The organism is Paraburkholderia sp. GAS82, from assembly GCF_050436285.1.
Lineage (GTDB): Bacteria > Pseudomonadota > Gammaproteobacteria > Burkholderiales > Burkholderiaceae > Paraburkholderia > Paraburkholderia phenazinium_B.
This window is the reverse complement of sequence record NZ_JBNDLX010000014.1, coordinates 112,967-169,750: the sequence shown is the minus strand read 5'-3', so window position 1 is coordinate 169,750 and position 56,784 is coordinate 112,967. Positions and strand designations below refer to the sequence as shown.

Annotated in this window: 52 protein-coding genes (1 of these 52 running past the window's edge); 28 read left to right on the top strand and 24 right to left on the bottom strand. The window is 62.1% G+C overall.

Going from position 1 to position 56,784, the window contains the following annotated elements; all coding sequences use genetic code 11:
- The first annotated feature begins 966 nt into the window (after positions 1-966).
- The 12 genes from P3T17_RS33900 to P3T17_RS33845 all read left to right on the top strand — a co-directional run bounded on the left by P3T17_RS33900 (position 967) and on the right by P3T17_RS33845 (position 12,416).
- Positions 967-1,170, top strand: a complete 204-nt coding sequence (locus tag P3T17_RS33900; protein WP_429411257.1) for a Flp family type IVb pilin — start codon at positions 967-969, stop codon at positions 1,168-1,170.
- A gap of 163 nt (positions 1,171-1,333) precedes the next feature.
- A complete protein-coding gene (locus tag P3T17_RS33895; protein ID WP_429411255.1) occupies positions 1,334-1,840 on the top strand; it encodes an A24 family peptidase in 507 nt (168 codons plus the stop codon).
- Positions 1,841-1,902: 62 nt separating this feature from the next.
- Complete coding sequence (cpaB, locus tag P3T17_RS33890) at positions 1,903-2,736, top strand: Flp pilus assembly protein CpaB (protein ID WP_429411253.1); 834 nt, start codon at positions 1,903-1,905, stop codon at positions 2,734-2,736.
- Positions 2,737-2,874: 138 nt separating this feature from the next.
- Positions 2,875-4,689 carry a type II and III secretion system protein family protein gene (locus tag P3T17_RS33885; RefSeq protein ID WP_429411251.1) on the top strand — a complete coding sequence of 605 codons (1,815 nt, stop codon included), beginning with the start codon at positions 2,875-2,877 and terminating at the stop codon, positions 4,687-4,689.
- 46 nt (positions 4,690-4,735) lie between these two features.
- Positions 4,736-5,041 (top strand): hypothetical protein, encoded by a 306-nt coding sequence (locus P3T17_RS33880; protein WP_429411249.1) that lies wholly within the window; start codon positions 4,736-4,738, stop codon positions 5,039-5,041.
- Between the two features lie 59 nt (positions 5,042-5,100).
- The gene (locus P3T17_RS33875; RefSeq protein WP_429411247.1) at positions 5,101-6,294 is read left to right on the top strand and encodes an AAA family ATPase; all 1,194 of its coding nucleotides are present in this window, start codon (positions 5,101-5,103) and stop codon (positions 6,292-6,294) included.
- 63 nt (positions 6,295-6,357) lie between these two features.
- A complete protein-coding gene (locus P3T17_RS33870) occupies positions 6,358-7,785 on the top strand; it encodes a CpaF family protein (protein ID WP_429411245.1) in 1,428 nt (475 codons plus the stop codon).
- A 21-nt stretch (positions 7,786-7,806) separates the two neighbouring features.
- Entirely contained in the window at positions 7,807-8,784 is a 978-nt protein-coding gene (locus P3T17_RS33865; RefSeq protein ID WP_429411243.1) for a type II secretion system F family protein, read from the top strand.
- 38 nt (positions 8,785-8,822) lie between these two features.
- The gene (locus tag P3T17_RS33860) at positions 8,823-9,815 is read left to right on the top strand and encodes a type II secretion system F family protein (RefSeq protein ID WP_429411241.1); all 993 of its coding nucleotides are present in this window, start codon (positions 8,823-8,825) and stop codon (positions 9,813-9,815) included.
- A 76-nt stretch (positions 9,816-9,891) separates the two neighbouring features.
- On the top strand, positions 9,892-10,377 hold the full coding sequence (locus tag P3T17_RS33855; protein ID WP_429411239.1) for a TadE/TadG family type IV pilus assembly protein: 486 nt from the start codon (positions 9,892-9,894) through the stop codon (positions 10,375-10,377).
- Complete coding sequence (locus P3T17_RS33850; RefSeq protein ID WP_429411237.1) at positions 10,377-11,024, top strand: TadE/TadG family type IV pilus assembly protein; 648 nt, start codon at positions 10,377-10,379, stop codon at positions 11,022-11,024. Before P3T17_RS33855 ends, P3T17_RS33850 begins: the two co-directional genes overlap by 1 nt.
- Before the next feature lie 15 nt (positions 11,025-11,039).
- Complete coding sequence (locus tag P3T17_RS33845; protein ID WP_429411235.1) at positions 11,040-12,416, top strand: VWA domain-containing protein; 1,377 nt, start codon at positions 11,040-11,042, stop codon at positions 12,414-12,416.
- A gap of 41 nt (positions 12,417-12,457) precedes the next feature.
- Here the strand turns inward: P3T17_RS33845 and P3T17_RS33840 are convergent, their stop codons facing one another.
- From P3T17_RS33840 to P3T17_RS33825, 4 genes are all read right to left on the bottom strand, one after another.
- Entirely contained in the window at positions 12,458-12,793 is a 336-nt protein-coding gene (locus P3T17_RS33840) for a YbjQ family protein (protein ID WP_429411233.1), read from the bottom strand.
- Positions 12,790-14,208 carry a hypothetical protein gene (locus P3T17_RS33835; RefSeq protein ID WP_429411231.1) on the bottom strand — a complete coding sequence of 473 codons (1,419 nt, stop codon included), beginning with the start codon at positions 14,206-14,208 and terminating at the stop codon, positions 12,790-12,792. The genes P3T17_RS33840 and P3T17_RS33835 overlap by 4 nt, the downstream gene beginning before the upstream one ends.
- A gap of 40 nt (positions 14,209-14,248) precedes the next feature.
- The gene (locus P3T17_RS33830; protein WP_254368918.1) at positions 14,249-15,085 is read right to left on the bottom strand and encodes a glycosyltransferase family 9 protein; all 837 of its coding nucleotides are present in this window, start codon (positions 15,083-15,085) and stop codon (positions 14,249-14,251) included.
- A 262-nt stretch (positions 15,086-15,347) separates the two neighbouring features.
- Positions 15,348-15,674, bottom strand: coding sequence for a hypothetical protein (locus tag P3T17_RS33825; protein WP_429411229.1), 327 nt, complete (start codon positions 15,672-15,674; stop codon positions 15,348-15,350).
- A gap of 529 nt (positions 15,675-16,203) precedes the next feature.
- Here P3T17_RS33825 and P3T17_RS33820 point away from each other — a divergent pair.
- Both P3T17_RS33820 and mctP read left to right on the top strand, forming a co-directional pair.
- Complete coding sequence (locus tag P3T17_RS33820) at positions 16,204-16,401, top strand: DUF3311 domain-containing protein (RefSeq protein WP_429411227.1); 198 nt, start codon at positions 16,204-16,206, stop codon at positions 16,399-16,401.
- Positions 16,398-17,879, top strand: coding sequence for a monocarboxylate uptake permease MctP (gene mctP, locus P3T17_RS33815; RefSeq protein ID WP_074265742.1), 1,482 nt, complete (start codon positions 16,398-16,400; stop codon positions 17,877-17,879). The genes P3T17_RS33820 and mctP overlap by 4 nt, the downstream gene beginning before the upstream one ends.
- 107 nt (positions 17,880-17,986) lie before the next feature.
- Here the strand turns inward: mctP and P3T17_RS33810 are convergent, their stop codons facing one another.
- The 4 genes from P3T17_RS33810 to P3T17_RS33795 all read right to left on the bottom strand — a co-directional run bounded on the left by P3T17_RS33810 (position 17,987) and on the right by P3T17_RS33795 (position 23,894).
- On the bottom strand, positions 17,987-18,505 hold the full coding sequence (locus P3T17_RS33810) for an SRPBCC family protein (RefSeq protein WP_429411225.1): 519 nt from the start codon (positions 18,503-18,505) through the stop codon (positions 17,987-17,989).
- An 84-nt stretch (positions 18,506-18,589) separates the two neighbouring features.
- Positions 18,590-20,776, bottom strand: a complete 2,187-nt coding sequence (locus P3T17_RS33805; protein WP_429286502.1) for a prolyl oligopeptidase family serine peptidase — start codon at positions 20,774-20,776, stop codon at positions 18,590-18,592.
- A gap of 86 nt (positions 20,777-20,862) precedes the next feature.
- A complete protein-coding gene (locus P3T17_RS33800; RefSeq protein WP_429411223.1) occupies positions 20,863-23,091 on the bottom strand; it encodes a prolyl oligopeptidase family serine peptidase in 2,229 nt (742 codons plus the stop codon).
- A gap of 155 nt (positions 23,092-23,246) precedes the next feature.
- Positions 23,247-23,894 carry a glutathione S-transferase family protein gene (locus tag P3T17_RS33795; protein WP_429411221.1) on the bottom strand — a complete coding sequence of 216 codons (648 nt, stop codon included), beginning with the start codon at positions 23,892-23,894 and terminating at the stop codon, positions 23,247-23,249.
- A 376-nt stretch (positions 23,895-24,270) separates the two neighbouring features.
- On the opposite strand from P3T17_RS33795, the gene P3T17_RS33790 reads away from it, so the two are divergent.
- The gene (locus P3T17_RS33790; protein ID WP_429411219.1) at positions 24,271-25,389 is read left to right on the top strand and encodes a lanthionine synthetase C family protein; all 1,119 of its coding nucleotides are present in this window, start codon (positions 24,271-24,273) and stop codon (positions 25,387-25,389) included.
- Positions 25,390-25,479: 90 nt separating this feature from the next.
- Here P3T17_RS33790 and P3T17_RS33785 read toward each other — a convergent pair whose 3' ends face one another.
- Positions 25,480-25,863 carry a hypothetical protein gene (locus P3T17_RS33785; protein ID WP_429411217.1) on the bottom strand — a complete coding sequence of 128 codons (384 nt, stop codon included), beginning with the start codon at positions 25,861-25,863 and terminating at the stop codon, positions 25,480-25,482.
- Positions 25,864-26,365: 502 nt separating this feature from the next.
- Here P3T17_RS33785 and P3T17_RS33780 point away from each other — a divergent pair.
- Positions 26,366-26,593: a hypothetical protein gene (locus P3T17_RS33780; protein WP_074265746.1), complete on the top strand. Its 228-nt coding sequence runs from the start codon at positions 26,366-26,368 to the stop codon at positions 26,591-26,593.
- A gap of 162 nt (positions 26,594-26,755) precedes the next feature.
- Here P3T17_RS33780 and P3T17_RS33775 read toward each other — a convergent pair whose 3' ends face one another.
- Entirely contained in the window at positions 26,756-28,984 is a 2,229-nt protein-coding gene (locus tag P3T17_RS33775) for an NADP-dependent isocitrate dehydrogenase (RefSeq protein ID WP_429411215.1), read from the bottom strand.
- A 544-nt stretch (positions 28,985-29,528) separates the two neighbouring features.
- Positions 29,529-30,197, bottom strand: coding sequence for a TetR/AcrR family transcriptional regulator (locus P3T17_RS33770; protein WP_429411213.1), 669 nt, complete (start codon positions 30,195-30,197; stop codon positions 29,529-29,531).
- A gap of 74 nt (positions 30,198-30,271) precedes the next feature.
- Between P3T17_RS33770 and P3T17_RS33765 the strand changes: the two genes are divergently transcribed.
- Positions 30,272-31,006 carry an SDR family oxidoreductase gene (locus P3T17_RS33765; RefSeq protein ID WP_429411211.1) on the top strand — a complete coding sequence of 245 codons (735 nt, stop codon included), beginning with the start codon at positions 30,272-30,274 and terminating at the stop codon, positions 31,004-31,006.
- 58 nt (positions 31,007-31,064) lie between these two features.
- Here the strand turns inward: P3T17_RS33765 and P3T17_RS33760 are convergent, their stop codons facing one another.
- The 3 genes from P3T17_RS33760 to P3T17_RS33750 form a co-directional block, all read right to left on the bottom strand.
- Positions 31,065-33,125 carry a M3 family metallopeptidase gene (locus tag P3T17_RS33760; RefSeq protein ID WP_429411209.1) on the bottom strand — a complete coding sequence of 687 codons (2,061 nt, stop codon included), beginning with the start codon at positions 33,123-33,125 and terminating at the stop codon, positions 31,065-31,067.
- Positions 33,126-33,155: 30 nt separating this feature from the next.
- Positions 33,156-33,623 (bottom strand): N-acetyltransferase family protein, encoded by a 468-nt coding sequence (locus P3T17_RS33755; protein WP_429411207.1) that lies wholly within the window; start codon positions 33,621-33,623, stop codon positions 33,156-33,158.
- Positions 33,624-33,819: 196 nt separating this feature from the next.
- The gene (locus P3T17_RS33750) at positions 33,820-34,326 is read right to left on the bottom strand and encodes a cupin domain-containing protein (protein ID WP_074265752.1); all 507 of its coding nucleotides are present in this window, start codon (positions 34,324-34,326) and stop codon (positions 33,820-33,822) included.
- A 315-nt stretch (positions 34,327-34,641) separates the two neighbouring features.
- Between P3T17_RS33750 and P3T17_RS33745 the strand changes: the two genes are divergently transcribed.
- From P3T17_RS33745 to P3T17_RS33730, 4 genes are all read left to right on the top strand, one after another.
- Positions 34,642-35,010 (top strand): hypothetical protein, encoded by a 369-nt coding sequence (locus P3T17_RS33745; protein ID WP_074265753.1) that lies wholly within the window; start codon positions 34,642-34,644, stop codon positions 35,008-35,010.
- 13 nt (positions 35,011-35,023) lie between these two features.
- Positions 35,024-35,371, top strand: coding sequence for a hypothetical protein (locus P3T17_RS33740; RefSeq protein ID WP_429411205.1), 348 nt, complete (start codon positions 35,024-35,026; stop codon positions 35,369-35,371).
- 232 nt (positions 35,372-35,603) lie between these two features.
- Positions 35,604-36,056: a lytic transglycosylase domain-containing protein gene (locus tag P3T17_RS33735; protein ID WP_429411339.1), complete on the top strand. Its 453-nt coding sequence runs from the start codon at positions 35,604-35,606 to the stop codon at positions 36,054-36,056.
- Positions 36,057-36,185: 129 nt separating this feature from the next.
- Positions 36,186-36,440, top strand: a complete 255-nt coding sequence (locus P3T17_RS33730; protein WP_429411203.1) for a hypothetical protein — start codon at positions 36,186-36,188, stop codon at positions 36,438-36,440.
- A gap of 99 nt (positions 36,441-36,539) precedes the next feature.
- Here the strand turns inward: P3T17_RS33730 and P3T17_RS33725 are convergent, their stop codons facing one another.
- Positions 36,540-38,027: a hypothetical protein gene (locus P3T17_RS33725; RefSeq protein ID WP_429411201.1), complete on the bottom strand. Its 1,488-nt coding sequence runs from the start codon at positions 38,025-38,027 to the stop codon at positions 36,540-36,542.
- A gap of 401 nt (positions 38,028-38,428) precedes the next feature.
- Here P3T17_RS33725 and P3T17_RS33720 point away from each other — a divergent pair, with 401 nt between their 5' ends.
- The 3 genes from P3T17_RS33720 to P3T17_RS33710 all read left to right on the top strand — a co-directional run bounded on the left by P3T17_RS33720 (position 38,429) and on the right by P3T17_RS33710 (position 40,265).
- On the top strand, positions 38,429-38,569 hold the full coding sequence (locus tag P3T17_RS33720) for a hypothetical protein (protein ID WP_166660659.1): 141 nt from the start codon (positions 38,429-38,431) through the stop codon (positions 38,567-38,569).
- 123 nt (positions 38,570-38,692) lie between these two features.
- The gene (locus tag P3T17_RS33715) at positions 38,693-39,325 is read left to right on the top strand and encodes a LysE family translocator (RefSeq protein ID WP_429411199.1); all 633 of its coding nucleotides are present in this window, start codon (positions 38,693-38,695) and stop codon (positions 39,323-39,325) included.
- Positions 39,326-39,476: 151 nt separating this feature from the next.
- Positions 39,477-40,265, top strand: coding sequence for a sulfite exporter TauE/SafE family protein (locus tag P3T17_RS33710; RefSeq protein ID WP_074265758.1), 789 nt, complete (start codon positions 39,477-39,479; stop codon positions 40,263-40,265).
- Positions 40,266-40,367: 102 nt separating this feature from the next.
- Here P3T17_RS33710 and P3T17_RS33705 read toward each other — a convergent pair whose 3' ends face one another.
- A complete protein-coding gene (locus P3T17_RS33705; protein ID WP_074265759.1) occupies positions 40,368-40,622 on the bottom strand; it encodes a hypothetical protein in 255 nt (84 codons plus the stop codon).
- Positions 40,623-40,985: 363 nt separating this feature from the next.
- Positions 40,986-41,339, bottom strand: coding sequence for a BON domain-containing protein (locus P3T17_RS33700; protein ID WP_074265760.1), 354 nt, complete (start codon positions 41,337-41,339; stop codon positions 40,986-40,988).
- A 672-nt stretch (positions 41,340-42,011) separates the two neighbouring features.
- Between P3T17_RS33700 and P3T17_RS33695 the strand changes: the two genes are divergently transcribed.
- The 3 genes from P3T17_RS33695 (at position 42,012) to P3T17_RS33685 (ending at position 45,404) form a co-directional block, all read left to right on the top strand.
- Positions 42,012-43,454 (top strand): TAXI family TRAP transporter solute-binding subunit, encoded by a 1,443-nt coding sequence (locus P3T17_RS33695; protein ID WP_429411197.1) that lies wholly within the window; start codon positions 42,012-42,014, stop codon positions 43,452-43,454.
- A 145-nt stretch (positions 43,455-43,599) separates the two neighbouring features.
- A complete protein-coding gene (locus P3T17_RS33690; RefSeq protein WP_429411195.1) occupies positions 43,600-44,235 on the top strand; it encodes a 2-hydroxychromene-2-carboxylate isomerase in 636 nt (211 codons plus the stop codon).
- Between the two features lie 182 nt (positions 44,236-44,417).
- Positions 44,418-45,404 carry a LysR substrate-binding domain-containing protein gene (locus P3T17_RS33685; protein WP_429411193.1) on the top strand — a complete coding sequence of 329 codons (987 nt, stop codon included), beginning with the start codon at positions 44,418-44,420 and terminating at the stop codon, positions 45,402-45,404.
- Positions 45,405-45,431: 27 nt separating this feature from the next.
- Here the strand turns inward: P3T17_RS33685 and xdhC are convergent, their stop codons facing one another.
- Genes xdhC through xdhA form a run of 3 tightly spaced genes read right to left on the bottom strand, consistent with a single transcriptional unit; the run spans position 45,432 to position 49,941 of the window.
- Positions 45,432-46,001 carry a xanthine dehydrogenase accessory protein XdhC gene (gene xdhC / locus P3T17_RS33680; RefSeq protein WP_429411191.1) on the bottom strand — a complete coding sequence of 190 codons (570 nt, stop codon included), beginning with the start codon at positions 45,999-46,001 and terminating at the stop codon, positions 45,432-45,434.
- Between the two features lie 15 nt (positions 46,002-46,016).
- Positions 46,017-48,392 carry a xanthine dehydrogenase molybdopterin binding subunit gene (gene xdhB / locus P3T17_RS33675; RefSeq protein WP_429411189.1) on the bottom strand — a complete coding sequence of 792 codons (2,376 nt, stop codon included), beginning with the start codon at positions 48,390-48,392 and terminating at the stop codon, positions 46,017-46,019.
- A 31-nt stretch (positions 48,393-48,423) separates the two neighbouring features.
- A complete protein-coding gene (gene xdhA, locus P3T17_RS33670; RefSeq protein WP_429411187.1) occupies positions 48,424-49,941 on the bottom strand; it encodes a xanthine dehydrogenase small subunit in 1,518 nt (505 codons plus the stop codon).
- 379 nt (positions 49,942-50,320) lie between these two features.
- On the opposite strand from xdhA, the gene P3T17_RS33665 reads away from it, so the two are divergent.
- On the top strand, positions 50,321-51,532 hold the full coding sequence (locus P3T17_RS33665) for an MFS transporter (RefSeq protein WP_074265767.1): 1,212 nt from the start codon (positions 50,321-50,323) through the stop codon (positions 51,530-51,532).
- A gap of 48 nt (positions 51,533-51,580) precedes the next feature.
- Here the strand turns inward: P3T17_RS33665 and P3T17_RS33660 are convergent, their stop codons facing one another.
- The 4 genes from P3T17_RS33660 to aspT all read right to left on the bottom strand — a co-directional run.
- Positions 51,581-51,820: a DUF6900 domain-containing protein gene (locus P3T17_RS33660; RefSeq protein WP_074265768.1), complete on the bottom strand. Its 240-nt coding sequence runs from the start codon at positions 51,818-51,820 to the stop codon at positions 51,581-51,583.
- A gap of 231 nt (positions 51,821-52,051) precedes the next feature.
- Positions 52,052-53,281, bottom strand: coding sequence for a pyridoxal-phosphate-dependent aminotransferase family protein (locus tag P3T17_RS33655; RefSeq protein WP_074265769.1), 1,230 nt, complete (start codon positions 53,279-53,281; stop codon positions 52,052-52,054).
- Positions 53,282-53,514: 233 nt separating this feature from the next.
- Positions 53,515-55,164: a bifunctional aspartate transaminase/aspartate 4-decarboxylase gene (locus tag P3T17_RS33650; protein ID WP_429411185.1), complete on the bottom strand. Its 1,650-nt coding sequence runs from the start codon at positions 55,162-55,164 to the stop codon at positions 53,515-53,517.
- 121 nt (positions 55,165-55,285) lie between these two features.
- On the bottom strand, positions 55,286-56,784 hold the 3' portion of the coding sequence (aspT, locus tag P3T17_RS33645; RefSeq protein WP_429411183.1) for an aspartate-alanine antiporter. The gene runs 187 nt beyond the window's last position; only the last 1,499 of its 1,686 coding nucleotides appear in the window; the start codon falls outside the window, past its right edge; the stop codon is at positions 55,286-55,288.

The window sequence follows — 56,784 nt, the reverse complement described above, 5'->3', positions numbered from 1 at the left end:
TTTGCGCACACGCCGCGCGCATTCGTCTTTGCGTCCAAACGACGATTCTTGAGACACTCAATCCGCGACTCGTTTCAACTTTGAGAAACACGACGACGCCCCGTTTTCTCCCGGATTTCGCACGGCATTTTTGACCTGCCTTCAATATCGACGGGCATTTCTGACCGATATCCGCAAAAACCCATCCCCCTTTACCGTACCAGGCAAACCTTTGCGTGGCCGGTAATCCGCGCCAGCGGCCTGTTACATAACCCGATGCCCGTCTCGTGATTGAGACATTTCCGTCTCTGTGGGTTATCACACCTTTCTTCCCGAGCACACCCGGTGCGACCTTCCGCGATATGGCCGCAGAACAAGTCTGCAAGCCACTTCTAGCCATTCCGCATAGTCCGCATACCGCGTAGAACGCTATGTGCGCTTTCGCACAGAACACCTCGCAACACGCGAACTTCGCGCTTTGATCTCAGAAACATTCTGAAACAACTTTTACTAACACCTTTTCGAGTGCCATGTCTGATTTCGGCCGACCGTCGCCAGACCCAGCACCCACAAGGCTTTTGAGGTCCCTGGCACGATCGTCGCTAAATGTCCTGCACCAAGCAGCAATGCAGTAGATGCAGATTCAGGTGTCGTTTGACTGCTGCCGGGGGAAACAGTCAAGCGGCAACAACGGACTTCGGGGCGCGGTATGCCGGATACGGCGAGGCGAATCCTGAAGGCCGGGCTGGAGAGCCAGTTGATCGGCATGTCCAGCGCCTGGAACGAGGCAGGGACGGTTTGGATGGTTCAGCCGGTGATACCCGCGAAGCACTCCTTAATAAACGCTTCGCATCGCTCAACCGGTCAGCGCCACCCGAGTCGGACCTTGCCCGAGCCGCCCAAAGCGGCAGATGTTTCGGTGCCCGACCCGCAGCGGGTGCTTTCTTCTCATGAGCTTTTAAATTCTTAACACAACGAGGACTGACCATGAACACGATCATCAACGAAGTAAAGCGCTTTGTCCGTGAAGAAGAAGGTGTTGCTGCGATCGAATACGGCCTGCTGGCTGGGTTGATTGCGGTGATGATTATCGCTGGCGCGACGCTGGCAGGCACAAGCCTCAGCACCCTGTTCGGCAACATTGGGACGCAATTGAGCACCGCTTCGGCGAACACCACCGGCGCCAAGTGAGCACACGCATCTTCCGGGCGGCCCGGTCGATGCGCTGGCAACCAACGCCGGCGCCGACGACCAAACGCCCGGAGCTGCGGATGGGGCAGAGCCAGCCGCCCACACGGGCGCTGGCGACGCGGACCACAAGGCTTTAGAACACAGAAATAAAACAGGTTTCCTCATGGACACTTTCGCGTTTCCGACCGGGCTGTGTGTCTTTGCACTGGTGATCTCTGCCGCCGCCTTCGATCTGCGGTCGCGCCGCATTCCCAACGTACTGGTCCTGCTCGGTTTGATCGTGGCAGTACCGGTTCAGTGGACCGCGCATGACGAAACCGCGGGACTGTGGCTGGGACTGCAGGGACTTACCGCCGGCATTGCAGTAATGCTCCCCTTCTACGTGCTGCGAGCATTCGGCGCGGGCGATGCGAAGCTGATGGGGGTGATTGGTGCCTTCGTCGGGCCTTCGGCCGTGCTGCTGATTGCGCTCTTGACCTTTTTTGTGGGCGGCTTGTGGGCGCTGATTCTCGTGGTCCAACGCCGTCAGTTGCGTCACGCGGGCAACAGCATGTTCCTGATGTGTACCAGTTTTGAGCAACACAAGACACAGACGACCTCGCTCGGACGGCTTCCATACGGTGTGGCCATCGCGCTTGGAACCATGGCTGTGATGGTATTGCTGCATTAACAGATCGGATTTCCGGGGGCGCAGGCGCGAGCCTGGCGAGTCAATCCGTTAAGGAGTACGACATGAAAAATATGAGAGCGCTGGCAATGCTGACTGTGGCGACCATCGCTGCACTGGCCGCCGTCCTGTTCGCGTCGCGCTGGATGCAAACCCAGGCGACCCCTTCGACGAAGGTTGTCGTCGCGGCAACCGACATCAACCTCGGACAACGCCTCACGCCCGAATTCGTCAAGCTGGTCGACTGGCCCGCCGGCAGCATTCCGGCAGGCGCCTTCACCGACCCGCAAAAGCTCGACGGCCGTGTCCTGAAGACAAGCGCACAACGTGGCGAACCGCTGCTTGAAGCCAAGCTCGCGCCGGTCGGCACGCTGGGCGGCCTCTCGGCGGTGATCGGCGAAGGCAAGCGGGCCATCACCGTGCGGGTGAATGACGTGATCGGTGTGGCGGGCTTTGCGCTGCCGGGCAACTACGTCGACATCATCGTCAATACGCAGAAAGACAGCACTGCTGCGACCGGTGACGCGCACGACCGCAACATCTCGAAGATCGTGCTCGAGAAGATTCTCGTACTGGCAGTCGCCCAGGAAGTGAGCCGCGACGACACCAAGCCGCGCGTCGTCAATGCCGTGACGCTCGAGGTATCGCCAGAACAGGCGGAAAAGATCGATCTTGCCCGAAGCGTCGGCACGCTCTCGCTGGTGCTACGCAACCAGGTGGATACCGCTGACGACACCACCGGCGGCGCAACCAAAGTTTCGCTGTTAAAGGAGCCGGTCGCCGTGCCCGCGCCGAAGCCCGAGGTCAAGACCGTGCGGGTCGTGCAGCGGGTGGCGGCGCATCCCGGAAACTGCATCCGGGTGATTACAGGTACGCAAAACGGTCAGGAATGCTTCTGATTTGACCTCGCCGCGAGACCGGCTGGCGAGCAACAGACAGCGAGAAGCAGGTGCAGTAAAACAAGAATTCAACGGGACTGACCAATCAGGCTGACGACAGGCTGGTGGCGGCTCACAGCTTCATCCGGGGGAATGCAAATGAACCACCTTCATGACAGCGGCACGCAACGCCGTCCGCATAGCGAATCGAAGCGGAAAATCGAGCAGATCGGGCGGATCACGCTGGTCGCACTGGCGTGCCTCGCGCTGTGCACTACGCAAGTCGATGCGCAATCGAGCGGCGCCGACACCGCCAGGCCGCTCACGGTAGCGTCCAACGGCGTGAGTCTGACCATAGGTGTGAGCCGCGCCGCCGCGACAGCCGCCGAGGCTGGTCAGTCGAAGGGGCCGAGCTGCACGGGCGACGTCCGCGAGCACAGCACCGTCAACGTAGCGGTCGGCAAGTCGACGATGGTCGCGTTGCCCGAAGCCGTGCGCACCCGTACTGTCGGCAACCCGGATATCGTCCAGGCCATGCTGGTGTCGCCGCAGACCCTGTACCTGCTCGGCACCGACGTCGGCGCAACCAATATGATCATCCAGGGCCGCAGCGGCTCATGCAGCGTGATCGACGTGGTGGTCGGCGTCGACCCCGGCGGCCTGCAGGCGACACTCGCGGCCTTGATGCCGGAAGAACACGACGTGCGCATCAGTGCCGCCGCCGATAGCCTGGTGCTGAGCGGCACTGTGGCGGATGCCGTCAAGGTACAGCGTGTCGTCGAACTGGCCAACGCCTTCTTGCAGCGCGCCACCAAGGCTGTCGCGCAAGTCCCGGCCGGCGGCGCTTCCGGCGCGGGCGCGGCAGCCGCGGGCAGCGGAAGCGGGGGCGGCCAGGCGCAGCCTGCCGACAAGAACCTGCGCATCATCAACATGCTGACGGTAGCCGCGCCGCAGCAGGTCATGCTGGAAGTGAAGGTCGCGGAAGTCTCAAAGACCCTCATCGACGAACTCGGCGCAGAGGCAAGTCTGAATGGAGGCTTCGGCAGCTGGTCCTTCGGCCTGCTCGCCAACTTCCTGAGCGGTGGTGCGGGTAAGGCCGCAGCGGTCAAGTCGAACAAGCTGCCGTTCGGCCTGGCGATAGACGCACAAAAAAGCGATCAACTGGTCAAGGTGCTTGCGGAGCCGAACCTGATGGCTATCAGCGGCCAGCAGGCAAGCTTCCTCGCTGGCGGCAAGGTGTTCATCCCGGTTGCGCAGACGGCCAACGGCACGACGACAATCACGTTGCAGGAAGAAGACTTCGGTATCGGCCTGACCTTCACACCGACCGTGCTTGAGGGCGGCCGCATCAACCTGACGGTCGCACCCGAAGTGTCGGACCTGTCGCCGACCGGCGCCACGGTCACCTCGTCGACCGGCAACACCACCTCGGTGCTGCCGCTGATCACGACACGCCGCGCTTCGACCACCCTTCAGGTGATGGACGGTCAGAGCTTCGCGATTGGCGGCCTGATCAAAAACAACGTTACGGGCACGATCAACGCGCTGCCGGGTGCCGGCGAAGTGCCAGTTCTCGGTGCACTGTTTCGCAGCACAAACTTCCAGCAGGACCGCACGGAACTGGTGTTTGTCGTGACGCCGCGTCTCGTCAAGCCGCTGCCGGCCAACTACACGCTGCCGACCGATCGCTTCGGCGACGTCAACGAGGCAGGTGTGCTGCTGATGGGCAACATGGAAGGCAAGGCACCACACACACCGCCGCCTGCTGCAGGCGCGCCGCAATCCGCACTGCCGCCAACCAGCCCGGCTGCCGGAAATGCGAACGTGGCTGCTCCGGTTGCTCCCGCTGTTCCCACCGCGTCGCCCGCTGTGACAACTCCGGTCGCTGTGACGACTCCAGTAGCAACGGCTCTTCCGGATGGTGTGCCCGATCACGGCGTCATGCTGCCGGTCAACACCGCGAAAGCGCCTTAAGCCCGCCAGCAGCGCTTACGAACTTCACCTTCAACTGGGGCCGAACATGAAAACGCTCAAACCATTGATTCGCGCTGTCGTCTGTGCAGGCATCAGCCTGTCGCTCGCCGGTTGCCTGACCTCGACGCCGCAGTGGGACGCGCACTTCGGCGAGAGCGTCCAACAGATCAGCGCCTCGCAGGTGCTGAATCCGCAAGCTGGCACCAATGCCGATCCGGTCACTGGAATCGACGGCGGGGCCGCGGCAGCCACGATGTTCCGCTACGACAAGTCGTTCTCTCAACCGGCATTCGTGAGCTCGCCGTATGGCGTCGGCCTCGGCTCTTCAGGTTCGAGCACGGGATCGCCGTAATCATCGCTGCGGTGTCGTACGACAGGCAGGCCGCAAACAAGTGAAGTGGAGCACAAGAAATGATCAATATCCTGTTAGTCTCATCGGACCCGGGGCGTACCCAGCAGATCACCGCAATCATTGCCGCGAGCGGCATCGGGCATCAGCTTCGCACGCTCGCGAACGGCCTGCAGCAAGTGTGCACCGACAAGGATGCGCTGCAAGTCACCGACCTGTTGATCTTCGACGGCTACCATCTCACCGGGGACGATATCAGCGCGCTCGAAAAGCTGTCGGGTCGCCATCGCGAGCTGGTCTGCACGCTGATCACGCCGTCGCCGTCACACGAGTTGCTGATTCAGGCGATGCGCGCCGGGGTGCGCAACGTCGCGCTGTGGCCGATCGAGCGTGACAGCTTCGTGGCCGACCTCAAGCGCGTCGCCGGACGCCGCGCCGAGGCGGACCATCGCGATGGCCAGGTGCTGTCGTTCGTCTCGTGCAAGGGCGGTAGCGGCACCACCTTCCTTGCCGCCAACCTCGGCTATGCCATTGCGTCGCTGCGTGACAAGCGCGTACTGCTGGTCGATCTGAACCAGCAATTCGGGGGTGCGGCCCATCTGGTCTGCGACAAGACTCCTCCAGCGACAATCGCAGACGTGTGCGCGCAGATCGACCGTCTGGATGCCTCGTTTTTCGATGCCTGCCTGACTCATGCGTACCCCAACTTCGATGTGCTTGCCGGCGCCGGCGACCCGGTGAAGGCCGTCGATATCAAGGTGCTCCATCTTGAACGGATCGTAGCGTTGATCCGCCATCAGTACGACTTCGTGATATTCGATGTCGGTCAGAGCGTGAACCCGGTGTCAATCTTCGCGCTCGACCACAGCGACGTGATCTTCCCGGTACTGCATTCGAGCGTGCCGCACATTGGCGCTGGCCAGCGACTCTTGCAGCTGTTCCAGTCGCTCGGTTATCCGGGCGAGCGCGTGCGGGTCCTCGTCAACCAGCACGACAAGCGCGGCCAGATCGCCCTGAAGACCATGGAGGACGTGATCGGTGCAAAGATTTCAAAAGTACTGCCAAACGATGTCCGCGCGGTTCTCGATTCGGTGAATCAGGGCGTTCCGGTCATCAAGCAGCACAAGAACAGCCCCATTTCGAAGAGTCTCGCCGAACTCGCCGAGAGCCTCGCGCCCGCGCCCAGGGCGTCGGGTACCACCAGGCTTACCAAGCTGTTCCGCTCCAAGGCGCGGGTTCAGCCGAGTCCAGCCTGAAGCCGCGCGGAGTCAGTCAAGACGGCTCGAGCAACAACCTGAGACAAGAACCGGAGTACCGCCATGTCACTGCGCGAACACCTTTTCAAGCAAGCCGCCGAGGCACAGATCGAGCCCAGCCTCGTCATGGCGGAGGCTGTCGTCGCCGTCGAACGCCCTGCGGTACGTCCGGCGAACGGCACGGCCGATCCGGCTCCGAACGGTGCCCTGGCACGCCGCGCCTATCAGCAACTCAAGATGGAGATCCACGAGGCAATCATCGAGCGCGTCGAACTCGACAAGCTGCAGCACTTGTCCCAGGAGCAGGTTGGACGCGAGTTGACGCAACTGGTCGGCAAGCTCATGGAAGAGCGCAACATCCTGATGAATGATGTCGAGCGGCGCGCGCTAGTACAGGATGTCAAGGACGAGATGCTGGGGCTCGGCCCCCTGGAGCCGCTTCTGAAGGATCACACTATCTCGGACATCCTCGTCAACACCGCGCATCACGTCTACGTGGAGCGGCGCGGCAAGCTCGAGGCCACCGACGTGCAGTTTTACGACAACGCGCACCTGATGAAGGTGATCGAAAAGATTGTCTCGCGGGTCGGGCGCCGCATCGACGAGTCCACGCCGATGGTCGATGCCCGGCTGGCCGACGGCTCGCGTATCAACGCGATCATTCCGCCTTCGGCAATTGACGGCCCGCTGCTCTCGATCCGGCGTTTCGCGGTCAACCCGCTGAAAGTGTCGGACCTGATCGAATACCAGAGTTTCACTACGCCGATGGTGCAACTGCTCGAAGCGCTCATCAAAGCAAAGATCAACGTGTTGATCTCGGGTGGCACCGGTAGCGGCAAGACGACCATGCTGAATCTGTTGTCGGGCTTCATTCCATCGGACGAACGGATCGTCACGATCGAAGACGCGGCCGAATTGCAACTGCGCCAGGAGCATGTACTTCGCCTCGAAACGCGGCCACCGAACATCGAAGGCAAAGGCGAGATCAGCCAGCGTTCGCTCGTGAAGAACGCGCTGCGGATGCGCCCAGACCGCATCATCCTCGGCGAAGTACGCGGCGGCGAGGCGCTCGACATGTTGCACGCGATGAACACCGGTCACGAAGGCTCGATGGCGACGATCCACGCGAACACGCCGCGCGATGCGCTGGTCAGGCTCGAAAACATGGTCAGCATGGCGGGCCTCGCGCTACCGGCCAAAGCGATGCGCCAGCAGGTCGCCTCGGCGATCACGGTGATCGTCCAGGCCTCGCGTCTCACCGACGGCCGCCGCAAGCTGATGAGCATTCAGGAGATCACCGGCATGGAAGGCGACATGATCAACATGCAGGAGATTTTCACTTTCAAGCGCACGGGCCTCGATAGCGAGGGACGCGTGAAAGGCTATTTCTGCGCGACCGGAGTGCGGCCGCAATTCACCGAGCGTCTGCAGGCCTTTGGCGTGAGCGTGCCAGACCATATCTACGATCCGCAGAAGCGCTATGAAGTCTGAACCGATCTCCAGGGGTGCGTCATGAACCGGTTATTTCTGGGCTTTGCCGTATTGCTGTTCCTGGCCGTCGTGCTGGTGATCGAGGCGGCCTATGTGTGGTGGAACAGCCATCACGGCGCGGGCGTCAAGCGGCTCGACCAGCGTATTCGCGCGATGTCGGCAGGCGGTCAGATCGGCACCGGACAAATGTCGATCCTGAAGGCGCGGATGCTGAGCGATTCGCCGTCGCTGACGCGATGGCTGCTGACGATTCCGCGCATCCATTCGTTGGACCGGTTGCTCATGCAATCCGGCCGCGACTGGTCGGTGGCGCGGTTTCTGACGTATACGCTGGCGCTACCGGGCATAGTGGCGGTCATTGGGCTATTTGCCGGCCTGCCGATCCTGCCTACGCTCGCTCTCGCAGCAGCTTTTGCGCTGCTGCCGCTTGGACTCGTCTCCCGCAGTCGCTCGAAGCGCATCGCGATACTCGAGCAGCAATTGCCCGAAGCCGCAGACCTGATCGCCCGAGCGTTGCGTGCCGGCCATTCGTTTCCGAGTTCACTTGGCATGGTGGCAGAAGAACTGGCCAACCCGCTGGGCGGCGAGTTTCAGACAACCTTCGATGAGATCAGCTACGGCGTGTCGATGAACGACGCGCTGAAGAACATGGTCGCGCGCGTGCCGGTCATGGATCTGCGCTACTTCGTCATCGCGGTGCTGATCCAGCGCGAGGCTGGGGGCAACCTGTCCGAAATCCTCGACAACATCAGCCAGATCATTCGCGAGCGGCTCAAGCTGCTCAGCAAGGTGAGAGTGCTGTCTGCTGAAGGGCGTCTGTCCGCATGGATTCTCGGCGTGCTGCCGTTTGCGCTGGCCGGCGTGATCATGTTGATCAATCCAGGCTTTTTTATGGGGCTGCTCAACGATTCGGCAGGCGAAAAGATGATCGGTGGATCGCTGATCAGCATGTTGCTGGGCATTGTCTGGATGCGCAAGATCATCCGGATCCACGTCTGAGCACCCGTAGCAATGAGCGGCAAGTTTGCGAGGAAATCATGAACACCATGCAGATCGTGTTATTGGGCGCGACCTTCATCATCGTCTTTGGCGCGGCGCTGGGCGTCATGCTCATCACGCGGCCTAACGTCTTGCAGCGACGCCTCGACGCAATCGCACCAGGTGTCGTTGGGCGAGGTGTGAGCGCCACGAACGCCGGAAGTGCGGGAAGTGCGATGGGCGACGGTCGCCCGCAATGGATGGAGACGATCGCCAAAGCCTCGGCCCACGTGGCGAAGCTCTCGCTACCCACCGAGGGCTGGGACAAGTCGGCGTTGCGCACCCGCTTCATGAACGCCGGCTGGCGCGGCGCCTCGGCGCCGGCGATCTATTTCGCCGCGAAAACGGTGCTGGCGCTCGGCTTGCCACTGATCGCCCTGCTCATGCTGGGCAGTTTGCCGAGCAACGTGCCGCACAGCCTAGCGCTGGTCGCCGCATTGCTGATGCTGTTGGCGACGCTCGGCTACTACGTTCCGAATGCCGTGTTGACGCGCCGGATCGACCGGCGGCAGCAGGACATCTTCGAGAGCCTGCCGGATGCGCTCGATCTGATGACCGTCTGCGTTGAGGCGGGCCTCGGGGTCGACGCCGCGATATTGCGCGTTGCCGACGAGATTCATGTGAAGAGCCAGGTGTTGAGCGATGAATTCTCGCTCGTGCTGCTGGAGTTGCGTGCCGGCTCGAGCCGCTCGAAAGCTCTGCGCAATCTGGCCATGCGTACGGGTGTGGACGATGTGGAGACGCTGGTCGCGATGCTGATCCAGGCGGAGCGCTTCGGCACCAGTGTAGGAGCCGCACTGCGGGTGCATACCGACATGCTGCGCACCAAGCGCCGTCACCTGGCCGAAGAACGCGCCGCCAAGGTTGCCTTGAAGCTGCTGTTTCCGCTGATGTTCTTCATTTTCCCGGCGCTTCTGATCGTGTTGCTCGGACCGGCTGTGATTCAGATCTATCGCGTGATGTTGCCGACAGTCGCCGGGATCGGGGGATAAACGCACTGGCAGAAATCAGCGGAAGCCAGTGTCAAAAAAGCACGATAAAAAAAATGCCGCAGCGGGGGAACACAACATGCACACATCAAAACGAAGAATCAGCAGACGCTCACGCAAAGACCAATCCGGCTCGACCGTGGTGGAATTCGCGATCATCGCCCCACTGCTGCTGTTTGTACTCTGCATGATCATCGACCTGGGCCTGATGTTCTGGGTCAACCTGACCATGCAATACGCCGTGCACGAAGGCGCCCGCTACGCGGTCACCGGCCAGGACAACCTCGATCCGGACAGCGCCAACCAGCAACGCTATCTCGCGGTGATCCAGGACATCGAAGACTCCTCGATGGGCTTGTACACGCTCGTCAATCCGGTGATCTCGGTGACGGTCAACGGCACTCCCGTCGCGTATGGCGCAAATATGTTCGGAGGCCCAGGCGATCTGGTCGTGCTGCAACTGAACTGCACGTGGTCCCTTCTCACCCCGCTGATTGCGCCGTTCTTCAACGGCGGCGCATACACCTTCAGCGTCGCCGCCACCATGCGTAACGAGGGGTTCTGATGAAAGTCACCCGTCACTACCGTCGAGGCAAAAGCAGACGCGCGATGGCCGGCATCGCCGCGATCGAATTTGTCGTGCTGCTACCCCTGCTGTTGCTGCTTGCCGTGCCGACCTACGATCTGGCGCGCAACATTCAGGCGAACATGATTCTCGTGAACCTGAGCCGCGAGGGCGCCAACCTCGCCTTGCGGGCCTCGTTGACGTTCCCGATGGAAACCATCATGAACGATCTCGCGGCAACCACGCCGCCGCTCGACATGGTCGACCATGGCATGATCTACATCACCGAGGTGATGGGCGACAACGAGAACTGCAACGCACAAGGCAACAACTGCACGATTCGCAACATCGTGCTTGCGCAGTACGAGTGGCAGCCCAACGGCAAGCAGAGCAGCTACGCGCCGACCAGCGCGGTATGGAACTGCAGCTCGGGCAACTGGGGCAGCGACGGCAGTTGCAGCGGGATCGGCACGGGGCTTGCCGCGCCCACTGCGAATGCGCTGACGGGACAGTTGATGGCCGGCCAGATCGTCTATGTGGTGGAAAGCTATTACCAGATGCAGTACCTGTTCGGCGCGGCGAACTTCGGTTTCGGCGTGTCGACCCCAGTACTCAATCCCAATCTGTATTCGATGAATGTGTTCTGACCGGCCTGCGGGGGCATGATGAAAACAACCGGCTACTCTGGACGCAGATCCAGCAGACGTAACAGCAAACATAAACAGCGCGGCGCGGTAAGTATCATCGTCGCCGCTTCCATCGTACTGCTGATTGGTGTCCTGGGCCTCGCCGTCGATGCCGGCATGGGCTACATGGTCAAGGCCAAGCTCGACGCCGCGACCGATGCTGCGGCCATCGCCGCGGGCGAAGCTGTCACGACCGGCAGCAATCAGGCCACGCAAGCGGCCAATGCGATCGCAGCCGCCAACACGTTCTTTGCGGCCAACTACCCGGCGGGCTACCTCGGCACAACGGCGTCGATGAATTCGCCGTCGGTGGTCTTCAACCAGGGCACGATTACGATCGACACATCAGCGCAGGCGAGCTACCCCGTCAGCTTCATGCACCTGTTCGGCTTCAATCTGCTGAATGTTGCGAGCTCATCCCAGACCGTGAGAAAGGATCTGGACCTCGTGCTGATCATCGACACCACGGGCTCGATGGCGACCGACTCGGCCGTGCCGCCCGCAGTCCGTTCCGCTGCGATCACCTTCCTGCAGCAGTTCGATCCGCTCACCGACCGTGTTTCGCTGATTCACTTCGCCTACGGTACGGTAGTCGACCAGCCATTTAACGGTAACGCGCGCGGCTTCGACATGGCGGCAATGACCAAGAGCATCAACGCGTTCAATTTCGCAGGCAGCACCAATTCGGAAGAGGCCTACTGGAACGCACTCAACCAGTTGAACACCGTGATCACCGAGCCGTCGAGCCTGCGGGTCATCGTGTTCTTCTCGGACGGCGCGCCGAACAGCTTCGCGTCGATCTTTCCGACCAGCAACAAGGCCTGCAACTCGATTGCGGGGACCGTGATCAGCGGCGATACGCCGAGCACGCCGGCCGCGCTTTACGCTGACAACGTACAGAGCCAGCAACTCTCCTCGCCCTGCTACAACAACAACGCGTCGAAGGTCATCACGCAGATGCCCACATGGTTCAACGCGCATAACACGCCCTGGCTCGACAACCAGACCATTCCAGTAATCACCAATACGCCGCGCGTCGTGACCAGTACGGTGAACTACGCGAACGTGAACAATGCAGCACGCAATATTGCCGAAGGAATGGCCAATGTCGCCCGCAACGAAGGTACCTATGTCTACGCGATTGGCCGCGGCTCGGAGCTTCTGCAACCCGAAGGTGCGAATAACGAAATCGGCCAGAATGTGTTGAAGTGCATGGCCAACACGACCGACTCTCTGTCGCGTTGTTACAACCCGAAGCAGCCGGTAGGCGTGTACTGCAGCGCGCTGACGCCATCGGATATGACGCCGTGCTTCTCCAAGCTCGCTTCGGAGATACTACGGATTGCGAAATAGGTGAAAGCCGTGCAACCGCAGGCAAGGCCCGCTGCGCCTGATTAGCCGGCCGGCCTTGCGTACACGGCGGTTCCGTAGCAGAGAACTTCCGTCACACCGGAGGCGATCTCGGTCGCATCGTAGCGCATCCCGATGACGCCGTTGCCACCGAGTTCCGTTGCCTGCGCGACCATGCGCTCATAGGCGTCCTGCCGCGCGCGTTCGCACAGAGCGGTATAGAGCGAGATATTGCCGCCGAAGATGGTCTGCAGCGAGGCGCCGATCGAACCCACCACGGAGCGCGAACGGACAATGATGCCGCGCGCGATACCCAGTGACTGTTCAACCCGGTAACCGGGAATCTCAAATGCGGTCGACACCATGTGACGTTCTATCATTGCGCTCTTTTTGACGAGTGACGGGCGGATGTGGGCGGCGAGGCGCCCACATGACGCCTCGCACCACGGCGAGCGCGGCGAAACATTTTCGGCGCCCGCAGCTTTCGCACATATCTTATCAGCCGCCACAACGGGGCATTCTGCACGCGCGTGAGCTCGCTTTTAACTTCCGCCAACGCGGCCCGGGTCGAGGCCAGTTCGCCCAGCAGCACGTCGTCGATGCCAGCGCCGTCGATCAGCGCCACATCCACCACGCGGGTTGCGTGACCTGCCCCCACCTGCGGCTGCGGCCAGTTCGCGGCAGCACCGAATGCCATCGTCTGGGTGGCCTGCGCCAGCTTGCTGGTCCAGAACGTCAGCGTATCCGCCTCGGCGCCGCCGCTGGCGGCGAGCGCTCTCGCGACCTGGAGCGCTTCGAGGTGAACCTGCAAACCTTCGACCGCATCGAAGCCGCTGCCGCGTTCGCTTGCCTCCTCCCTGCGTGCGCTTCGCAGCGATGGATGAATGCCCGTGAGCTCGCCGATCCAACGTTCCGCTCCCTCCAGATACGCGGGGGAATGTGCTGCCAGATCGCAATCGAAAATCGCATTGGCGTGCTTCGCCGTGTCTCTTAGCGTCAGCAGCCAGTGCGCGAGAAAGGCGCGGTAAGCCTGCAGCGGCGTAATCGCCGCCACATGGTCCTTAAAAAGCGTGAGGTACGACTCCATCGTCTGCGCAACCGCGCCGTCTGGCTGCGGCGGCAAGTCGACACCCAGCGCGCTCATGGCCTGCTGGACAACCGGCACATCCCGGTTCAATGCCAGCACGGCAAACGGCACGGCCACAAAGTGCGGATTGCGGTACGCGGCAAACAGGTGCCAGCACGACTGCCATTGCGAAATCGGATTCTTCTCGACCACGATGTGCACGGCGTCTGGAAACGTGGTGCGGAACCATTCCAGGCGGCCGAGCGAGCGGCAGAACTTCAGCACCGGCACGCGGCCCTGTTCGTGCGCTGCGCGCATCAATCCGCGCACGTAAGCTTCGATGGGCCCGGCGCGCTCCGGGACCTGACGGTCGAAGCGATCGACCGAAAAAGCCACCTCGTAACCGGGGATACCCGTCACGCCCGGTTCCAGCAGGTGCGCATACTCCGCGAAATAAGGGGCTTCAAGTGCGGGGTGTCCGGAACGCCAGCTATCTGCGGTACTGGTCGCCAGTTTCTCCTGATCGATGCTCGCCAGCATCTCGTGCAGCGGTTCGTAGTAGGCCGTGACGTTGTCGAGCTTACGAAAACACGACCACAGCCACGTTCCGGCCGTTCGGTAACCGGTGTGGAGAAAAACAGCCTGGCATTTTGAAGTCATCAAATCGGAGAGATGCAGATCGGGAGAGGTATGCCGCGCGGCACGTCCAGCGCCGCGAATGGGGCGCATCCAGACGCGGTTCCGGGCAAATTGAAAAACGTGGGGGGATTCATGCGAAGCTTAAGCTGGCGCGCAGTTGCTCGAATGCGCGGGAGACCTGCCTGACCGACAACATGTATTTCCAGTACCGCTCTTTCAGGAATCCGGTTGGCAGGTAGGTGCTGCCTATCAGTACCTGCCCTGTCCCCCAGTCCGGCCGCCAGGTCCGCGCAATGCCGCGGCGCATGAACAGTGACAAGGTGGGAATGTGCAGGCTGGAGGCCAGATGGCCGATGCCCGAGTCGTTGCCGATGAACCAGCCGGACTCGTAGACCCAGGTGGCGACGTTATCGAGCGAACCGAGATCGGGCAGTTTGAGGCCAAGGCGTTCGATATGGAGCCAGTCCGCGCGCTCCTGGGGCGCTACGACGAATTCAGGGCTGAAGCCCAGTTCGCGCAGCCGGATCGCGAGTCTGATGAAGCGCGACGGTAGCCAGCATTTGTCGGCGGTGCTGGCGGTGGGGTGAATCGCCACGCGCAGCGGGTATTTCCGGTGTTGCAGTCCCGGCGGCGGCGTCATGCCGTTGCTCTTGTCGGCGCCCGCGAGACCAAACTCGTCGACGCAAAACTTCGCCAGCCGGTCGGCCATGGATTCGGAGGACCGCACCCGGCAGATGTGATCGAGGAAACTAACCCGCGGGTGATATTGCTCGAGGCCCACGAACGGCTTGTTCCTGTGCATCTGGATCACCCGGTCGAACCCGGAAAGCTTTGCTGTCAGGTCCGCGACCGAGAGGTCATCGAGAGTTTCGACTTCGGGAAACCACGCGCCCAGCGACTGGATCTGCCGGCCGAAAATGGTCACGGCGATGCCGTTTTGCTGAAGATTTCGCGCGATCGTCATCATCAGCAAGGAGTCGCCGATTGCTGGCGAAAGAACCAACGCTACGCGAGAGATTGGCTGAACGGTAGGCCACATAGCTCAATCCGGATGACGCGCCCACTGATGGGGAGAACGCTTGCCAGTCCAGAACAGCAGTAATTTCCGCTTTCCGAACCAGCAGGAGTCTAGAACCGGAGCATATTATTCGCGTTACAGGTTTCATTACGGACGTTTACGGAAAGCTTGACGGAAGCCTACGCCGGCGGCGAGTCACTTGTACCGGTAGTCAGACCTCGCCGGCTCCGAGCAGATCGCCATGGGTCACGACTGCGGCGATCCAGCTGTGCAGTTCGTGCCGTTCCATCCCGAGGAGTTGTTCGGGCAAGCCGGGTGCATCGGCGACGGCCAGCACGTTGTGCAGCGCAAGAAACGCCTTTGTTTGCGAATACATGACGTGGGCCAGACGCTTGCGGGCCTCAGGATGCGCCACGCCGGCCGCATGCGTATCGATGATCGCGTGCGCCAGCTTTTCGCTGACGTACCCAAGCGGCACGCCTTGCCGGGTTTCGCAAGCGGTGAACGCCGGGCCGTTGGACGACAGGTTCAAACTCACATCCAATCCTTGAATGATTTCAAGCACGTCGAATTCGCTTTATATGTATGCCTAATTACATGCGCCGTCGATCCAGGCCGCAGTACGAGGGCTGTTTGGCGCAGCACCCTACGCATTGCTAACAGGACTGCGCGACAGCGCGATATGCAGGGCCGGTAAGCACGGATCGTAAACGGAATGGCCCGCGCGATCTGTGGATCGTTCGTCTATATTTGTGTCGTTTTGTCATAGGCGCTTCATGTTCGCCTGGACCGGTTTGGCGCCGGATTGCCCGGTGTCGGATGTCCTTTTACGTGCCGGCCTGCATCGCTTTCGATGCGGGTCGCATCGCCGGCTATTTTGCCTGCAGAGGCGCGGCGCCGATACACTCCGGCACCCTTAGGCACGGCGTAGCGGTCCTGCCCAGAGCATCCCGCCACATTTTCTAAGATAATGCGCGCTACCGTCACCGACACGGATGCCGTACAAGTCCTGCGCTGACGCGAAACCACCGATACCCGTTTCCACTACATACAATCTTGGGGATCTCTTGAAAAATACTGCTCCGGCCGGCCGCTCCTGGCTATGGCTCATCCTGCTGATACCGTATATCGCGCTGCTCTGGCTGCCGTTCTATAACGACACGCATCCGTCGTTCGCCGGCTTCCCGTTCTTCTACTGGTATCAGTTCCTGTGGGTGCCGCTCACCTCCCTGCTGATCTACGTTGTCTACAGGGGGCTCAAATGAGCGATGCGATTCCAGTCAATCCGGTCGCCATGGCCGTTTTCATTTTCTTCTTCCTGCTGGTCACCGTCGTGGGCTTTTTCGCGGCGCGCTGGAAGCGCGGCGACCTCACGCAGTTGCATGAGTGGGGGCTTGGAGGACGGCAGTTCGGCGTGATCATTTCGTGGTTCCTGGTGGGTGGCGATTTCTACACCGCCTACACGGTGATCGCCGTGCCGGCACTCGTGTATTCGGTCGGTGCGTATGGCTTCTTTGCATTGCCCTACACCATCATCGTCTATCCGTTCGTGTTTGCCGTGATGCCGAAGCTCTGGCAGATCGCCCATACGAAGAATCACATCACCGCAGCCGATTACGTGCAGGGCGAGTACGGTGGCAAGTGGTTCCCGGGTGCGGTGGCGCTGACGGGCATTGTTGCGACCATGCCGTATATCGCACTGCAGCTGGTGGGCATGCAGGTGGTGATCAAGGGTCTGGGCGTCACCGGCGAAATGCCGCTGATCGTCGCCTTCGTGATCCTTGCGCTCTACACCTACACCAGCGGCCTGAGGGCGCCGGCGATGATCGCGTTCGTCAAGGACATCATGATCTATATCGTCGTGATCGCGGCCGTGTGGCTGATTCCGGCGAAACTCGGCGGCTACGCGCACGTGTTCGATGCGGCGGATACGTATTTCAAGGCCAAGGGCGGTGCGACCGGCATCATCCTCAAGCCGACGCAGTTCACCGCGTATGCCTCGCTCGCGCTGGGCTCGGCACTGGCGGCGTTCATGTATCCGCATACGATGACGGCGGTGTTGTCGTCGTCTTCCGCCGCGACGGTGCGCAAGAATGCGATTTTCCTGCCGGCCTATACGCTGCTGCTTGGCCTGATCGCGCTGCTCGGCTATATGGCGATCGCGGCCGGCGTGCATGTGAAGTCGGCTTCAGACGTTGTGCCGACATTGTTCGGCACGCTGTTCCCGTCGTGGTTCGTCGGCTTCGCGGCCGCGGCGATTGCGATCAGCGCGCTGGTGCCAGCGGCGATCATGTCGATTGGTGCGGCGAACCTGTTCACGCGCAACCTGTGGCGTCCGATCGTGTCGCCGGACATGTCGTCCAGCGCGGAAGCCTCAACTGCGAAGATCGTCTCGTTAGCGGTGAAGTTCGGTGCGCTGCTGTTTATCGTGTTCCTGCCCACGCAGTACGCGATCGATCTGCAGCTGCTCGGCGGCGTATGGATCCTGCAGATTTTCCCGGCCATCGTGTTTTCGCTGTACACGCGCCGCCTGAATACGCCGGGTCTGTTCCTCGGCTGGCTGGTGGGAATCGTGCTGGGTAGCGGGATGGCGATTTCGCAGGGCCTGAAGCCGGTGTTTGCGCTGCATCTCGGTGATGCAACCTATCCGCTGTATATCGGCCTGATCGCGCTGGCAGCGAATATTGTCGTGACGTTTGTGGTGTCGTTGGTGACGCCCAAGCGGGCGAGCGTCAGCGCTTAACGACCTTGTTTGACTGGATCAGCCCGGAGGTTCGAGGCTGGTCCGGTTTTCGAGCGGTCGACTTCTTCGAGTTGCCGACTTTTTTGGGCGGCCCACTTTCGCGTGGCCTACTTCGCATTCAACGCTTCCACACGCGTTTTCAAGGCGGCATTCATCGCCTTCATACTCTCAGCCGTATCCTTCAAGGCATCGTCACTCAGCTTTCCTACGAGAATCCCCGTGAACTGTTCGCTCTGAATAAAGTGCGTACGGTTGCCCGACGCTTCGAGTTGAAACCGGTGCTCCCCATCGAAGAGCCCCGGAACCCACAGCGCCCCTTTCCAGCGCAATTCCTGCCCGGGACGAACCGTCAGCACGGTCGGGCGGAACACCATCGCATCCTGACCCGATCCTTCGGCAAACTCGATCACCTTGCCTTCAACCAGCTCACCGTCGAGCCGCGAGATCTCCGGATTCCAGCGCGGATAATCGGCCGTCGCGGTAAGTACCTTCCAGACCGTCTGCGGCGGACTGTCGATCCAGATGTCCGTCTCTATCGACCCGTCGTGGTGCAGGAAGAGAAGCGCAAGCACGCCCGCACAGACGATGCCGAGTACAGCGAGCGCAAAACGCCTGGCTAGTCTCAAGATCGATTCCTCAACGACACGCGGGTCGCAACAACGCAAACGGGGACCAGACGCCGAACCGCCGACGCCCAGTCCCCCACCGGCTTAGTGCTTCGGCTGGAAGCCCGGCTCACCCATCTGCCACAGGGCAAACGCCCACTCATCGGCCAGCAGGTTGGCGCGCTGCGACATGCTCGAGCCCATTCCGTGGCCCGCGTCGAAGTCGATGCGCAACAACACTGGCCGGCCACTGCTCGTCGCTGCCTGCATGCGCGCCGCCATCTTCAGCATGTGCCAGGAGGACACACGCGGATCGTTGGCGCCCGTCGTAAAGATGACAGCCGGGTATGGCGTGCCGTCATGGATATGCGCATAAGCGCTCATCGCATAGAGGCCATGGAAGCCCGCTTCATCCGACGACGAACCCATTTCAGGCACGTTCGGCGGCCCATTAGGCTCGGTTTCGAAGCGCAGCGCGTCGGACAGCCCCACGTCGTCCATCACCACACGGAACAGCGCCGGGTTGATCTCCATCGCGCCGCCCATCACGATACCGCCGGCGCTGGCACTGTTCGCGCCCAGGTATTTCGACTGCGTGTAATGCTGGTCGATCATGTATTGCGCGCTCGCGTTGAAATCGAGCATGGTGTTGATCTTCCAGAGCTTCTGACCCGCACGGTGCCACGTATCGCCGTACTCGCCACCGCCGCGCATATGCGACACGGCGACGATGCCGCCGTGATCGACCCACGCCTTCCATTGCGGACGGTACACCGGATCCATCGACAACCCATAGCTGCCGTAGCCGAACACGATGGTCGGATGCGAGCCGTCGCGCTTCACACCCTTCTGAGCGATGATCGACACCGGAATGCGCGTACCGTCGTAGCTGGTAGCGAATTCATCGTGCGCCTCGATATCGTCCGATTCCGTCTTCGAAGGCGGAATCAGGCCGGTGTCAGTGGCAGCATTGGTCTTCGGATCGTAGGCGTACTCACGCGGCGCCTTGACCCAGCCCTGCAGGTTGAACAGCGCACCCGGCTGACGTGGATCGGCCGTCAGGCCCGCTACCCTGCCCGCGAAAGGCAGATCGATCGACTGCGTGTCCTTGCCGTCGAACGATACGCGCTTCAACTCGAAGCTGCCGCCCGCCCGCTCACCGATATACATCGCGTCGCTACCCAGCGTGAACGCGTCGATCACGTTCGTGCCTTGCGGCACGACTACATCGGCCGTCGCGAGATCCGGATGCGCCGCCGGCAGCGACAGAATCTGGAAGCGCGAAGCGCCCTTCTCGCTCAGCAGATACAGGCGATCGCCGCGCAGCTGCACATCCGTTACGCCGTCATCCGTGTCCGCAATCTTTTTCCAGGGCGTATCCGCGCCATGGATCTGATCGAGCCGCGCAACGTAGAAGATGTTCGGGTTGTTGTCCATGTTGTGATTCACCACCGCGACCGCGTACGGCGAATCCGGCGCCAGCAACACATAGGTCCCCTGGCCTTCGGCAACATCGAGCTTCGGCGAGACGCCGCGGCCGAACACGGCCTCGTCGCCATCGCCGTTGGTGTTCTGGCCGAGCACGTGGATGTACGTCACCGCGTTGTACTCGGTCTTCGAGAGCGGCGTGTCCGGGCCGGGTTTCGGATAGCGCAGATAGAAGAACGACTGGTTGTCCTTGCGCCAGGAGACGACGCAATCGCTCGTGCGATCGATCACTTCGGCGAGGTCGTTGCCGGTCTGCAGATCGATCACGTGCAGTACGCTCTTTTCCGAGCCGCCGGCGGAGATGCCGTAAGCGACATAGCGACCGTCCCACGACGGCGAATACCAGTCGAGCGCGAAGTGATGCGCGCTGTCCGTGGCGAGCTTCGCCGGATCGACGAGGACGTGTTCCTCGCCGTTCACGCCGTCGCGATACGCGAGCTTGGGCAGATTGGCACCCGGCTCCAGCACTTCATAAAAGATCCGGTCACCGCGACGCATGAATTCGCCGCGATGCAGATCGTTGCCCATCAGCGATTCGATGCTATGTGCGAGCGATGCGCGACCGGGGATCGCGTCCAGCACCTTACGGGTGTAAGCTGCCTGCCCTTTCATCCAGCTTTGGACTTCCGGGTCCTTCAGGTTTTCCATGTAGCGATAATTGTCCACCACCGGCGTACCGAAGTAGGTATCGGTGACCGGGCGCACGGGCGCCACCGGCGGGCCATCGGCAGCCTGCGCCGCACCGTTGGCGGCGAGCAGGGTAGCAGCAAGCGTTACAGCCAGAAAAGACTTGTTCTGTTTCATTCGAGCTTCCAAAAGAATGAGGCGCCGCAAGATTACCCCGACTTGCGGCTGGACGACTAGAGGGTCAATAAAGCGCCATCATCGTGCTAATGCTTCGGCTGAAAGCCAGGCTCGCCCATCTGCCAGAGTGCGAACGACCACTCGTCGGCGAGTTGATCGGCCTCTTGCGACAGGCTGGAGCCGATGCCATGGCCTGCGTCATAGTCGACCCGCAACAGCACCGGGCGCCCGCTGCTGGTCGCTGCCTGCACGCGCGCCGTCATCTTCAGCATGTGCCAGGACGCCACCCGCGGATCGTTGGCGCCAGTGGTGAACAACACCGCCGGATAGGGTGTGCCGTCATGCACGTGAGCATAGGAACTCATCGAATAGAGGCCGTGAAAACCGCTTTCCGTCGAGGTCGATCCGAACTCTGGCACGTTCGGCGGTCCGTTGGGCTCGGTTTCGGAGCGCAGCGTGTCGGAGTCGCCGACGTCATCGAGAATCACGCGGAACAGGCCCGGGTCGATCTCGAGCGCACCGCCCATCACGATGCCACCTGCGCTTGCGCTGTTCGCTGCAAGCAACTTCGGTTGCGTGTAGTGCTGGTCGGCCATGTATTGCGCCGAGGCGACGAAATCGAGCAGCGTGTTGATCTTCGTGAGCTTCTGTCCAGCACGATGCCACGCATCGCCGTACTCGCCGCCGCCGCGCATATGCGAGACCGCGACGATGCCGCCGCGCTCGATCCACGCCTGCAAGGTTGGGTCATAGTACGGATCCGACGAGGTGCCATAGCTGGCGTAGCCCGTCACGATAGTTGGATGCGAGCCGTCCCGCACCGTGCCCTTCTTCGCGATGATCGACACCGGAATGCGCGTGCCGTCGTAACTGGTAGCGAACTCGTCATGTGCCTCGATGTCGTCCGACTCGGTCTTCGCTGGCGGAATCAGGCCGGTGTCGGTAGCCGCATGGGTAGCTGGATCGTAGGCCAGTTCGCGCGGTGCCTTGACCCAGCCCTGCAGGTCGAACAGGACGCCCGGCTGACGCGGATCGGTGGTCAGGCTCGAGATGCTGCCCTCGAACGGTAAGCCGATCGTCTGCGTGTCCTTGCCGTCGAACGATACGCGCTTGAGCTGAAAGCTCGGGCCCGCACGTTCGCTGATATACATCGCGTCGCTGGCGAGATAGAACGAGTCGATCACGTTCGGGCCTTCGGGCACCACCACGTCCGCATGCGCGATGTCCGGATGCGCAAGCGGCGTCGACAGGATCTGATAGCGGGAAGCACCCTTGTTCGACAGGAAGTAGAGTTTGTCGCCGTGCAGCCGCACAGCGGTCACGCCATCCCTGGGCGCGGCGATCTGTTGCCAAGGGGTCTGCGCGCCATTGATCTGCGCGAGCGGTGCGACGTAAAACGAGTTCGGCGCGTCGTCCATGTTGTGATTGGCCACCGCCACCGCGTACGGCGAATCCGGCGTCAGCAACACGTAGGTCGCCTGGCCTTCCGGCACATCGAGACTCGCAGATACGCCCTTGCCGAACACCGCCACGTCGCCCTCGCCATCGGTATTCTGGCCAAGTACGTGAAGGTGCGTCACCGCGTTATATTCGGATTGCGACGGTGGCGTATCGGGGCCGATCTTCGGATAGCGCAGATAGAAGAACGAGCGGTTGTCGTCGCGCCAGGAGACCACGCAATCGGAAGTACGGTCGATGCTCTCGGCAAGCTGCGTCCCGGTGCTCAGATCGACGATGTGCAGCACGCTCTCTTCCGAGCCGCCTTCGGAAACGCCATAAGCCACGTAACGACCATCCCACGACGGCGAGAACCAGTCGAGCGCGAAGTGATGCGCGCGATCTTTCGCGAGCTTCGCCGGGTCGACCAGAACGTGTTCCTCGCCGTTGATGCCATCGCGATACGCGAGCTTGGGCAGGTTGGCGCCTGGGTCCATCACTTCGTAAAAGAGCCGCTCGCCGCGGCGTGTAAATGCATCGCGGCGCAGATCCTTTCCGCCGAGTGCAAGGATGCGCTTCGCCAGCGCGGCACGGCCTGGAATCGCATCGAGCACCTTGCGCGTGTAGGTCGCCTGCGCTTTCATCCAGTGCTGGACCTGCGGGTCTTTCAGGTTTTCCATGTAGCGGTAGTTGTCCACTACCGGTGTGCCGAAGTAGGTATCGGTGACGGGACGGACCGGGGCGACGGGCGGGCCGTCGGCCGCCCATGCAGGCGAACAGGCGGTGGAGGAGACAAACGCGACTGCGAGCGTTAAGGCAAGAACAGACTTTGTTGGTATCAAATTCTTTGTCAGTGTCAAACTCTTCGTTGCTGTCATTTACGCTTCCAAAGGAACGAGGCGCGGCAAGATTACCGCGACTCGCGACCCTTCGACTAGTGGAATCATAAAGGCGGGGTTCTAACCTCGGCGCTGCTGCTGTCTCTCGTGGTTCTGGAATCCGCGTTGACTGATAGACGCGTCCCTGGTTCGCGCTAGCTCGGCGGATTGCTCCAGTTGCTCAAGCCCTCTCTCGTGTTCAGCTCGATAAACGACGGCAGCGCGCGCAAGCGCTGGATATAGGGCACCAGGTGCGGCCAGTTCGTAGCCTTGCACGGCAGATTGCGCGACCAGCGCATCAGCATCACTGCAAGAAAATCTGCTGTACTGAGCTTTCCACCCACCAGCCAGTTGCGGCCGTCGGCGACCAGCGCGTCGAGCCGCTCCCAGGACTGTTCGATACGGCGCTGCGCGAGCGCCTGCACTGCTTCGGCACCAGCGGGGTCGCCGTCCTCGTCGGCGTAAAACCAGTCACGCATTGCGGGGAGCACGGTATTGGCCATGAATACCATCAGCTCGAACCACTCGGCGCGATCAGGTGAGCCGGGCGCCGGCGCAAGACCGGCATCTGGATGACGCTCGGCGAGCAACATCAGCAAGGCGGCGGATTCGTGGCGCGGCACACCGTCGACGATGAGCGTCGGCACGCGGCCTGCTGGATTGAGACGCCGATACTCGGGGTCATGTTGCGCGCCCTCGTCGATATTGATCAGCCGGGCCTCGAAGGGAATGCCCGCCTCGAGCAGCATCCAGTGAACCGCCATGCTCGCCGCGCCGGGCGAATAATAAAGCGCGTAAGTCATGCCTTCCCTCCTTCGAGTTGATTCATGTTGAACGCATCGATGCACACCGCGTAAATGATGCGGAATCCGGCGCCTTTCGACAACGTGCGCGTCCTGAGGCATCATCGGCATCGGTCAGGGCGGCGAGGGCTAAATGATCGGACAGCGTCAGTCGTTGCGCAAGCGGATTCGACGTTCAACACGAGTTCGACGCGCCCATCGATTCGCCGCGCATGACATCCGCTGATGCCCGCGCGACGCCACCCTCTTTTCTATTTCTAGCGAGGTATGCATGCTTTTCGATCCGAGCCGTCACGAGCCTCTGCAAGCAATCGAATGGGATGAAACACGGGTGAGAGATTGCATCGCCCGGATCGTCAGCCAAACGGAAACTCAGATGAACGAGGACGGACTGTGGCCGGCCCACCCTCGCGACGGCAGCGATGAAGATAATCCACGCGCGCCGCTAACGCCGCTTTATCACGGCGCGTGTGGAGTCGTTTGGGCACTTGGCTATCTTGAAGCGGTTGGCGCGGTCAAGCTTCAGCGCGATCCGTTGGCGCATGCGGCAACGCTGCGCACGTTGAATCGGCGGTGGCTCGAAAAGGAAGAGTGCACCTTCTTCGCTTCGTGGATGATGGGCGAAACGCCGTGGCTGATGCTCGAATACGGACGCACGCCGAGCGAAGCGCTGGCCGGGCAGCTTGCCGATCTGATCAATGGCAATCTCGACAATCCCACCCGCGAACTCATGTGGGGTTCGCCGGGCACGCTGCTCGCCGCGTCGTTCCTTCATGAGCACACTCAGGACGAACGCTGGGCCGAGCTGTTTCGCAAGACCGCTGCGCAACTTGCGAGCGAACTGAAGTGGTCGGAGGAACATGGCTGCCACTACTGGACGCAGGACATGTATGGCTCGCAGACGACTTATCTCGACGGCGTGCATGGTTTCGTGGGAACTGCGCTGCCGCTGATTCGCGGTCGCCATCTGCTCGACGCCGCCAGCTGGAGCGAATGGGAACAACGCATCGTCAATACCGTGCAACGCACCGCGACACTCGAGGACAACCACGCAAACTGGCGCGCGTTTCTCACGCTACCGGAAGGCCGCACGCCGCGCTGGCTCATGCAGCTGTGCCATGGCGCACCTGGTTTCATTGTCTGCCTCGCGCAGTTGCCGAGCCGTGAACTGGACTCGCTGCTGCTTGCGGGTGGGGAGGCGACATGGGCTGCGGGGCCGCTAGCGAAGGGCTCCAACCTGTGTCACGGGACGGGCGGCAATGGTTATGCGTTTCTGGTGCTCTACCAGCGTACCGGCGATGTCAAATGGCTCCAGCGCGCGAGGGCATTTGCGATGCATGGCATTGCGCAGACTGAGGCTGATGAAGCGGCTTACGGACAATTGCGCTATTCGCTTTGGACCGGAGACCCGGGATTCGCGATCTACCTGTGGGACTGCCTGCGCGGGCAGGCTGCGTTTCCGACGCTGGATGTTTTCTACGGCAGCGCCACGTAGAGCCCTCGCTCAAGCGGATGCCCGTGCGCCAGGCGACATACGGGTTTTCCGCTGAACGACCGGGTTATCTATCTATCGCACGAAGCGATGTCATGCGCTGCCGGCGCGCGCACGATCACGCCAAAACATCAAAGCCCAGGCCAACGATACTCCCACCGCCACACCCAGGAACTCGCATAGCACGCGTGTGCCGATGCCGTCCGGATCGTGAATCCCGGCAAGGGACGCGCGCATCAGAGCCGGCGACTGGAGGTCAGCGTAGTTGAAATAGAACATGTTCCACAAATCGCCGCTGGAACTGGGCAGCACGGACAGCAGATAAGCCACGGCGAGCTCGCGGCCATGGCTCCACGGTTGCTTGCGCGTCAGCCAGTGCAGCAGCAGCAGCACAAAGAATCCGATCACCGCCGCAATCGCTCCCGCTTCCATTCCGCCGACGATGCCGTAACCCATCCACGATTGGTCATAAAGCATGTCAGCTTCACCAGGTCATCAACATCGGCGCATTATGCCCGAACGGGTATTCCCAACGCATTTGCCGGGGCGTTGTTGCTTCCTCCGCCGGTCAGGACGGGACGAAGAAGGAAGCGCTCCTTTAACAGTCCATCCCGAAGCGCCGCTCCGAACGACCAAATATCGGGAAATTTCACGATGTGGAACGATCCATTGCACTACAAAAAATCGTGGTGCATGGCACAAACCAGCCGTTTCGCAATGCCGTCCCACATTCCACAATCCGGAACAAATCCAATAAGCTATTGTTTTTTATAGATAATTTTTTATCTGCCGATCTCACTATCTGTGCTGTGCTGGCGACTCGCTCACGTAGACTCTTTTACATGAGCCGGCGTTCTGGACGACTGGTTTTAGCGGGCCACAGTAGCCGACCCGCGAAGACCATCCCAGGACCGGCCCGCGTCCCGTACGCAGGTCAGCCAGGCAAATGCATTTTTTTACGATGATCGGGAGACGAAAAATGAAAGGCTTTCGCTTTGGTTCGACGGAAGGATCGTTCTACATTTTGCCCGGCAAGGACGGCTGGGAAGCTTCGTTCGGCAACGAGACGCTTGGCGCATTTGCCAGCCCTCAGCAGGCCGCCGACGACCTCGCCAATGGTGTGTGCTGTCCGCATCTGTCCGAGGCTGATACTTCGATGCTCGAGATACCCGAGAAGATCGGCGACTGGGAAATCGTTCACGTTTGATGGGGCCGCCTAGGTGGGGCCGCTTAGGTGGGGCCGCCTAGGTCAGTTGCGCATCCCACGGCGAGGCACGCTCCGCCACAACGAAAATGGCGCCCGAGGGCGCCATTTCCTTTCTACTGCCTCCAGCTCTAACGTCGAGCCAGCTACAACCGAAGCCGAACCTTACGCAACCGCATCCACGATCGCGTTGAGCGTCGCGCTCGGACGCATGGCCTTGCTCGTCAGGTCGGTATTCGGACGATAGTAACCGCCGATGTCTGCCGGCTTGCCTTGCACTGCAGCCAGTTCCTCAACGATCTTCGCTTCGTTCGCAGCCAGTTCTTTCGCCACACCAGCGAACTGAGCCTGCAACTGAGCGTCTTCCGTTTGCGCAGCCAGCGCTTCGGCCCAATACAAGGCCAGGTAGAAGTGGCTGCCACGGTTGTCGATACCGCCAACCTTGCGTGCCGGCGACTTGTCGTTGTCGAGGAACTTGCCGGTAGCCTGGTCGAGCGTCTTCGCCAGAACCTGCGCCTTCGGGTTGTGATACGCGTTGCTCAGATGTTCGAGCGAAGCGGCGAGCGCCAGGAATTCGCCGAGCGAGTCCCAACGCAGGAAGCCTTCTTCGACGAGCTGCTGAACGTGCTTCGGCGCCGAACCGCCAGCGCCTGTTTCGAACAGGCCGCCACCTTCCATCAGCGGCACGATCGACAGCATCTTCGCGCTCGTGCCCAGCTCCATGATCGGGAACAGGTCGGTCAGGTAGTCACGCAGCACGTTGCCGGTGACCGAGATCGTGTCCTTGCCGGCACGAATGCGATCGATCGAGAACTTCGTGGCTTCGACCGGCGTCAGGATACGGATATCCAGACCGCTCGTGTCGTGGTCCTTCAGGTACGTCTCGACCTTCTTGATGATCTGCGCATCGTGTGCGCGTGCTGCGTCCAGCCAGAACACGGCTGGCGTGTTGCTCGCGCGGGCGCGGTTCACCGCCAGCTTGACCCAATCCTGGATCGGCGCGTCCTTGGTCTGGCACATGCGGAAGATGTCGCCTTCCTCAACCTTCTGCTCGAGCAGGACAGTGCCGGCTTCGTCGGTCACGCGGACCACGCCGTTCGCCTTGATCTGGAATGTCTTGTCGTGTGAACCGTATTCTTCCGCCGCTTGCGCCATCAGGCCGACGTTGGGCACGCTGCCCATCGTGACCGGATCGAACGCGCCATGCTTCTTGCAGTCTTCGATCACAGCCTGATACACGTCGGCATAGCAACGGTCCGGAATCACTGCCTTGGCGTCGTGCAGTGCGCCATCGGCGCCCCACATCTTGCCGGACTCGCGGATCATGGCAGGCATCGACGCGTCGACGATCACATCGCTCGGCACGTGCAGGCTCGTGATGCCCTTGTCCGAGTTAACCATCGCCAGATGCGGACGTTGTTCGTATTGCGCCTTGATGTCGGCTTCGATCGCGTCGCGCGTTTGCTCCGGCAGATCCTTCAGGCGTGCGTACAGGTCGCCGATACCGTTGTTCGGATTGAAGCCGACCTTCGCCAGCGCATCCGCGTGTTTGGCCAGCACGTCCTTGTAGAACACCGAGACCACGATGCCGAAGATGATCGGGTCCGAGACCTTCATCATGGTGGCCTTCAGGTGCACCGAGAACAGCACGTTGTTGGCCTTCGCGTCGGCGATCTGCGCTTCGATGAAGCTGCTCAGCGCTTTCTTGCTCAGTACCGAAGCATCGATGATTTCGCCAGCCTTCACCGTGGTCTTTTCTTTCAGAACCGTCTTGCTGCCATCAGCGGCGGTCAGTTCGATCTTCACGTTGCCGGCTGCGCCGATCAACGCGGATTTTTCGCTGCCGTAGAAATCGCCGTTGTTCATGTGCGCGACGTGCGACTTCGAGTCCGCGCTCCATGCACCCATCTTGTGCGGATGCTTGCGGGCGTAGTTCTTGACCGACAACGGCGCGCGGCGATCCGAATTGCCTTCGCGCAGCACCGGGTTCACGGCCGAGCCCTTGATCTTGTCGTAGCGGGCCTTGACGTCTTTCTCTTCGTCGGTCGTCGCGACATCCGGATAGGACGGCAGCTTGTAGCCCTGATCGCGCAGTTCGGCGATCGCGGCCTTCAGTTGCGGCACCGAAGCGCTGATGTTCGGCAGCTTGATGATGTTCGCTTCGGGACGGGTAGTCAGCGCGCCGAGTTCGGCGAGATCGTCGGACCCTTTCTGTTCCGCAGTCAGATAGTCCGGGAACACGGCGATGATGCGGCCGGCCAGCGAGATGTCGCGTGTTTCCACAGCGACGTTCGATGAGCGCGTGAAAGCCTTCACAATCGGCAGCAGCGAGTAGGTCGCCAGAGCCGGCGCTTCGTCGGTAAGGGTGTAGATGATCTTCGGCGATGTAGACATATCTGAGGTGGTGCTTGGTGAATTGATAAACAGAGCGTCGGTCGCGCTGAGCCAGCTGGATTGCACCGTCGCGAACTGCAGACGAATGCGCACCGGACTCCGACACGGCCCACGGACTACTTTTAGGGCGCGCCCGTGAGTATAGGCGTGTTTACCAGAATACGCTTCCAGACCTTGACATAATGGTCAGCTTTCGGGCTGCCCTGGCCGTGCTGATCCGGTGGATTCGGGGGTCACTCGCTGCGCCTGCGATCTGCCTTGTCAGGCGGGCGAAAGCACCGCGTAGCAACGCTTTCCGTGCTGCCGGCCTTGCTTTCGCTACCCGCAAGGCGCGGGCGCTTCGCCGGGCCAGCGGGCCCGAAATGGCAACGCTTCGTCAAAGCGGGGAAACACATCCTTGCTCGTCACGCCAACAATCAGGCGCACGCCGTACAACAAAAAGTACAAACAGCCAATGGGGACGCAATTTGACCACGCCAAATTTCGGCAGGCGAGGCTGACGACGCGCTCTTTTCATCGGAAACGAGCTGTTCACCCTGTCCTTTCACGCAGTCTTGCGCGCTTTCTCGCCTCGCGCCGTCACGGGCAGCGCCACGCGCTTCAGATAAGCCTCGCATAGCGTGATCAGCTGTTCGCGCAGCACCCGAAGCATTTTCGGCGGCGCGCGGCCCTCGAGCACCGCACGGGTCGACCCGACCATGGCGCTGTTGACCATAAAGGTCACGGTCGGCAGATCCTCGAACGAGGCGTCGGTCGCCGTTGCCAGCATCGCCGAGGTCGCGCGCCGCGTCCGTCCGGAGATCGCTAGCACCAGTTCGGCGGCGTTCAGCTCGGCGGCCACGAGGTACAGCGCCCGGGCTTCGTCCACGCGAGCCGTCTTGGCCGCGACGAATGCATGCACGAGCCCCTGCACCATCGTACCGAGCGGTACGTGATGATGTCGCTCGCAGGCCTGCTCGACGGCTGTGGCGACGTGCTCGAGGTGACGCTGCATCACCGCATAGAGAAGCGCCTGCTTGTTCGGGTAGTACTGGTACAGCGTGCCCACCGAGACGCCGGCCCGCTCCGCCACGCGGGTGGTGGTCAGACGCTGCGCGCCCTCGCTCAGCAAAACCTGAATGGTGGCTTCGAATACCGCGTCGACGGTGACCGTTGAACGGGCCTGACGTGGCGTCTTTCTTGGCGTGAGCGCCCGGGCGTGCTTGCTATCCATATGCGAATGGTAAAGCTGAAGAATCCTTCATAAACTGGAATCCTAAACCATTCTTCAGGTACGGACGGATTGCAATGCAAAGTTCATCGTCACAAATCGCGCTGGTCACAGGCGCCAACAAGGGAATCGGACTGGAAATCGTGGGGACGCTGGCGCGCAGAGGCATGCGCGTGCTGCTCGGCGCACGCAACGCCAAACTCGGCGGCGCAGCCGCTGCGCAGTTGAAGGAAGAGGGTTTGGATGTGCAATTCATCGAACTCGATCTCGGCCGTCCCGAGACTCTGCGGGACGCGGCCGCGTGGATCGAAAAGCATGCCGGCAAGCTCGACGTGCTTGTGAACAATGCGGGCATCGCCGTTGCAGGCGACGGTCCGCCGACCAAAGCGGATATCGATACCGTACGGCGCGTCTTCGAGACCAACTTCTTCGGCACGCTTGCGGTTACGCAGGCCATGCTACCGCTTGTGCGAAAGTCGGAAGCCGGGCGCATCGTCAACGTGTCCAGCGGGCTGGGTTCGATCACGTTGAATGGCGATCCCGCCTGGGAGTTTGCGAGCGTCAAGTTTCTGGGCTACAACGCCTCCAAGGCCGCGCTGAACATGCTCACAGTGCAACTCGCCGCCGAACTGCGCGACACGCCGATCAAGGTAAATTCAGCGGATCCTGGCTTTACCGCGACCGATCTCAATCAGCATCGCGGCTATCAAACCATCGAACAGGGAGCGGCCGAAGCGATTCGTCTTGCCTTGCTGGCGGAAGATGGACCCACCGGCGGGTTCTTCAATTCGAGCGGGGCGAACCCGTGGTGAGTCGTGAGTGGTGAGTTGAGTAAACGAGTGAGTGGCGAAGGGCTCGCCACTCGACAGATCAACCCGGCACAGCCGTGTCGAGCAGACCACGCTTTTGCAGCATCGGCTCGACCGCCGGCTCACGCCCACGGAACGTCCTGAACGCTGTACCCGGATCGATCGAATTGCCCACGCTGTAGATCCACTTCAGCAAACGCTCCGCAGTCGCGCGATCGAACGGATTGCCGGTCTCTTCGAACGCTGCGTAGCCGTCGGCCTCCAGCACCTCGGCCCACATATAGACGTAGTAGCCCGCCGCGTACTGGTCCCCGGAAAACAGGTGCTTGAAATGCGGCAGATAGTGACGCATGCCGATATCATCAGGAATGCCGAGCTTTTCGGCCTGCTCCGCTTCGAACTGCGTGATATCCACCGGCGTGGTATCGGTCCGCGCATGCAAGGCCATGTCCATCAACGCCGGGCCAACATACTGCACGGTCGTGAAGGCCTGGTTGAAGCGGCTCGCAGCCTGCAGGCGCTCGAGCAGTTCCGCGGGAATTGGTTCACCGGTTTCAACGTGCCGAGCGTGACGCAATAGCACCTCGCGCTCCTGGGCCCAGTTCTCGAACAGTTGCGACGGCAGTTCCACGAAGTCCGCGAGTACTCGCGTGCCCGCGAGCCGCTCATACTGCACGTTCGACAGCAGCCCATGCAGGCCGTGTCCGAACTCGTGGAACAGCGTGCGGATGTCGTCGAAGCCGAGCAGCGTCGGCGAGCCCTTCGCGAAGTTGTTGTTGTTCAGCACGATCGGCAGCGTACCGCCGTTGCGGCCCGACTGGGAGCGCAGGATGCTCATCCACGCGCCGCTTCGCTTGGTCTGCCGCGCGAAGTTGTCGCCGATGAACACGCCGATCATCTTTCCTTCGGAGTCCGTCACTTCCCACAGGCGGACATCGGGATGATAGAGCGGGATGCCGTGGCGCTCCTCGAAGCGCACGCCAAAGAGCCGCGACGCGCAATCGAACATCGCAGCCTGCATTGCATCGAGCGAGAAATACGGCTTGACCTGGGCATCGTCGATGGCAAAGCTTTTCTGCCGCACCTTCTCGGACAGATAACGCCAGTCCCACGCGGCAATCGGTGTTGGCTGCCCCAGTTCAGTAGCCAGCGACGTCAGTTGTTCGCGATCATGCTGCGCCTTGGCGATAGCAGGCTTCCACGCACGCTGCAGCAGTTCATCCACAGCCGCCACCGAAGGCGCCATGCGATCGGCCAGCTTGTAGTCGGCAAACGTCGCGTAACCGAGCAGCGCGGCCTGCTCCTGCCGCAGCGCAACGATCTTCGCAGTCAACGGGCGGTTATCGTGATCGCCCGCATAGGCACCGCGTTGGCGACGTGCATGCCAGACCTGTTCGCGCAGATCACGGCGCTCGGAAAACGTCAGGAACGGCTCGGCAAGCGAAGGCGACAGCGTGATGACGTGAGCGCCCTCGGGCAACCCGCGCTCACGCGCCGCCTGCGATGCGGCGGCAAGCACGAACGATGGCAAGCCAGCGAGCTCGTCATCTGCAACCGTCAAGGCGAACGACGACTCATCGGCGAGCACGTTCTGGGAAAATTGCGTGGTAAGTATCGCCAGTTCTTCGGCAATCGCAGCGAAGCGGGCCTTGTCGTCTTTGCCGAGCGTGGCACCTGCGCGCTCGAAGTCCAGATGAAAGCGTTCGAGCAGGCGCTGTTGCTCGGTCGACAAGCCGAGACTGCTGCGCCGCTCGTAAAGAGCGTGCAGTCGCGTGAACAAACCTTCGTTCTGGTAAATCGCGCTTGCATGCACCGCCAGACGCGGGGAATACTCAAGCTCAATGGCCTGCAACGCGGGCGAGGTTTCGCTCGACGAGAGATTGTCGAACACCAGTTCGACGCGGAGTAGCAATTGGCCGCACGCGTCGAGCGCGGCTACGGTGTTCTCAAAGGTGGGGGCCTGCGCGGCCGTGGCAATGGCTTCGATTTCGCGCTTGTGCTGAAGCATCGCGGCGTCGAAGGCGGCGGGAAAATGCTCGGGGAGAATGCGGTCGAACGGAGGTAAGCCGTACGGTGTTTGCCATTCTTCGAGTAGAGGATTGGCTTCTTGCGAGAGGGACATGGATGGTTTCCTTAACGCGGGGTCCCTATTCTAGTCCTCGGTTGACGCCGTGACATCCGGATAGACGTAGTCCACGTACTCCTCGCCTTTCCTTACGCATTGAAATCCGGCTGACTCATACAGAAACTGGGCCGCATTGCCGCGGAACACGCTTAACGTCAGTTTCGCAAAGCCCTGCGTGCGCGCGTCGTTCATGTAGTGATCGAGGAGCAGCCGGCCCAGTCCGCGTTGCCGCAATTCGGGCACCACGTGGATCGATGCGAGACACGCCGCACCGTCGATGATCTCCCAGAAGCAGTATCCAACCGGCACGCCACCCTGCTCGACGACGGACATGCGCTCGAGCGCACCGGTCCACTGCCGCAGATGCGAATGCATCGCATCTTTCCAACGCTGCTCGTGCTCGGGTTCGATCGTCTGGATGTAGTTCAGCTCACCCTTGTAGACCATCGGGAGATCGGTAGGCCGTGCTTTTCTGACGGTATGGCTGGGATTCACAACCGCACTCCTTCGCGCAAGATCGAGATCAACCGCCTGGATCGCGCGGAGGCCGCATTCTATCTGCAATCTTCGGGGCGCGTCGCTGCCTCCAAAATACCGCGGTGCGCTCGCATAATCCTGCTCGCGCTCTAACTGCTCCAACTCGTCGCTGCGCGTTCAGTTCGCTCCACGCTCAGGGCTCAGGGCTCAGGGCTCAGGGCTCGGAGTCCCAGTAATCGAGCGAATTTTCCTTGCGTTGAATGCCGACGAACGCGCGGCTCGCTCCCGCGCCGCGCACTATTGCCTGGTACTTGCCGGAGTCGGGATACTCGACTACTTCCGGATCGTCGCGCGTGCTGATCGAAAGGTATTTCAAAGGTGCAGCAGACGAGTTGATGATCTGATGCGGGTACTGAGGACCCGGCGGAATGAAAATGACATCGCCACCGCGGATCGGCAACATTTCTCCTGCCACCCGTAGCGTGCCCTCGCCCTCGAGAATCACAAACATCTCCTCCTGCGCGTAATGAAAATGATAGGGACACGAGCGTTTGCCCGGGGCCACGATATCGATCGACGCACCGAGTTTCTGCGCCGCCGTACCCATCGCGAGACGCGTACACAGCGTTTCATACAGTGGCGGCCGAACCTCCGCACCCAGTTCGGCATCGTTGAAGTTTCTGATGAGCTGTGCTGCAAGCTCCTTGACCTTACCGCTCATATCTTTTTCGCTCCGAGGATGGATCGAACCGTTACGCTCCGCCGTCATGACGTCCGGAGCGACGGTTCTTGTCTGATCTTTTATTATTCCGCGCCCATCGCCTTTCATCCGACAAAAAGCAGCTTTCCTGCCTGTTTAACAGGCAGGGCAACTTCACTTCCGGACGCGCACTGCGAAGCCGTAGACGTACGCCTGGCCCTCATTATTGAGTCACGTTTTCTTTTTTGCCAAACGTTTGCGAATTGCATATCAAGTTCACCGCCCAGGCTGCCGAAAACGCGTTTATAGCGTCAATGCCACTTGAGGGAGCATCTTGTGAAGCCGCTACTGATTTTCGTGGCCCTTCTCGCTTTGGCCGGATGCGCGCAAGTGCCCCCGGTTACCGCCACGCAGCCAGAGAAGGCGCCTGTCTCGACCGATATCATGAGTTTCACGATCCCGCCGGATGCGCTCGGCGCTCGCGATCCGCAACTGACCGCCGTGCTCGCCAAAGTGGGCACGCTGGCGGCGGCACAGAAACAGCCGACGACGATTCTCGTGACCGCGCTCGGGCAGGACCTGCCGTACCTCAACCAGGCCATCTGGCGAGGCGTGCCCGCGCAACATGCGGTGAAACTGAATCTCGACAACCTGACGGCAGGCGCGAACCAGCCGTACAGCGTGTCGATCAAGCCAACGCCATAAGGAAGCTGGGTTTATGTATCGCCTATCCGTAATGGCAACGAGTCTGCTGCTGGCGACATCCGCGTTTGCGGGCCAGCCCGCCAGCGCAGCGCCACCCGCCGCTGCGAGCGCGCTCGTCATGCCAGGCGCACCCGCCGCATCAGACAAGGTCTATCCGCCGTTGCCGACCCTGGCGATGCTGCCGCCGAACAGCGACGACGAAGACGATCCGCAGCCCAAACTCTCGCAGCAGCGGAAAAAGAAAATCCGCATACCGGACCGCAAGAGCGTCGCGCCGGTCCCGCACATGGTTGTGTCGGATGCATCGCACGCGTACCTCGGCAACATCGAAAAGCAACTCGATCTCGCCCTGGCCAAATAAACGCCCTACTACCCGTGGTCGTCGCAACTCACGTAATTCCCGTCGTTCGTGCAGTTCCCGCAATTTCGGTAAGTCTCGCCAGTCCCGTAAGTCGCGCAATTCCTGTTCAACCGCGAACGCCCACTTAACACCGGGCTTCATTACGTATCGCAAGCACGCGGAGGCATGACCCGTGTTGTCCAACCATTCACCTATCGCCGCGGCGTCACTGCGCCGCCGCTCCCGCCAAAACCTGCTGCGGCATGCGTACGCAGCACTCGCCGTTTCGCTGTTGTGCGGCGCAGTGCACGCGCAGGAAGACTGCTTCAATCAGGCCGCCGCGTATCAGGGCGTCAACCCGTCCGTGCTGCGCGCGGTCGCGTGGTTCGAATCGAAAGGCGACGCGAGCGCGATCAACCGCAACGCGAACGGCTCGATCGATGTCGGCCAGTTGCAGATCAACTCCATCCACTTCGGCGACCTGGCCCGGGAAGGGGTGCCCCATCGCGCGCTCACCGATCCTTGCGTGAACGTCTACGTGGCCGCGTGGCTGCTGAAGCAGAAGATGGTCAAGTACGGCAACACGTGGCGCGCGATCGGCGCGTACCACTCGGAATCGCCGAAGCTGCGCGACGCTTACGCGCGCAGCATTCAGAAAATCCTCGTGATGTGGGGTGAATTGCAGGTTGCTTCGAATTCCCAATAAGCGGGTCTGCGCGGGCATTTGCGCGTGCCTGGGCAGGTCGATGTCAGTCTGGGCTGGCAGGTTTAGGAGGGGAAGTGGTACGGGGATTGCTGGCTTGTAACGTATCCCCACTCCTGCCCGGAGATCCACGTGACGAGCCAATCTCCCGATGTAGAGAAGGACACGAAGCAGCCCGCTGATGGCCCTCCGATTGACGTTTCGAGACCCATTGGCGACGCCCTCCCAACGCCTGTCGAACCTGGCCTAGATCAGCCGCTGCCCGAAAAGCCAGCGGATGAGCCCGAGGAGAAAGAGAAGAATAAAGGCAATGCGAGCGCCGGCTTGATTGACGATAACGACACGCCGCCGGGTGTGCCAGAACCTGGTCCGTCGGACTTCGCTTAGCTGCTGCGATGGAAATCGCCTTGCGTCGTTGTCGGGCGCGGGGTTTCGCTTACGCCCGCATCCGCCCGGCTCGAACCATCGCGCGTCAGCAACTCGCGCTCAATGGTGGTCGGGCGGCTCATGCGACTGGATAGGCTGCGCCGGAGTCGCCGCTGATTTCGCGGGCGGCTGCGCCTCATTCATGGCCTGCGCGATGATGCTCTTCGCCTCCGCGCTACCCGAATCGACGACCAGAGCGTTGCCGGCGTTGTGCCAGGCACAGTTCCAACGCTCCATATACATACAGCCCCGAGCGACATCGAGCGCGGCGTCGCGCTGCTGTTCGCGGCCGGTCAGATCCGTGCGCATGTCGAGCGCCTCCTGATTCTTCGGTTGCGTAGCGAGGGCGGCTGAGAGATGCGACTCGGCTGCGGTCAGGTTGTCCTTTTGCAGCATCGCCCGAGCGATCTGAAGATTCCTCGTTACCTCTGGACGCACCTGATCTGGCTTGCCATTGACATTGGCCTTCGCGATGGCATCGCGCTTGACGTCAGGCGTTGACGACGTCGAGGGATGCGGCGCAGCGGCCAGAGTCTTTGGCGCCGGTTTGGGCACGACGGTCGATGGCCTGGAGGCGGTTGCGATGGCAGGTGTGGACGAGGCAGGCTTCGACGCGGGAGGCGTTTGCGCAATCGGGTGCGGTGCCGTTGAACCCTGCACGGCTGCGCTTCGGGCGGCCGAACTCTGTGCCGTTGCGACGTGCGCAGCCGGATTCTGAGCGGCCGGATTCTGCGCAACCGGAGCCGGTGAGACCGCAGCCTGAGTGATGGTCCGACTCGGCGCTACTGCAGGCGGTAAGTTCGCGAGCTGAGACGCCGGCTTCGGAGCCACTGCTTTAGGTGCGGCGGTCTCGGCTTCAGGCAGTTTCGACGCAAGCGACGCGGGCGCGGCGGGTTTGGCTGCGAGCGTTGCGGACGCAGTGGGTTTCGTCGCGAGTGACGCAGGAGGATTCGATTTAGCTGCAAGCGGCACGGAGGCAGAGGGATTAGCCGCAAGCGAAGGATTTGCTGCGAGCGGCGCAGGCGTTGCCGGCCTCGCTGCAAGCGGCACAGAGGCAGAGGGCTTCGCTACGAGCGTCGCGGGCGAAGCGGGCTTCGCCGCAAGGGACGCAGGCGCAGACGGCGCCGTCGTCACCACAGAACTCGCCGCGGCTGGCGCAGGAACCGCAGCGCGCGGCACGGCCTGCTGCGTCAACACCGTGCCGGACACCGCCTTTGGCACCACGGCAATCACCGGGCTACTGGGCCGCAAGGCAATATACCCGGCCACCGCCGCCACGAGGAACAACACCACAAGTCCCGCTACGACCCAGACAAACGGAGATCGCCTGGGCGCACGCCAGGGATCATATTTGGCGTGAAACCGGTCGTCCTCCACACCCGCCGGCGTGTTCCACGCCGCAGGCGCCGCCAGTTGCGGCGCGATCGAGGAAGCGGGAGGAGGAAGACGGACGCTGGCAGAAGCGGCAGACGGCGAATACCAGCCGAGCGGATCGAGCTGATTGGCCCCGCAAGACGGACAGGACAGCAGATTGGTGGCTAGTGTCACACCACAGTGCCGGCACTGTGTCGAATCGCGCTGATCGGAGGTTATATCACTAAGCATTGTCCGAACCGCTACCTACGTTGCGAGAACAGGCAGATCCTGCTTACAGGTCAGCAGGTTTAGCGCAATATGATCTGCCGGTGCACAAAGATCAATCGGCGATTTCAGACATTTGGCGGATGGATGATATTCACACGCGTTAGAGGCGAAATAACGCTAAATAAAGTGCGTTGTATCACCTGTTTTGCGTCGCCTGAGCGCAACAGCCAGCGCGGGTGGCTTCCTTTCTGAAATGACGGCACCCAGCTGGCGCAAATGTTGCGCGACAGCGCGCGCAATTCAGCGCACACTGAGTGGAGGCTCGAACAATTTCGACGAGCACACACGCAAAAGGGAGTCCTGTCATGGCAAAAGGTCAGATGCGCAGCAATCGCGAAGTCAAGAAACCGAAGCAGGCCAAAAAGCCGACGCCCACCACCCTGCCGTCAGGCTCGCCGCCCATTCGGGTAGCGCCCGCTTCGTCGTCGACAACGAAGAAGCATTAAGCTTGAGCTAATCAACGCCGGCATGCGCCGCACCTCACGGTGCAGCGCTGCTTACGGCGAGCCGGGGACGAACGTCCCCGCGGCTCGCCGTTTTAGTTTCTGGTCAACCAGCAAGGAACTCATATGTCGAGTACCGCTCTGTTCTTCACCGCTGCGGGCGTCGGATTGGCGGTTGCGGCACCCGTCGGACCGATGGGCATGCTGTGCATCCGTCGCACGCTCACCGAAGGCCCGCAAGCGGGACTCGCCATCGGCATTGGAATCGCCAGCGGCGATGCCGTCTATGGTCTCGTCGCGGCACTCGGACTGGTCGGGTTATCGCACTTCATGCTCGCCTACGACCGGCCGCTGCATTTCGCCGCCGGCCTGTTCCTGCTTTACCTCGGAATACGCGCGCTGCTGCAGAAAACGCCCGCTGACGCCGCAAACGACGGCAGCTCCGCCCGCAACAGCCACGCCGGCACGGCGCGAGCCTATGCGAGCGCACTGCTTCTCACGCTGACAAACCCACAGACCGTCATCATGTTCGCCGCGCTATTCACGACGCTAGCGCCACGCGGCCCGTTCTCGACGACCGTTGCGCTGACAACAGTATCCGGTGTGTTCTGCGGTTCGATTGCATGGTGGTGTTGCCTCGTCACGGCCGTGACGCTGGCCCGTCATGCCCTCGGCAGCAAACTGCGGAGGTGGATCGATCGCGGCGTGGGGATGGCGCTGGCGGTATTCGGCGTGGTGGAGATTCGCCGCGCGCTCTGAGGGTTCACGCACCCGGCACGCTCGAGTTCCAGTTTTGCGACAATAGCGCCTTTGCCGCGCCAGTTCGCGCCGCCGCGTCCACGTTTGCCGTGAGGCGCGCCGGCGTTCGGATGCGGTTCGCAACCCCACACGGCCGCCAGCGGTCCGCTCCATGTCACTCCCGCATATCGAACTGCTGTATTCCTTTTCCGGCCTGTTTGTCGGCTTTCTCGTCGGGCTGACCGGCGTCGGCGGCGGCTCGCTGATGACGCCGATCCTGGTCCTGCTGTTCAAGGTCCATCCCGCTACCGCGGTGGGCACCGATCTGCTCTACGCAGCCGCCACCAAGGCGACCGGCACACTCGTGCACGGCCTGAAGGGTTCGGTGGACTGGCAGGTGACAACCCGGCTCGCCGCCGGCAGCGTCCCCGCCGCGACCGTCACCTTGATCCTCCTGCACCGCTACGGCATGGACACGCCGGGCGCGAGCCGGCTGATCCAGATCGTGCTCGGTGCGGCGTTGCTGATTACCTCGGTGGCGCTGGTGTTCAGGCCGCAACTGGCGAAACTCGGCGCAGGCCGCCAGAGTTCACTCACGCAGGGCCGCACGCTCGGTTTGACCGTGCTGACCGGGGCGGTGCTGGGGGTTCTGGTGTCATTGACCTCGGTGGGCGCCGGGGCGATCGGTGTCACGGTGCTGTTGCTGCTGTATCCGCGCCTGCCCACTACGCGGATCGTCGGCTCGGACATCGCGCATGCCGTGCCGCTCACGCTGCTCGCCGGTGCCGGACACTGGCTGCTCGGCTCGATCGACTGGTCGATGCTGCTGTCACTGCTGGTAGGTTCGCTGCCTGGTATCGCGATCGGCAGCTATCTGTCTGCTCGAGCGCCGGATGCGCTGCTGCGCAATGTCCTCGCCGCCACGCTGACGCTGGTGGGCGTAAGGCTGGTGCTTTCCTGACGCACGCCGCCAGCAGAGGGCGCTGCGAAGACCCTCGCCTTACCTCGCCGTATATGCCCGGTACGCCCGGGCAAACGCCGGTTCACCGCTGCCGCTCGACTTCTACTTGAAGAACCGGCAGGTCAGATCGGTTTCGAACTGGCGCACCCAATGGCCGGCGTCATCGACGCGATACGACTGCGCCCAGCCGCCGCGCCGCACGGTCACGAGACGCCGGTGATGGGCGACGTCGTCCGGATCGGCTGACCCTGTGATTTCAAAATGCGCCGGCGCGAAGCCGTGCCGTGCGCACACCAGTTCAAAGGCTGCCCGTTCGCCGATTGGCAGGTCCGTGTAGCGCTGAAGCATAGCGTCCATTTTGGTTCGCTCCGGGTGTGTTCCGGGTGCAGGCCGGCTCCCAACCTCAACAGTACGCTTCAACCAGCGAAATTTGTGTGTCACAGCGCACGACGGATATAGCTCGCGTCGGCCAGCACCGGAACGCCATGCCGCGCTACCCACGGCGCATCGCCTCGCCAAAAGCAGAACGGGCCCCGGCGATTCATCGGGGCCCGTTCTGGGTATAGCCGAGCGCGACGCGCTCAGGCGCTGGTCATCATCAGGAAAACTGTGCAGGCCGAACCTGCAGGAGCCTCACGGGCCTGCAGGCCGGCGCCGCTTGCAACGGCGCGCGAGCCACGGCCGATCATCCGGCCGCGGCGATCACGCCCACGGCCTCCATCAGTTCGGCAGCACCACCGTCAGCTTGTTCGACACCGAGGTCACGCCGTCGACACCCTTGGCGACGTCACCAGCCTTGTCGATCTGGCCTTGGTCAGGCACCGAACCCGTCAGCGTCACTGCGCCGCCACGAGCGCGCACAGAGATGCTCGACACGTCGATACCCTGAGCCTTGGCGAGCGCGCTGCGCACTTTGCGGCCCAGTGTGCGGTTTTCTTTCTTGACGGCCTTGGCACTCGGGGCAGCCATCGCGCCCGACGCAGCCATCGCATCGCTTGATTGCGCATACGTGTTGCACGCTATCACCACCGCCACCACACCACCCAGCGCCTTCAGAAAATCGACCGATTTCATGATTTCTCCTTTTACTTCGGTTATGACCGCATCTACCAAGCGGCTTCGTTACGACTCCGGACTGCCATGACAGCGCGCGACAAGGCACGGCTGGGCCACGGCCGATTGGGCTTCGACACGGAGTTGCGAGAGGCGAGAGTGGCCGGCCCGGCGATCGCATTGCGATGCACAAGCCAGCATGCCGTGAGGTCCGCCAACGCGCCCGGTTCTACTTTGTCGCGCCGGGTCGCGCTGCGCAAACGTTGAAACGCGGCAGCGATGCACAATTTAATCTACGCGCGCGAGAAGCGCAAAGGGTTTAGCGAGGGTCCGCGGCCCGGCGCGTAAGGTTCGGAGGCATTGTGGACCCCATTTCAGGTGGGTTTCTCCTGGGTTTTACGTCAATTGCGTGCCGGTTGCAGGCCGGTGTTATGCGGGTTTTGCCGCTATCTCGAGCGCGATTCAAGGGCAGTTAACGCAAGTTTCACGCGCATCTCACGCGCATCTCACGTTTTGTTACGGGTTTGTCAGCCCATCCCCACCGCTCAGGCGCCGAAGCCGCGACAATCTCATGTACCATCGGCGCGAACATGCCGCAGCGGGCTTTGCCGCGAGCCGCCACGTGCCCTGCGTGCCCCTGCGTGCCTATAGCCACCGCATTCATCGAACGATCCGTAGCCCTCACGTCAGCCCATGAAGTCTTCCTCCGGCCGCAAACCGCCCCGCCTGGTCGCCCGTTTCGTGGCCATCTCCTGGCGCGATCTCGCGGTGTCGTTCGGTCCGATTGTGTTGATCGCCGCCGTCGCCATCTGGGTAGCCGTGCGCCTGATCCAGCCCGCGCCGCCCCACACGCTGACCATCACCGCCGGTCCCAAGGGCAGTTCGTTCTGGAATGCCGCGCAGAAGTACAAGACCATCCTCGCGCGCAACGGCATCACCCTCAACGTGCTGACCTCCGAGGGCTCGGCGCAGAACCTCATGCGCCTCGCCAATCCGGACAGCAAGGTCGACGTGGGTTTCGTGCAGGACGGTGTCGCCCCCGGTCCGGTGCCTGACGGGCTGATGTCGCTCGGCAGCGTGGCCTACGTGCCGCTCGCGATCTTCTATCACGGCCGCACCGCCACGCGGCTGTCGGAATTCAAGGGCTTGCGCCTCGCGATCGGCGCCGAGGGCAGCGGTACGCGCGAACTGGCGCTGGCCCTGCTGAAGGCGAACGGCATCGAGCCGGGCGGCCCCACCACCCTGCTGCCGCTGTCTGGCGACGACGCCGCCCAGGCGCTGGTCTCCGGTCAGATCGACGCGGCCTTCCTGACGGGCGACTCCGCGCAACCGCCGGTGATGGGCAAGCTGTATCGCACACCCAACGTGCAGTTCTACAATTTCACGCAGGCTGAAGCCTATGCGCGGCGCTTTCCTTACCTGACTGAGATCCATCTGCCGATGGGCGCCTTCGACCTCGGCAAGAACCTGCCGCCAGCGCCGATCCAGATGGTCGCGCCGACCGAGGAACTGGTGGCGCGCGACTCGCTGCACCCGGCGCTTTCCGATCTGCTGATCGAAGCGGCCCGCGAAGTGCACGGCCGCGCTAACGTCATGCAGCGTGCGGGGGAATTCCCGGCACCGCTCGCGCACGACTTCCCGATCAGCGACGACGCCGCGCGCTACTACAAGTCAGGCAAAAGCTTCCTGTACCGGATACTGCCGTTCTGGATCGCGAGCCTCGCCGACCGCCTGCTGGTCGTCGTGGTGCCGCTGATCGTGTTGCTGGTGCCGGCGCTGCGGCTGGTGCCGGCGCTGTACGCGTGGCGGGTCAAGTCGCGAATCTACCGCTGGTATGGCGCGCTGATCGCCCTCGAACGCGGCGCGCTCAACGACACCTCGCCCGAAGAGCGTCAACAGTTGATCGAAAAGCTCGACGAGATCGAGGGATCGGTCAACGGACTGAAGATGCCGCTCGCCTATGCGGACCAGTTCTACGTGCTGCGCGAGCATATTGGCTTCGTACGCCAACGGCTGACGCTGCAGCAGGAGCACGAGGCTGCGCAGGAAGCGGCGCGAGCCTCCGGCGGCGAGGACGATTCCGACGCGCCGGGCGCCTCGGACGGGCCGTCCGCTGCGCCGCCTCAGACCGCGTGAGTTGCCTGGCCGGTGCAACGAGCGCTGCACTCGGCCCCGGCTCCGCGTAAGATCACAGCAGACTGGATGGTTTAGCAGACACGCGTAGCGGACGCTTATAAAACCTGCGAGTTCCGTCCAGATCCGAGCAATCCGGGAGACACCTATGACCAATGGCATCGACGCCAGGCAACCGTTGTGGTTTTACGACTTCGTCTCGCCGTTTACGTATCTGTTGCTCGAGCAACATGACAAGTGGCCGGGATTTCCGTTCGTCTTCACGCCGGTTGTACTGAACGATTTGTACCAGCACTGGGGCCAGCGTCCCGCCTACGGCGTGCCCACCAAGCGCGTGTACATGTATCGTCACGCGCTGTTTCGCGCGGATCAGCTCGGCATCCCGTTCAAGATGCCGCCGGCCCATCCGTTCGATTCGACCAAACCGCTGCTGCTCGCCGTCGCCGCCAAGGCCGACATCCATTGCGCACGCGAGATCTTTCGCTTTATCTGGCGCGAAGGGCGGGATCCGTCAAGCGAGGAAGGTTTTGCCGCGCTGTGCGAACGGGTTGGCCTGCCTGACGGCCCCCAGTTGGTCCAGGACGAAGAGATCAAGGCGCAACTGCGCCGCAACACGGCAGATGCGATCCAGCTCGGTGTCTTCGGAGTGCCGACCTTCTGGCTCAACGACCAGTTGTTCTGGGGAGAAGATGCCCTGCCGATGGTGCTGTACAGCGCGCGCACGCCGAACTGGCTTGAATCGAAGGAAGTGAAGCGCATCAGTTCGCTGCCCTCCGGGCTGTAGGCTTGCGAGCTCGCCGCAGGTACTGCCGGGCTCGCAGTGTGTGATCCCGGCCATACCGCGCCCGCTATGGCGGGCGCACGGCAAACAGGCCTAAGGTTATAGACTTCGCGCCCCGCTTCGCGAGCTCTTCGGCTGGGGCTCCAAACGGCGCACTCACAGAGTCTGATCCGCCCACCTGATCCATGGACGACACCGCTGCCTCCCTCGATATCTGGCTCGTACGCGTGCTGCGTACGCTGCTCGTCGAGCGAAGCGTCACGCTGACAGCGCAGCGCCTGAACCAGACCCAGCCTGCCATCAGCACCGCGCTGCGCAGGCTGCGCGAAACGCTGAACGACCCGATCCTCGTACGCGGTAAATCCGGCATGGTGCCGACGGAATACGGCGCGTCGCTGCTGCCGTCCGCGCAACGGGTGCTACGTGAAGTGGATTTTGTCGCGACCCCGCATGGCGATTTCGATCCGGGCCGCTCGCGACGCACCTTCCGGGTCGCTGCCCCGGACTATCTGAACGACTTTTTCATGCCGACCGTCATCGCACAGTTTCGCGAGGCGGCGCCGCACGCGCGTCTGGAAATCGATTCGCTGAACCCCACGCTCGACCACGCTGCCGCGCTAGAGGCCGGCGAACTGGATCTGGTGATCGGTAACTGGCCAAAGCCCGATCCTCGCTTCGAGAAAAGCGATCTGTTCTCGGATACGGTGGTGTGCCTGATGCGCGCCGATCATCCGCTGGCGCAGCAGCCGATGACGCGTGAAACCTATCTCGCCGCTCCGCATCTCGCACCCACGCCGTATAGCGGCGCGCGGGGCGGCGCCGTCGATACCGGCTTTGCGCGGGCACGCGCCGAGCGCCGCATTGTCACGACACTGCCCTACTTCGGCCTGGTACCACAGGTGCTGCTGCAGTCCGACCTGATCTTCACCACGACGCGCCGCTTTGCGATGCACTACGCAAACATGCTGCCGCTCGCGGTCGTGGACGTGCCGATTCCGTTTCCACGCATCAAGTGTTATCAGTTGTGGCATCCGCAGCCGGACAGGCCAAGCGATATCGGCTGGCTGCGGACGTTGATGTCGGACGTGTCGGAGCGACTGGTGTCGCAGAAGGCGCGGCGCGTGAAGCGCGCGCCTGCGGTGCAGCGGGAAGTTTCGGAAGCGGAGCGGTAGAAAGTTCCCGGCGTTGGGGGCGAGGGTTCAGACGCTGACGCAGAGTTCGCGTGGCACGCGCGCTGTTTCGCTTGAACGCACCTGCAACAGCTCCGCGCATACTGCAATCGCGATCGAGGTCGGCGCCTTGTCGACAATTCCAGCCACGCCGATCGGGCAGGTCATCGCCTCCATTCGTTCCGGATCGACGCCACGCTCGATCAAACGCCGCTCGAATTTCACCCGTTTGGTCTTCGAGCCAATCATCCCGAAGTAGGTGAAATCGCGCCGCCGCATGATGCGTGCAGCGAGCGAGAAATCGAGCGCGTGATTGTGTGTCATCACGAGGAAGTAGGCGCCGGCGGGCGCGCTGTCGACGATCGCATCAGGCGAGTCGGTCGCCTCCACCTGCACATTGGCGGGCACTTCATCGGGAAACAGCTCGTCGCGCTCGTCCACCCACTGCACGACGCACGGCAGACTTCCGAGCAGCGTGATCAGCGCATGCCCAACGTGGCCGGCGCCGAACAGCACGATATGCATCGGCGCCCGGCGCGTCGCAGCATGGCTGCTGCGACGGCCGATCTGAATGAAAGAAGGTGCTTTGATCGCAAGCATTCCCGTTAGCTCCGCTTATTGTCGGACCGCGGGCGCGGCAGCTGTTGCTGCGCGCACGGCGACGACTGCCTTGAGGATCTCTTCGCTCGTCGCAGGCGCGTTGAGCGGCGGATTGACCTTGTAGTCACCCACAGCCGCCACGGCGTCACGGACTGCGAAGAACACGGAGAACGGCAGCAACAACGGCGGCTCGCCGGTTGCCTTCGAACGGTGAATGCTGTCCTCCACATTCCGGTTCTTGAAGAGCCTCACGTCAAAGATGGGCGGCGTGTCGTTCACTGTGGGAATCTTGTACGTGGACGGTGCGTGCGTCATCAGCTTGCCACCTGGGTTCCACCAGAGCTCTTCCGTCGTCAGCCAGCCCATGCCCTGGATGAAGGCGCCTTCCACCTGACCGACGTCGAGCGCCGGATTCAGCGAAGCGCCCACGTCATGCAGCGCGTCGGCGCGCAGCACACGCATTTCGCCAGTAAGGGTGTCGATCACGACTTCCGAAACCGCGGCGCCGTACGAGTAGTAGTAGAACGGGCGGCCCTGCAGCTTCGACTGATCCCAGTACAGCTTCGGCGTCGCGTAGAAGCCGTCCGACCAGAGCTGCACCCGGGCCAGGTAGGCCTTCGCGATGATCTCTTCGAACGGCAGCACGGCGTCGCCGACCTTCACGCGGTCATGGCCGAAGCGCACGCTCGCCGCGCTCACCTCGCCGGCGCCGAAACGCTCGGCGGCAAACGCAGCCAGGCGCTCGCGCAACTGGCGAGCGGCGTCCTGAGCCGCCTTGCCGTTCAGATCGGAGCCGGTCGAAGCGGCCGTAGCCGACGTGTTCGCCACCTTGCTGGTGTCGGTCGCCGTGACGCGCACGCGGTTAAAGCTGATGCCGAGTTCATGCGCGACCACCTGTGCGACCTTCGTGTTGAGGCCCTGCCCCATCTCCGTGCCGCCGTGATTCACCAGCACCGAGCCGTCCGTGTAGATATGCACCAGCGCGCCGGCCTGGTTGAAGTGCGTCACGTTGAACGCGATGCCGAACTTCACCGGCGTGAGCGCCAGGCCCTTCTTCAGCACTTCGTTGCTGGCATTGAACTCGCGGATCTCGGCGCGGCGCGCACGGTAGTCGCTGGTGGCTTCGAGTTCGTCGATCAGTTCGTGAATCACATTGTCTTCGACCACCTGGCCATACGGCGTCTGGTTACGGTCGGTCTTGCCGTACAGATTGCGGCGCCGCACATCGAGAGAATCCTCGCCCAGCGAGCGCGCGACGTTGTCCATGATGTATTCGATCGCAAACGCGCCTTGCGGACCGCCAAAGCCGCGGAACGCCGTGTTCGACTGCGTGTTGGTCTTGCCGCAGAAACCGTCGATCGTCACATCGGACAGCCAGTAGGCGTTGTCGAAGTGGCACAGCGCGCGCGTCATCACCGGGCCGGACAGGTCAGCGGAGAAACCGCAGCGTGAGGTCATGTCGACCGTCACGCCTTCGATTACACCCTTGTCGTCGTAGCCGACTTCGTAGGTGTAGTGGAAGTCGTGGCGCTTGCCGGTGACCATCATGTCGTCGTCGCGGTCCGGACGCAGCTTGACCGGACACAGCAGCTTCCACGCGGCAATCGCCGCGCAGCAGGCGAACAGGCCGGATTGCGATTCCTTGCCGCCGAAACCGCCGCCCATCCGGCGGCATTCGATCAGCACGTTGTGCGACGGCACGTGCAGCGCGTGCGCCACCAGGTGCTGCATTTCGGTGGGGTGCTGCGTCGAACAATAGACGTGCATGCCGTCGTCGTCCTTCGGCACTGCGTACGAAATCTGGCCTTCCAGATAGAACTGTTCCTGACCGCCTAGCAGCATTTCGCCCGCGTCATGGTGCGCAGCACGTGCGATCTTCGCACCGGCTTCGCCGCGCGCGAGCTTCATCGGCGGCAGCACATATTGATTGGCGGCGCGCGCCTGCTGCGCGGTGAGAACCGCCGGCAACTCTTCGTAGACAACCTCGGCGCGGCGTGCGGCGAGGCGGGCCACATCGTGCGAAACCGCAACCACGATAAACATCGGCTGGCCGACATACTGCACCACGCCATCAGCGAGAATCGGATCGTCGCCGTGGATGATCGGGCCCACGTCGTTGACGCCGGGGATATCTTCCGCCGTGAAGACGGCGACCACGCCCGGCGTGGCGCGAACCTTGTCGAGCGACATCGAGACGATCTTCGCATGCGCTTTCGGCGACAGGCCGAGCGCGGCATGCAGCGTGCCGGCCAGCACAGGGATGTCGTCGGTATAGGTGGCGCGGCCACTCACGTGCAGATGCGCGGATTCATGCGGGCGCGAGACATGCACCTGGGCGAAATTGTCGAGGTCCTGAATGTCTTTCAGGAACGGTTCTGCTTGCTGATTCATTCGAGTCGTTCTCCGTATCCGTAGGACGGGTTCAGGCGTTCGCGCCGGCTGCAAGGACCGCGCGCACGTCGAGCGCGGACCTGGGCAGCGGGTTATGCGGACGGGTTTCGAGCCAGAAGCGGTACAGCGTGTTCTTCGCCGCGTCGAGGCGGTAGTTGCTGGTGGCGCGCATGTCGGAGAGCGGCGCGTAGTCGTTGCCGAGCGCGATCATCGCTGCCTGCGCGGTGGCCTCGTGCCATTCGGCGTCGCGCAGCACTGCTTCGGCGTGAGTCGCACGCTTCGAGGTCGCGGCCATGCCGCCGAACGCAATGCGCGGCTCTCGGATCGTATCGCCATCCGCGATAAACGAGAACGCGGCGCACACCGCCGAGATGTCGGAGTCGAAACGCTTGGAGAGCTTGTAGGTACGGAACTGCAGGTTCTGGCGCACGCCGGTGCGGGTCGGCACCTTCAGGCCGACCACGAACTCATGCTCGGCCATGTCCTTCTTCTGGTACGCGAGGTACAGATCTTCGAGCGGCATCTCGCGCTCAATCTCGCCGCCGCGCACCACCACGTGGGCACCCAGCGCGATCAGACCGGGCATCGAATCGCCGATCGGCGAGCCGTTTGCAATGTTGCCGCCGAGCGTGCCCGCGTTGCGGATCGGCAGCGAGGCGAAGCGCTTCCACATTTCCGTGAGCTCTGGATAGTGCTTCGCGAGTTCGGCGTACGCGGTTTCGACGCTCACACCCGCGCCGATCTCGATCCAGTCGTTCGACACCTCGATGCGGCGCAGCGCTTCGATCTGGCCGACGTAGACGATATTGCCCAGTTCGCGCATCAGTTTGGTGACCCAAAGACCGATGTCGGTGCTGCCGGCGAGGATGCGCGTCGCCGGTTGCGCGGCCTTGATCTGCGCGAGCGCTTCGACGGTGCGTGGCGCGTCGAACTGCTGGCCGGCGAATTCGTAGTGGAACGTCTCGCCGCGCTTGAGCGTGGCGAGTTTGGCCGACAGCGCGGCGACGTCGACCGGTGCCTTCGGCGCGGGAGCTTCGAACATGCGCACGGCTGCGTCGACGATCGGCCGGTAGCCGGTACAGCGGCACAGGTTGCCGGTCAGCGCGTTGCTGATGTCATCGCGCGAGGGCACCGTCTTGTTGGCGCAGCTGTGTTCGTGGCCGTGCTTTTCGTACAGCGACCACATCGACATCACGAAACCCGGCGTGCAGAAGCCGCACTGCGAGCCGTGGCATTCGACCATCGCTTCCTGCACCGGATGGAGCGACCCGTCCGGCTGGCGCAGGTCTTCGACCGTGAAGAGCGCCTTGCCGTCGAGCGTGGGCAGGAACTGGATACAGGCGTTGACCGCCTTGAAGTTCACGCCGCCGGCTTCGTCGCGCTCGCCGACCACGACCGTGCACGCGCCGCAGTCGCCTTCGGCGCACCCTTCCTTGGTGCCGGTGCAGTGCGCATCTTCGCGCAGGTACTGAAGCACAGTGCGGGTGACGGGAGCGTTCGTGATCTCACGGATCGCGTTGCGGTGGTAGAAGCGGATCGGCTGGGTCATGTCTCTTACTCGGGGATTGTTCTATGTCCGCGGGGACAGTGCTGCATTGATGATTCGAACGCTATCACCGTCAATATCTGCAACCCATAGCGAGGAGCACATGCGGGACATATCGTTTGGACGATAAGGAGATAGGTTTTGAGCGAATCGGACTTATATCTAGCATGGTTGATTGCCGTATTTTCATTCCCAATACGTCATTTCAGCCATATCACCAGTTCTCAGATCGAGCCTGACCGCCCGCCAGCCGCCAAAATCGCACCTCTATATCGATCGGCTGCCGTATTTTTGACGCGAAAAATATTAAGCAAATCCTGCAAGGGAATCGGTTCCATGGGAAAATCACGTCTTTCCGCCGTTTTCAAGTCTCGTTTTCCCCATGTCCGCCGACACAGCCACATCGCGCAGCGAATTTGCGACCACTCTGCAGATCATTCCGGTCGTCTTTTTCACGTTTATTTGCTACCTGACCATCGGGATTCCGCTGGCGGTGCTACCTGGCTACGTCCACGATGACCTCGGCTTTAGCGCGATCATCGCCGGGGCGGCGATCAGCGTGCAGTACCTGGCCACGCTCGCCTCGCGCGCACTCGCCGGCCGCTCTGCGGACACGCTCGGCCCGAAGCGGACCGTGGCAATCGGACTGATCGGCTGCGGCACGAGCGGCATCATGCTGCTGCTCGCCGTGCTGTGCGGCCACTGGCCAGGCGTGAGCCTCGCGCTGCTGGTGCTGAGCCGATTGGTACTCGGCTTCGGCGAAAGCCTGTGTGGGACGGGGGCGATTCTGTGGGGGATCGGGCGAGTCGGCGTGTCGCACAACGCCCGCGTGATCTCGTGGAACGGCATCGCTACCTACGGAGCGCTGGCCATCGGCGCGCCGCTCGGCGTGGCGATTGCGCATACGGTCGGCTATACGGCGCTCGGTATCGTGGTCATCGCGCTGGCTGCGCTTGGCTACTATCTGGCGCGGCTGATCGCGCCCGTACCGGTCGTGCACGGCGAACGGATGTCGTACCGAAGCGTGTTCATGCGCGTGCTGCCGCATGGGATCGGGCTCGCGCTCGGCTCGGCCGGCTTCGGTTCGATCGCGACCTTCATCACACTGTTCTATGCGGCGCGGCATTGGCCGAATGCGGCGTTGTCACTAACCGTGTTCGGCACGCTTTTCATCGGCGCACGCCTGTTGTTCGCCAATACCATCAAGACGTATGGCGGCTTTCGGGTGGCGATTGCGTCGTTCTCGTTCGAATGCGTTGGCCTGCTGATGCTGTGGCTCGCGCCCGAGCCCCATTTCGCGCTGGCTGGGGCCGCTCTGACCGGTTTTGGTTTTGCGCTCGTGTTTCCGGCGCTGGGCGTCGAAGCCGTGGGCCTCGTGCCGCCGGCCAGCCGCGGCGCGGCGTTGTCCGCTTACTCGGTGTTCCTCGACCTGTCGCTGGGGATCACCGGACCGCTCGCCGGGTACATTGCGGGTGAATTTGGCTACGGCTCGGTGTTCCTGTTTGCCGCGGTGGCCGCGGCTGCAGCCGTGGCACTGTCGACCATGCTGTATCTGCGGAACGCCCGCGTACCCAACGCGCCCGCTGCGACCTGACTGACAGGCTTAGCCCCGTTTGGGGCGAGCCTGCTGCGGTTCAGGCGTTCAAGGAAAGAAAACTTCTTGCGATGTTTGCGGATCGGCGTCGCCGCCGCGGGCTACGCGATGCCCGACCACTAGTCCTGCATCGTAGGCAGCCTCGAGCACATGGGCGAGATCCTCGATATGGATGACATGCAGATCCTTCGTCAACTTTCCGGTCTGCTCAAGCGTGTCGATGCCGAGTACTTCGGTGGCGATAGTCTCCAGTAACGCGAGACGTTCGTGATGGATGGTCTTGCTCATTTGGTACCCCCTTTACAGGCGGGGCGTGACACCTCACATGAGAAATCACTGTTGCCCTGTTAGCCTTGATTTGCGTTATCGTTCAGTTGTAATAATAGTAAGGAAACGCAAACCTGGCACGTGACCTGCAGTCGCAGTTTGAGGCTCTATTCCAAAAAAGCTAACGCCATCTGCGGCGATCTGACGCGCAAAAGCGGGCAACTCGCCAGCCCGCCCGCACATTGAGGTGATCTAACGCGCCGCCGCGCCGCGTGCGCCGCCGGACAGCGACTTCTCCAACGCCGCTACGCCCGCCGGCAAATCGACCGCGACGCCCAGATCCAGCACCGTGCGGCCGAGCGCATGCAACGTGCGGAAGAGATTGTGCTCGCGGCATTGCTCGCCCATCTGCCCGATCCGCACAATCGGTAAGCCGAATGAGCCGGAGATTTCCACCTGATGCTGACGCGAGATGTGGCCGCAGATATCCGCCGGACTCAAGGTACCGGGCACCTCGATGCCGACCACGGAATTCAGACGGCATTCCTGCGGCGCATAGAGTTGCAAACCCAGCGCCGTAATGCCTTCCTGCAGCGCCACCGAACACTTTAGATGTCGCGCAAACCGCTTCTCAAGCGTCTCTGCGCACACCAAACGCAGCGCCTCATGCAAGGCCAGCACGCCCGAGACCGGCGCGGTGTAGTGATAGCCAGCGTTGTGCCAGAAGTTTTCCGCGAGCGAGGCATCGAGGCACCAGTGGGCGTTCGGCGCCTTGCGACCCTTCACGCGCGCCCACGCCGCGTCCGAGAAAGCAATCAGCGAGACGCCCGGAATCGACGAAAGCCCTTTTTGCCCACCAGTAATCACCGCGTCGATGCCCCACGCGTCCATCTCGAGCGGCATGGTGCTGAGCGTGCAGACGGCGTCGACGATCACCAGCGCACCGGCCGCCTTCGCCAGCGCGGCGATGTCCTTAAGATGGTGATTCACGACCGTGTTGGAGGTCTCGCCCTGCACGATCGTGACGATCTCGGGCCGCTCGCGGCGGATCGCTTCGGCGACCTGATCGAGACTCGCGACCGTGCGGTCCGCTACGTCGAGCATCGATACCTCGGCGCCGACGCGCCGGCCCATCTCCGCCATCCGTTCGCTGAAAAAACCATTCTTGATACTGAGCACGCGCGTGCCAGTCCAGGCCAGGTTCGAGATAGCCATTTCCATCGCGGCCGAGCCCGGACCCGCCACACCCAGCACCCACTTCGAATGCGTCTGGAACACGTAGCGCGCCATGGTCTTCACCTGCCCGATCACCTTCACCATCGTGCTGCCGAGGTGATTGATCACCACCGTATTGGCCTTGGCGACGGCGGCGGGAATCGGCACAGGGCCGGCGCCCATCATCAGCAACGGTTCTTCGGGGAGGATGGCGTCGAGCGATTCGACGTCGGGACAGGGGACGGGCGTGGAGGATGTGGTCGGCATGATCTGATCGGTACGGAGGATTTCAAAGTGCGGCAGAGGCTGAACGCGCTCATGATCGTGAAGCGACGCATGAACACCTCAGGCTGCCCAGATGCAAACGGCCTCGCCAATCTTGACGCTGGCGAGGCCGCTCACATCCTGAACGACGATCATTAACCGATCCGGGCGATTGTGCAAGTTTTTTGACAGTGCTAGTCGCCCGCCAGCACGGGACGGATTGCCCGCGCTTGTGCTTATTTCACCGCATGCTTGTCGAGCTTGCCGCCCGTGTCCTTGTTGTACCGTTCGACATACTCCTCGATCAGCCTGCGCATCGCCCGGCCAATCTGGCGATAGTCCGACTCGTTGAGGTTCGCGAGCGACACCCGCCCCGACGGATGCTGCGTGCCGAAGCCCTTACCCGGCAGGAGCACCACCCGCGCCTCGCGCGCGAGCCGGAACAGCAATTCGCTCGGCTCGGTATTCTTGAGCAGCCACTCCACGAACTTGCGCCCGAACATCCGCTCCCCGAGGAACTCGATATCGAGAATCGTGTAGTAGTCGACCTGGTTCGGATCGTCGTCCTTGAACGAGATGCCGACCTCTTCGTACAGCGCCTCCTTGCGGCTGCGGATCAGGCGCTTCAGCGCGTTCTTGTACGCGTCCGGCGTATCCATCAACGAGAACAGCGAGAACAGCACCATCTGCACCTGCTGCGGCGTCGACAGACCGGCCGTGTGATTCAGCGCGACGGTGCGGCTGTCGGCGACCAGCCGGTCGATGAACTTGAGCTTGTCCGGCTCGGTCGTGATCGATTCGTAGCGCGTATGCAGTTCCTTCTTCACGTCCTTCGGCAATTCTGCGAGCAGTCTGTCGAGCACATTGTCGCGATGCGTCGCGATCGTGCCGAGACGCCAGCCGGTCGCCCCGAAGTACTTCGAGTACGAATACACGAGGATCGTGTTTTTCGGCGCCAGCGCAAACAGCGACACGAAGTCGTCGGCGAAGGTGCCGTAGACATCGTCCGTGAGCAGGATCAGGTCCGGGCGTTCCTTGACGATCTCGGCGATGTATTGAAGGCTCTCGTCACTGATCTTAACCGAAGGCGGATTGCTCGGATTGACGAGGAAGAACGCCTTCACCTTCGGATCGCGCAGCTTGTCGAGCTCCTTGTTCGAATATTGCCAGCCGCTTTCCACCGTAGCCTCGAGATTCACGACATTGAGCTGGTAGTCGTTCAGACGCGGAATCTCGATGTACGGCGTGAAGATCGGCATGCCGAGCGCGATCGTATCGCCAGCCTTGATCAGATGGTTTTCGCGCATCGTGTTGAAGATGTACGTCATCGCCGCGGTGCCGCCCTCCACCGCGAAAATGTCGAACTCGCCGACAAACGGATGCTTGCCGACCATCTCGCGCCGCAGGTACTGGCCGACAATCACCTCGGAGAGCTTCAGCATGCGGTCCGGCACCGGATAGTTCGAGGCAAGGATGCCTTCGCACATTTCGTACAGGAAATCCCCGGCGGAAAGACCGAGTTGATCGCGCACATACGAAACCGCGCCTCTCAGAAAATCAATACCTGGCACACCTTTGTTTTCGCGCAGGAACAGATCGAAACGCTCGGTCAGTCCTTCGCGGCGCGGGAAGCCGCCAACACCCTCGGGCATATATGCGAACGAGCGCTCCGATTCGCGCATCGCGAAGAGACCGAGTTGCCAGAAGCCGTGGCGCGGAATGGTTGCCAGAAAGTTCGGGTTGCCGCGGCCGGCATTGAGCATCGAGACGTTTGCGGGACGCTCTACCGCGCCGCCGCCGGCGGCCTTGATCAGTTCATCCTTCAGTTCGAACGGGCTGAGTGCTGCCAGCTTGTCCTGTTCGGTTTCGCCTTTGCCTTTTGCCATGATGCATTCTCCATTCAAGGGTGGGATGCGCCGGCGGGCGCGCTCCTGCGGCAGCGCCGGCGTGAAGGAATTAAGGGCTGCGAATCAAGCCTTGATCGAACCTTGTCAGACTGCCGCAGCGTCAGACGAGACCCACGACAAGCGGCCCAAGCAGGGTCAGCGCCACATTGGCGATCGCATAAGTGATAGCGAACGGCACGGTGGGCACGGCGCTCTCCGCCTTGTCGAGCACACCGCCGAACGCGGGATTCGCACTGCGCGAGCCGGACAGTGCACCGGCCAGAATCGCGGCGTTCCGGTAACCGAGCACGTAGCGGCCGAACAGCATCGTCAGCAGCAGCGGGAATAGCGTGACGAACACGCCGAGCAGGAAGATCGTCATGCCGCTCTGCTTGACCGTGACCACTGCCTGCAAACCGGAGTTCAGGCCCACGACCGCGACGAACGCGGCAAGGCCAAAGTCCTTCAGCAATTGCGAGGCGGCCGAGGGCAGCACGCCGTACATAGGATGCTTGCCGCGCATCCAGCCGAACAGCAGGCCGGCCAGCAGGCAACCGCCGCCCGAGCCAAGCGTCAGCGGAATGCCGCCCACATCGAGCACAACCAGACCAATCAGCAAACCGAGTACGAGGCCCACGCCCATGTAGATAAAGTCAGTCTTGTTGCTGTACGGCAGTTCGTAGCCAGCAGCATCGACCGCACGTTTGGTGTCTTTCGGCGAGCCGTAGAACGTGATCACGTCGCCGTGTTCAAGCCTGGTTTCCGGCAGGATGGGCAGCGGCTGGCCGGCACGCGTCGCGCCCTCGATATAAACGCCGTGACGCAGATCGCGATCCACGTTCTGGCGCACTTCCGCGATCGTGGTGTGATTCATGCCCTTGCGTGTGAACACGCCCTGACGGGTCTGCATCACGATGCTGACGCCATCGGTTTCCGCGAGTTCGTCGCCGATCAGATTCCACAGGCCGACCACGCCTTCGCGGCGCCCTACTACCAGCACCACGTCATCCGCTTCGAGCACGAGATCCGGAGCCGGCTCGAGCGCCTTGCCGCCACGTCGGATGCGCTCGATCGTGATCATGTCTTTCTGCGCCAGTTCGATCTCGGAGACCTTGCGACCCGCACCGGTTCCCACCCGGTACGCGCGTCCCACAACCTCCGGCAACGCTGACAGTTGACCGGCTGCCTGTGTCGACGCGTTGCCCGCCAACTCCTTTTCGGCCTCGATCGACGCCTCGCGCAAGCCCTGCCCCATGAACTTCGGCAAGATATTCACGCAGACGATGATCGCCCCCAACGAGCCGAACACATACGTGACGGCATAGGCAATTGCCACGTCGGATTGCAGCGACTTGATCTGATCGAGCGGTAAATCAAGCCGCGCGATCGCGTCACCCGCTGTGCCGATGATGGCCGACTGGGTCAACGCACCGCCCGCGAGCCCTGCCGCGAGCCCCTTGTTGAGGTGAAAAAGCTTCGCACACACAATGACCGTGATCAGCGCCGATACGGCCAGGAAAATCGCCATCGCGATCTCGCGCAGCGTCTTGCGATTGAGCGAGTTGAAGAAGCCCGGTCCGGAGTCATAGCCGACCGCATAAATGAACACGGCGAACATCA

What these genes read in the sequence shown, in the direction of transcription:
- P3T17_RS33900 (WP_429411257.1), top strand. Translation starts at nt 967, where the DNA reads ATGAACACGATCATCAACGAAGTAAAGCGCTTTGTCCGTGAAGAAGAA.
- P3T17_RS33895 (WP_429411255.1), top strand. Translation starts at nt 1,334, where the DNA reads ATGGACACTTTCGCGTTTCCGACCGGGCTGTGTGTCTTTGCACTGGTG.
- cpaB (WP_429411253.1), top strand. Translation starts at nt 1,903, where the DNA reads ATGAAAAATATGAGAGCGCTGGCAATGCTGACTGTGGCGACCATCGCT.
- P3T17_RS33885 (WP_429411251.1), top strand. Translation starts at nt 2,875, where the DNA reads ATGAACCACCTTCATGACAGCGGCACGCAACGCCGTCCGCATAGCGAA.
- P3T17_RS33880 (WP_429411249.1), top strand. Translation starts at nt 4,736, where the DNA reads ATGAAAACGCTCAAACCATTGATTCGCGCTGTCGTCTGTGCAGGCATC.
- P3T17_RS33875 (WP_429411247.1), top strand. Translation starts at nt 5,101, where the DNA reads ATGATCAATATCCTGTTAGTCTCATCGGACCCGGGGCGTACCCAGCAG.
- P3T17_RS33870 (WP_429411245.1), top strand. Translation starts at nt 6,358, where the DNA reads ATGTCACTGCGCGAACACCTTTTCAAGCAAGCCGCCGAGGCACAGATC.
- P3T17_RS33865 (WP_429411243.1), top strand. Translation starts at nt 7,807, where the DNA reads ATGAACCGGTTATTTCTGGGCTTTGCCGTATTGCTGTTCCTGGCCGTC.
- P3T17_RS33860 (WP_429411241.1), top strand. Translation starts at nt 8,823, where the DNA reads ATGAACACCATGCAGATCGTGTTATTGGGCGCGACCTTCATCATCGTC.
- P3T17_RS33855 (WP_429411239.1), top strand. Translation starts at nt 9,892, where the DNA reads ATGCACACATCAAAACGAAGAATCAGCAGACGCTCACGCAAAGACCAA.
- P3T17_RS33850 (WP_429411237.1), top strand. Translation starts at nt 10,377, where the DNA reads ATGAAAGTCACCCGTCACTACCGTCGAGGCAAAAGCAGACGCGCGATG.
- P3T17_RS33845 (WP_429411235.1), top strand. Translation starts at nt 11,040, where the DNA reads ATGATGAAAACAACCGGCTACTCTGGACGCAGATCCAGCAGACGTAAC.
- P3T17_RS33840 (WP_429411233.1), bottom strand. Translation starts at nt 12,793, where the DNA reads ATGATAGAACGTCACATGGTGTCGACCGCATTTGAGATTCCCGGTTAC.
- P3T17_RS33835 (WP_429411231.1), bottom strand. Translation starts at nt 14,208, where the DNA reads ATGCGCCCCATTCGCGGCGCTGGACGTGCCGCGCGGCATACCTCTCCC.
- P3T17_RS33830 (WP_254368918.1), bottom strand. Translation starts at nt 15,085, where the DNA reads ATGATGACGATCGCGCGAAATCTTCAGCAAAACGGCATCGCCGTGACC.
- mctP (WP_074265742.1), top strand. Translation starts at nt 16,398, where the DNA reads ATGAGCGATGCGATTCCAGTCAATCCGGTCGCCATGGCCGTTTTCATT.
- P3T17_RS33805 (WP_429286502.1), bottom strand. Translation starts at nt 20,776, where the DNA reads ATGAAACAGAACAAGTCTTTTCTGGCTGTAACGCTTGCTGCTACCCTG.
- P3T17_RS33800 (WP_429411223.1), bottom strand. Translation starts at nt 23,091, where the DNA reads ATGACAGCAACGAAGAGTTTGACACTGACAAAGAATTTGATACCAACA.
- P3T17_RS33795 (WP_429411221.1), bottom strand. Translation starts at nt 23,894, where the DNA reads ATGACTTACGCGCTTTATTATTCGCCCGGCGCGGCGAGCATGGCGGTT.
- P3T17_RS33790 (WP_429411219.1), top strand. Translation starts at nt 24,271, where the DNA reads ATGAACGAGGACGGACTGTGGCCGGCCCACCCTCGCGACGGCAGCGAT.
- P3T17_RS33785 (WP_429411217.1), bottom strand. Translation starts at nt 25,863, where the DNA reads ATGCTTTATGACCAATCGTGGATGGGTTACGGCATCGTCGGCGGAATG.
- P3T17_RS33780 (WP_074265746.1), top strand. Translation starts at nt 26,366, where the DNA reads ATGAAAGGCTTTCGCTTTGGTTCGACGGAAGGATCGTTCTACATTTTG.
- P3T17_RS33775 (WP_429411215.1), bottom strand. Translation starts at nt 28,984, where the DNA reads ATGTCTACATCGCCGAAGATCATCTACACCCTTACCGACGAAGCGCCG.
- P3T17_RS33770 (WP_429411213.1), bottom strand. Translation starts at nt 30,197, where the DNA reads ATGGATAGCAAGCACGCCCGGGCGCTCACGCCAAGAAAGACGCCACGT.
- P3T17_RS33765 (WP_429411211.1), top strand. Translation starts at nt 30,272, where the DNA reads ATGCAAAGTTCATCGTCACAAATCGCGCTGGTCACAGGCGCCAACAAG.
- P3T17_RS33760 (WP_429411209.1), bottom strand. Translation starts at nt 33,125, where the DNA reads ATGTCCCTCTCGCAAGAAGCCAATCCTCTACTCGAAGAATGGCAAACA.
- P3T17_RS33750 (WP_074265752.1), bottom strand. Translation starts at nt 34,326, where the DNA reads ATGAGCGGTAAGGTCAAGGAGCTTGCAGCACAGCTCATCAGAAACTTC.
- P3T17_RS33740 (WP_429411205.1), top strand. Translation starts at nt 35,024, where the DNA reads ATGTATCGCCTATCCGTAATGGCAACGAGTCTGCTGCTGGCGACATCC.
- P3T17_RS33720 (WP_166660659.1), top strand. Translation starts at nt 38,429, where the DNA reads ATGGCAAAAGGTCAGATGCGCAGCAATCGCGAAGTCAAGAAACCGAAG.
- P3T17_RS33715 (WP_429411199.1), top strand. Translation starts at nt 38,693, where the DNA reads ATGTCGAGTACCGCTCTGTTCTTCACCGCTGCGGGCGTCGGATTGGCG.
- P3T17_RS33710 (WP_074265758.1), top strand. Translation starts at nt 39,477, where the DNA reads ATGTCACTCCCGCATATCGAACTGCTGTATTCCTTTTCCGGCCTGTTT.
- P3T17_RS33705 (WP_074265759.1), bottom strand. Translation starts at nt 40,622, where the DNA reads ATGGACGCTATGCTTCAGCGCTACACGGACCTGCCAATCGGCGAACGG.
- P3T17_RS33700 (WP_074265760.1), bottom strand. Translation starts at nt 41,339, where the DNA reads ATGAAATCGGTCGATTTTCTGAAGGCGCTGGGTGGTGTGGTGGCGGTG.
- P3T17_RS33695 (WP_429411197.1), top strand. Translation starts at nt 42,012, where the DNA reads ATGAAGTCTTCCTCCGGCCGCAAACCGCCCCGCCTGGTCGCCCGTTTC.
- P3T17_RS33690 (WP_429411195.1), top strand. Translation starts at nt 43,600, where the DNA reads ATGACCAATGGCATCGACGCCAGGCAACCGTTGTGGTTTTACGACTTC.
- P3T17_RS33685 (WP_429411193.1), top strand. Translation starts at nt 44,418, where the DNA reads ATGGACGACACCGCTGCCTCCCTCGATATCTGGCTCGTACGCGTGCTG.
- xdhC (WP_429411191.1), bottom strand. Translation starts at nt 46,001, where the DNA reads ATGCTTGCGATCAAAGCACCTTCTTTCATTCAGATCGGCCGTCGCAGC.
- xdhB (WP_429411189.1), bottom strand. Translation starts at nt 48,392, where the DNA reads ATGAATCAGCAAGCAGAACCGTTCCTGAAAGACATTCAGGACCTCGAC.
- xdhA (WP_429411187.1), bottom strand. Translation starts at nt 49,941, where the DNA reads ATGACCCAGCCGATCCGCTTCTACCACCGCAACGCGATCCGTGAGATC.
- P3T17_RS33665 (WP_074265767.1), top strand. Translation starts at nt 50,321, where the DNA reads ATGTCCGCCGACACAGCCACATCGCGCAGCGAATTTGCGACCACTCTG.
- P3T17_RS33660 (WP_074265768.1), bottom strand. Translation starts at nt 51,820, where the DNA reads ATGAGCAAGACCATCCATCACGAACGTCTCGCGTTACTGGAGACTATC.
- P3T17_RS33655 (WP_074265769.1), bottom strand. Translation starts at nt 53,281, where the DNA reads ATGCCGACCACATCCTCCACGCCCGTCCCCTGTCCCGACGTCGAATCG.
- P3T17_RS33650 (WP_429411185.1), bottom strand. Translation starts at nt 55,164, where the DNA reads ATGGCAAAAGGCAAAGGCGAAACCGAACAGGACAAGCTGGCAGCACTC.